Raw genomic sequence first — 55,831 nt, forward strand, 5'->3', positions numbered from 1 at the left:
CAGATGCAAGTTCAGCGAGCAGGTCGAGACCTGCCTCAAACGGCGTGTATTTGACGTGAACGCCACAAGTCGGTGATCCTCGCGCGTTGCTCCAGCGCACAGCGGATGTGCCGCCCATCCACCGAACCAGGAAACCCGCATGAGCCTAAACGCCACTGCGAACACCCCAGAACCGGCGCTGCCGGACTTCAAGACCACGTTGGGCCACCCGCGCCCGCTGTGGATGCTGTTCATGACCGAATTCTGGGAACGCTTTGCGTTCTACGGCATCCGCTGGGCCTTGGTGCTGTACATCGTCTCGCAGTTCTACAGCGGCAATGCCGCCGGTGAAGGCGATGCCAGCCGCATCTACGGCGCCTACCTGGCGCTGGTCTACGCCGCGGCCATCTTCGGTGGCTACGTGGCCGACCGGGTGCTGGGCTACCAGCGCTCGATCCTGACCGGCGCGGTCATCATGGCCGCCGGCCTGTTCATGATCTCGCTGCCGCAGGAGCACATCTTCAAGCTCGGCCTGGCCACGATCATCGTCGGCAACGGGCTGTTCAAGCCGAACATCTCCACCATGGTGGGCAAGCTGTACGGCCTGAAGGACGAACGCCGCGATTCCGGCTTCACCATCTTCTACATGGGCATCAACATCGGCGCGATGATCGCCCCGGTGCTGACCGAATGGCTGGCGCGCAAGGTGTTCGGCACCTCGGAAATGCCGTCGTACAAGGTCGTGTTCATCGCCTCGGGCGTGGGCATGCTGATCTCGCTGGTGTGGTTCTACATCGGTCGTGCCGGCCTGAAGGGCATTGGCGCACCGCCGGCCGGTGCCGAAGGCTTCGGTCGCATCGTGATGGTGCTGGCCGGTGCCGTGGTCGCCATTCCGTTGGCTTACTTCCTGCTGGCCACCGGCGCCACCGCGCTGGCCTGGATCCTGGGCGCCATGTTCACCGCCCTGGCCATCCTGCTGCTGGTGGAAGGCATCCGCGAGGGCAAGGTGCAGCGCGACCGTGTGATCGCCATGCTGATCATCTTCGCCTTCAACGTGATGTTCTGGATGTTCTTCGAACAGGCCGGCAGCTCGTTCACCTTCCTGGCCGAAAACATCGTCAACCGCCAGTTCGGTGACTGGACCTTCCCGACCGCGTGGTTCCAGTCGGTGAACTCGGTGGCCATCATCACCCTGGCCCCGATCATTGCCTGGATCTGGGTGGCCATGGGCCGCGCCAATCCGTCCATCCCGCGCAAGTTCGGCCTGGGCCTGCTGTTCAACGGCGCTGCCTTCGCCCTGCTGATGTTCGCCCTGTCGCAGATGGTCGTGGACGGCAAGATCCCGTTCTGGACCCTGTTCATGGTCTACGTCATCCAGTCGGTGGGTGAGCTGTGCCTGTCGCCGATCGGCCTGTCGATGGTGACCAAGCTGGCCCCGGTGCGCCTGGTCGGCTTCGGCATGGGTGGCTGGTTCCTGTCCACCGGCATCGGCAACAACCTGTCGGGCATCTTCGCCGGTGCGGTCAGCGGTGAAGGCGGCATGACGATCGAATCGGCCCTGAAGGGGTATACCTTCGGGTTCTGGGCGTTGATCGGTTCCGGCGTGGTCCTGTTCCTGATCGCGCCGTTGATCAACAAGCTGATGCACGGCGTCAAGTAATCGCGAGGGCAGCGGGCATGCGTACAACGTTCGGCAGGGCCGTGGTGGCCGTGATGTGTGCAGCGCTGATCAGCGCCTGTTCCCAGCCACCGCCGCCGGCACCGGCCGAACCCACCCAGCCCCTGGATACCCGCCCCACCGAGCCACCGGCCGCTGACCCCAGCGTGCCGGTGGCCTCGGGCAACACCCCGGCGGCGGCCGATATCGCCGCCATTGCCGGCCTCAGCGCCAGCTTCGACCCGGCCCGCGACCCGCAGGCCGATCTGGAAACGGCCAAGGTGGAAGCGCAGCGCGGCAACAAGCGCATCATCCTGGACGTGGGCGGCGAGTGGTGTTCGTGGTGCCACCTGATGGACCAGTTCATCGAAGGCGACGCCGAGGTGCGCCGCCTGCGCGATGCCAACTACGTCTGGATGAAGGTGCACTACAGCGAAGACAACGAGAACACCGCATTCCTGTCGCAGTACCCGCAGGTGAAGGGCTACCCGCACCTGTTCGTGCTGGATGCCGACGGCACCCTGCTGCAGTCGCAGCTCACCGGCGAACTGGAAAAGCCCAAGGCCGACGGCAAGGGCTACAGCCGCGCCCGCTTCATCGCCTTCCTCGAAAAGTGGGCGCCCCCCCGGTTGTAGAGTCGAGCCATGCTCGACTGAGCCGGTTGTAGAGTCGAGCCATGCTCGACTGCCAAGCGGCTACAGAAATCCCCCCCATGGCCGCTAACGGCAAGGACCTCAGTCGAGTCGACTGCGGCCCCCACCCGCAGGAGCGCCCATGCACAGCGACCACGCCAACCGATCGCCCGACCCCGCCAGCACAGCGGCCGACGGCGCGGCCCCCGAAGGCGTCGGCCTGCCCGCGCAGGAAGCCCTGCTGGACGATGCCGGTACCGGCGAAGACACGCTGGACCTGGCGCCGCCGCGTTACCGCCTGCCGCAGATCGCGCTGCCCGACAACGTGGTGCTGAAGGGCGCCGTGCAGAAGCTGGTGGAGCAGAAGGCCCGCCTTGACCGGCTTGCCGCCGAAGGCCAGCTGACCGGCCTGCTGCCGGCCGAATGGCAGGGCAGCGGAGTGCGCGCCATCGATCTGTCCAGCTTCATCCAGGGCGTGCTGCCGTTCCTGCAGACCGGTGAACGCGGCGAGACCGCACCTGCCCGCCTGCCGGTGCGACACGTGCTGGGCGATGACAGCCGTTGGGGCGTGCAGGACGTGGCCGAACCGAAATCGCTGGCGTGGTACCTGGCCAGCGATGCGCGCGCCAGCGCGGGCAGCAAGGACGTGGCCGAAGCGTGGCTGGTCGGCGCGCTGGGCCTGGCGTGGATGCAGGAAGGGCGCAGCCGCCCCGGTTTCCTGCGCGCCATGGACCAGGACAGTCTGGCCGCACGGGTGACCATGCTGGGCTATCCGCCGCCAGGGGAGCTGGCGCTGTACAGCGTGACCGCCCATGGCCAGGCGCAGATCTGGTGTGTGTACGGCCGGCGCAAACTGCGGCCGTTGCTGGCCCCGTGGCTGAGCGTGCCGTTGCTGACTGCCTATGGCGTGGTTGCGCCGGCGGCGTGGCCGGCCAGCTTCCCGCCGGTGGATGCGGTGGCCGAAGCCATTGCCGCGGCCCGCCCCGGCAAGCTGGTGCCGGAAGTGGACCTGGCCAAGGTGGTGGCGAAGATTGCCGAAGACACGGCCGGTGATGCCTGGCAGCCGGTCAGCCTGTTGCAGCTCAACACCTGGTCGCCGCGCTGGACCTTCTTCCTGGGCACCTTCGTCGGCCTGCCCTCGCTGCTGCTGGTGACCGCCGCGCTGGCCCTGCCGGGTGCGGTGGAAGCGGCTACTGTCGCCGCCTCGCTGGGGTTCGCCGGCGGCGCCATCGCCGCACTGGCGGTGCCGTGGATCCACGCCCGGCGCAAGCACCTGAGCTGACCCCGCTCGGGGTCGGATCCCTTTCCGCAGGAAAGGGCTCTGACCTCACCAGACCGCCATCCACGCATGGCGTGGATCTACCCACGGCCGCGACCGCGCGGTTACACCCCTTCGCCCATCCGCTCCAGACCGTCACCGGCCAGCCGCAGGATCAGCTTTTCCAGCACCTGCTCTTCTTCCTCGCTCAGCACCGACATCAGCTTGCGGGTGATCTCGATCACCAGCGGTGCAATCGTCTCGTACACCTCGAAGCCGGCCGCCGACAGCGCCAGTACCGAACGGCGGCGGTCGTCGCCATGGGTTTCGCGCTTGATGAAACCGCGCTCCAGCAGCCGCGCCACGGCCCGGCTGACGGCCACCTTGTCCATGGCCGTGCGGTCGGACACCTCGCTGGCCGACGAGCCCGGGTACAGGGCCAGGATGGTGATCACCCGCCACTCGGGAATGGCCAGGCCATAGCGGTCGCCGTACAGCTTGGCGATGTTGCCGCTGACCCGGTTGGACAGCACGCTCAGCCGATATGGCAGGAACTGTTCCAGGTCGAGCAGGACGTGCGAGGCACGCACGCGGGTGGAGGCGGGGTCGGCTGGGTTCATGCTGCGGTGCACCTTGCTGGTGGTTTCAGTTGTAACTATAAAGGTTGGGTCCGTACCCTGCATTCTCGCCGGGTCCAACCCCGCCCGCACCTGGTTTGTGCCGATGCGGCACCGATTCGGAGCCACGCCATGAATTCCGCCGTCCCGACCCCCTCGCACCCGAACCCCGGCATGCAGGTCACCACCTTCGAAAACCCGATGGGCATCGACGGTTTCGAGTTCGTCGAATTCGCCGCCCCGGCCGGCCGTGGCCAGGAACTGCACGACTACTTCCGCAGGATGGGCTTCAGCGCCGTGCTCAAGCACAAGCAGCGCCCGATTACCGTCTATCGCCAGGGCGACGTCAACTTCCTGGTCAATGAAGACCCCGATTCGTTCGCCGCCGACTTCGCCGAAAAGCACGGCCCCTGTGCCTGCGGCTTCGCCATCCGCTTCAAGAAGCCGGGCGCTGAGGTCTACCAGACCGCGCTGGGCAATGGCGCAGAAGCGGTGGCCTTCAAGCCGGACAGCAAGGCCGTCAACGCGCCGGTCATCAAGGGCATCGGTGATTGCATGCTGTACCTGGTGGACCGCTACGGCGCCGCCGGCAGCATCTTCGATGGCGACTACGAAGCCGTGCCCGGTGCCGACCTGCATCCGTTCGGCTTCGGCCTGACCTTCATCGACCACCTGACCCACAACCTGTACTTCGGCAACATGCAGCAGTGGTCGGATTACTACGAGCGCCTGTTCAACTTCCGCGAAATCCGCTACTTCGACATCAAGGGCCTGAAGACCGGCCTGGTATCCAAGGCGATGACCGCGCCGGACGGCATCGTGCGCATTCCGCTGAACGAATCGTCCGACCCGAAGAGCCAGATCAACGAATACCTGGACGCGTACAAGGGCGAGGGCATCCAGCACATCGCCTGCTTCACCGACAACATCTACGAAACCGTCGAAGCCATGCGCGCGCAGGGCGTGGATTTCCTGGATACGCCGGACACCTATTTCGATGTGATCGACCAGCGCGTGCCCAACCACGGTGAAGACGTGGCGCGCCTGGCCAAGAACAAGATCCTGATCGACGCCGACCCGGAAACCCACCAGCGCAAGCTGCTGCAGATCTTCACCCAGAACTGCATCGGCCCGATCTTCTTCGAGATCATCCAGCGCAAGGGCAACGAAGGTTTCGGCGAAGGCAACTTCACCGCGCTGTTCGAGAGCATCGAGCGCGACCAGATCCGCCGCGGCGTGCTGTAAGGTCACCCTACGCACCCCCTCGGTAGCGCCGGGCCATGCCCGGCGGCTCCCCGTTCCGGCATCGCTGTTTTCTGGAGCTCTCCATGTCCATCGTCCTCACCGCCCGCGGCTACCAGTCCGGCTTCGGCAACGAATTTGCCAGCGAGGCCGTGCCCGGTGCGCTGCCGGTCGGACAGAACTCGCCGCAGAAAGTGGCCCACGGCCTGTACGCCGAACAGCTGTCGGGTACGGCGTTCACCGCGCCGCGCGGCAGCAACCGCCGCAGCTGGCTGTACCGCATCCGCCCGGCAGTGACCCATGGCGAGTTCACGCCGTTCGCGCAGTCGCGGCTGCAGTGCGATTACAACGCGCAGCCGGCATCGCCAAACCAGCTGCGCTGGAGCCCGCTGCCGCTGCCGGAACTGCCGACTGACTTCGTCGAAGGCCTGTACACGATGGGCGGCAACGGCTCACCCGATGCGCACGCCGGCGTGGGCATTCACCTGTATGCCGCCAACCGGGACATGGTGGGCCGCTACTTCTACAGCGCCGATGGCGAACTGCTGATCGTGCCGCAGCTGGGCGCGCTGCGCCTGCTGACCGAACTGGGCGTGATCGAGATCGAGCCGCAGCAGATCGCGGTGATCCCGCGCGGCGTGCGCTTCCGCGTCGAGCTGCCCGACGGTCCCAGCCGCGGCTACATCTGCGAAAACCATGGCGCGCTGCTGAAGCTGCCGGACCTGGGCCCGATCGGTGCCAACGGCTTGGCCAACCCGCGCGACTTCGAAACCCCGCACGCCGCATTCGAGGATGTGGACGGTGATTTCGAACTGATCGCCAAGTTCGACGGCCGCCTGTGGCGCGCACCGATCGACCATTCGCCGCTGGACGTGGTGGCCTGGCACGGCAACTACGCGCCGTACCGCTACGACCTGCGCCGCTTCAATACCATCGGCTCGATCAGCTACGACCATCCGGACCCGTCCATCTTCCTGGTGCTGCATTCGCCCAGCGATACGCCGGGCACCAGCAACATGGATTTCGCCATCTTCCCGCCGCGCTGGCTGGTGGCGCAGAACACGTTCCGCCCGCCGTGGTTCCATCGCAACATCGCCAGCGAATTCATGGGCCTGGTGCACGGTGCCTACGATGCCAAGGCCGAAGGTTTCGTGCCGGGGGGAGCGTCGCTGCACAACTGCATGAGCGGCCACGGCCCCGATGCGCCGACCTTCGACAAGGCGTCCAACGCCGATCTGTCCAAGGCCGATGTGATCAAGGACACCATGGCCTTCATGTTCGAGACCCGCGCGGTGATTCGCCCCAGCGCACAGGCGCTGGCCGCCGCGCATCGCCAAGGCGATTACCAGCAGTGCTGGAACGGCTTGCGCAACAATTACCGGTGAGTGCGCCGATCCACGCGTGGCGTGGATTGGCCGGTCGATGATGCGTGGATGCTGTTCACCGCATCAGGCGCTGACTGCAAACCCCTCGCAATGCTCCAACGGCAGCGCCTCCAGCAGCCGCTGCCGCACGCGCTCGCAATAGCCCTCCGAGGTCATCCCAGGCAGCACGCCCAGCGCGGCGCGCAGCACCGCCAGCACCTGATGTTCCGCGCGTGCCTGCTGCAGGTCGCGGAACAAGGCCGCCGCCTGCGGATGGCGCTGCATTTCCAGAATACCCAGCAGGTAGATGCGTGCGGCCGCCAGCGAGCGGCGGCGCTCGACCCCGGCCGGGACCGGCGCAGTGGGCCGCGCGACCGGCACTACTGAAGGCGCAGCGGCTGTCGCTTCCGGCCCGGTCTGGAGATAGCCGCCCTGGATCAGCTGGATCACCATCGCCGGTACTTCCTGGCCGATCAGGGCGGTCAGGTCGGCAATGCTGCGCTGGCCGTCGCACAGGATCAGCAACCGGCGCTGGCGCATGTCCAGCGGCGCGCGGTGGGCCTGCAGCGCGGTTCGGGCGAGGTCGGTCTTGCGCGGTTGCATGGAAGGACAGCCAAGGCGGTGCATGCCGAGCCTGAACGGGCGGCATGAAACGGCGATGACAATGCAGCGCCTGCACGCGCGCTGCGCTAGCGTGCCTGCACACCGTGCCCAGGAAACCACCCATGAAACACCTACCCCTGGCGGGCCTGCTGCTGTTGTCGCTGGCCGCCTGCAACCGCACGCCGGAACCGGCCACGCCGGCCGAGCCTGCGGCCACCGCCCCAGCCAAGGACGCCTCGGTGCCCGCCGATGCCGACCTGGCCACGGCCTCGCCGGTGGACCCGCGCACTGACAGCCCGGCGCGGCTGGATGGCTACGGCGGCGTGGCGTTGGGCGCCGGCATTGCCGAGGTGCGCAGCGGCTACGGCAGCCCGCTGCAGGGGCTGGGCACCGATGCCGCCGGCAAGCCGCTGCCGGCCGATGACAGCAATGACGGCTGCTATTTCCTGCGCCCGCACGATGCCGAAGACCCGCGCCTGATGATCGAAGGCCGCAAGCTGGTGCGCTATGACGTACGCAGCAGCGCCATCGTGGCCCCCGGCGGTGGCCGGGTGGGCATGACCCTGGGCGAACTGCAGGCCCTGTACCCGGATCGCGGCGACGTGGTGCCGGACAAGTACGACGAAAAGGCCCAGCACCTGCGGGTGCGCCCGGCACAGGAGGGCGGGGCGGTGGTCGACTTCGCGCTCGGCGCCGACGGCAAAGTGGGTGGCTGGCGGGTGGGCAGGACGCCGCAGGTGGACTACGCCGAAGGCTGCGGCTGAACCCTGATCCTTGGCGCCCCGGTAGCGGGGCGTCGCGCGTAGAATCGCGCCACGACCGCTGGGGAGTGCTCGATGATCGTCATAGCCATTGCCTGGTTCCTGCTTGGCCTGCTGCTGCTGGCCCTGGGCGGAGACTGCATCGTCAAGGCCGTGTCCGGACTGGCCCAGCGTTTCGGCGCCACGGCCTTCAGCGCTGGCCTGCTGTTGCTGGGCGTCGCCACCTCGCTGCCGGAGCTGGCGGTCAATGCGCGCGCGCTGCTGGTCGGCCAGCCTGAGCTGGCGCTGGGCAACGCGGTGGGCAGCAGCATTGCCAACCTGGGCCTTACCCTGGCCGTGGCAGCCGTCGCCGCGCCATTGCTGTTGCGTGCGCGCTTGCAGGCGGTGCTGTGGTGGTCGCTGCTGGCCGCGGCGCTGCTGCTGATGGTGTTCGGCCTGGATGGCCGCCTGCAGCGGTGGGAGGCCGCTGTGCTGGTGGCCGCCTTCGTGGTGGCACAGGCGGTTCTGCTGCGCCGTGGGCGCCTGGAAAGGGCCGACGTGCAGGCCGTCATCGCCGAATCCGCGCTCAGTCGCACCAGCCTGCCGTTGAATGTGCTGCGGGTGCTGATCGCCGCGCTGGCGCTGTACTGGGGCGCGCGCCTGGTGGTCGGCGCGGCGGCGGACTTCGGTACCGCCCTGGGCTGGTCACCGTTGCTGGTGGGCCTGCTGCCAGTGGCGATCGGCACCGCGCTGCCGGAGGTGGCGGCCGCCATCGCCGCCGCGCGTCGTGGCCAGGGTGACATGGTGCTGGGCCACGTGCTGGGGTCCAGCGTGGTGAACCTGCTGCTGGTGATCGGCATCATGGGCCTGCTGCAGCCGCTGGCGCTGCCGGCCTCGTTCGTACGCCTGGAGCTGCCGGCGCTGCTGGCGTTTGCGCTGGTGCTGTACCCGATGCTGCGCGGCGACCTGAGGATCAGCCGCGTGGAAGGCGCGATCCTGCTGGGCGCGTTCGCGGCATGGGTGGGGCTGGAAACCGCCCTGACCAGCGCCTGATCCAGGACCGTGCCGACCAACGGTCGGCACCCACCGCACCCACCCTCAACGCGCGCTGGTTTCCTCTTCCCGCTCCGGTTCCGGCGGCGGCAACTGCTCTTCGGCGGCGCGCTCGTTGCCGGGCAGGCTGGGGCGGGTTTCCATCAGCAGCGACAGCGCGGCCTTGGCCATCAGGTGCGCGCTGATCGGTGCGGTGATGAACAGGAACACGGTAATCAGCAGCTCGCGCGGCTGCGGGTCCTGGCCCAGGAAGATGTGGTAGCACACCGAACACACCAGCACGCAGCCCACGCCCAGTGTGCTGGCCTTGGTCGGGGCATGCAGGCGCTTGAAGAACGTGGACAGCTTCACCAGCCCCAACGCGCCCACCAGGATGAAGAAGCAGCCGAACAGCAGCAGCACCGACAGCGCGATCTGGATGAAGGTGATCATTCGACGATGTCCCGCCGCAGCACGAATTTGCTCAGTACCACGGTGCTGCCAAAGCCCAGCATCGCAATCACCAGCGCTGCCTCGAAGTAGATGGCCGAGTTCAGGTACATGCCGAACAGCATCAGCTCGGCAATCGCCGTCACCGACAGGGTGTCCAGCGCCAGGATGCGGTCGGGCACGGTGGGCCCGCGCAGCAGGCGCCAGGTGGCCAGCAGCATGGCCAGGCCGACTACGTGCATGCATACCACAAGCGTGGTCTGGATGATCTGGAATCCAGTCATGGGAAGATCTCCATCAACGGGGCTTCGTAACGGCGCTTGATCGTGTCGATCAGCTCCTGCGGGTCGTCCAGGTGCAGCACGTGCACCAGCAGGAAGCGGCGGTCGTCGCTCAAGGCGGCCGACACCGTGCCGGGGGTCAAGGTGATCATGCTGGTCAGCGCGGCGATGCCGTGGATGTTGGCGATGTCCAGCGGCAACCAGATGAAACCGGGGTGGATGTTCTTCTCAGGCCCCAGCACCTGGATCGCCACCCGGATGTTGGACACCAGGATGTCCCACAGGGTGACGAACAGCAGCCTGGGCACCGGCCGCAGCGTGCCGATGCGGGCGAATTCGCGGTCCAGGCGCGCGGCGAACAGCGGTACCACCACGCCCAGCACCAGGCCCAGCACGATCTGGCCCAGGGTGAAGCTGTCGGACATCAGCACCCAGAACGCCACCACCATGATGCTCAGGGCGGGCGAGGGGATGATGCGGCGGAACAACGAGCGCTGTGCGTTCATGGCTGGCGGATCTCCGGCGTGGTCGCACGCAGTTGCTGCACGTACTCGCCCGGCTGCAGCAGCTGCGCGGCGATGGCATCGGTGTGGCGCATCAGCGGGGCAGCGCCCAGGGTCATGCCGATGCCATAGGCCAGCAGCAGGCAAGCGGCATACAGCTCGACGCGGCGCAGCGGCGCCTTGCGCGGCGGCGGCAGCGCCGGGTCCGGTGCCGGCACGCGCCAGAACAGGCGGATGCCACCGCGGGTCAGGCCCATGATGACCAGCAGGCTGCTGACCAGCACCGCCGTCCACACCACGCCGGTGTACTGCGCCGGTATGCCGGCCAGCAGTGCGGCCTTGGCCAGGAAGCCGGACAGCGGCGGCAGGCCGGCCACCGACACCGCGCCGATCAGGAACAGCACCGCCGGCGTTTCCTTGCCCGGCATCGGCGCCACCACTTCCTTGCGGTCGCTGGCACCGCCGCGGCGGCGCCGGATCAGGTCGGCCACCAGGAACAGCGCCGCGGCCACGAAGCTGCTGTGCGGCAGGTAGTACAGGCCGGCGGACAGCACCTTCGGCGTGCCCACCGCGAAGGCGATGAACAAGGTGGCCGCCGAGACGATCACCAGATAGGAAATCAGCACGCGCAGGCGGGTGGCGGCCAGTGCGCCCAGACCACCCAGCACCAGCGTGGCCACGCCGGCCCACAGCAGCCAGTCGCGGCCGTAGCCGGCCATCGCGCCGGCATCCTCACCGAACCACAGCATCTGGATGCGCAGCACCGCGTACAGGCCGACCTTGGTCATGATCGCAAACAGGGCCGCCACCGCGGCCGGCGCGCGCGAATAGGCCTCGGGCAGCCACAGGTACAGCGGCATCAGCGCGGCCTTGGCGCAGAACACCAGCAGCAACAGGCCCATGGTGGCCTTCACCAGGGTCAGCTGCGCCGGCGGCACCTGCGCGATGCGCTGCGACAGCTCGGCCATGTTCAGCGAGCCCAGCGAGGCGTACAGCAGGCCCAGGGCAATCAGGAACAGGGTGGAGGCGGTAACGTTGAACACGACGTAATGCAGGCCGATGCGCATGCGCAGGCCGCGGCCGCCACTGAGCAGCAGACCGTAGGAGGCGATCAGCATCACCTCGAAGAACACGAACAGGTTGAAGATATCGCCGGTCAGGAAGGCACCGTTCAGGCCCACCAGCTGGAACTGGAACAGCGCATGGAAGTGCGGTGCGCGCCGGTCCCAGCCCGAGCACGCATGCAGCAGGCAGGGAATGGCCAGCAGCAGGGTGGTCAGCAGCATCCACGCCGCCAGGCGGTCGGCCACCAGCGCAATGCCCAGCCGCGCCGGCCAGTCGCCCAGCAGATAGACCTGGATGTCACCGCCGGCGGTAGCGGCAATCAGCAGGCCCACCACCAGCGCGAGCGCGCCCAGTGCGGTCCAGGCCACCGCGCGCTGCACCTTCGGGCCATAGCGGCGGTGTTCGACGAACAGCGAAAGCGCCGCACCCAGCAGCGGTACCAGGATCGGCAGGATCACCAGATGGTTCATGCCTGGTCCTCGCCCCGGCGCGGCGGTGCGTCGTTGTCCGGTTCGTGGGCGTCCACGTGGTCACTGTGGTTGTCGCTGCGGCTGCGCATGGCCAGCACGATGCTGACGGCCGTCATCGCAAAGGCGATCACGATGGCAGTCAGCACCAGCGCCTGCGGCAGCGGGTCGGTGTAGTTGCCCAGGTGGCTGTCCATGCCTTCCTGCAGCACCGGCGCCTTGCCCTGCACCACGCGGCCACCGGCGAAGATCAGCAGGTTGGTGGCGTAGGACAGGAAGGTCATGCCCAGGATCACATCGAAGCTGCGCGCACGCAGCAGCAGGTAGATACCGATGGCGGTCAGTACGCCGATCGCGGTGGCCAGGGCCAGTTCCATCAGTGCATCTCCCCGGTCAGGGCCGAACGGCGTTGCAGATCGATCTCGCCCTTGCGCGCAGTGCGGGTGCGCGAGGGCTTGATCGTGCCCATCATCGACAGCATCAGCATGGCGCCGCCGAACACCACCAGGTACACACCGATATCAAAACCAATCGCGCTGGCCAGCGGCACCTCGCCGATCAGCGGCAGGTGCAGGTCGATATGGCCACTGGTCAGGAACGGCACGCCGAACAGCATCGAGGCGCTGCCGCTGAGCAGGGCGATCAGCAGGCCGGCACCGATGCAGCGGATGTAGTCGAAGCCGAAGCGCGATTCCACCGATGCCGAACCCTGGATCACGTACTGGATCAGCAGCGGCACCGCCAGCACCAGGCCAGCAATGAAGCCGCCGCCGGGCGCGTTGTGGCCGCGCAGGAACAGGAAGATCGACACCGTCAGGGTCAGCGGGAACATGATCTGGGCCAGGTCGGCCGGCACCGGCAGCTTGATCGGCGGGCCGGGCATGATCTGTTCCGGCGCCATGCGGGTACGCCGCAGCAGGGCGTGCACCACCAGCGCGGCGATGCCGAACACGGTGATCTCGCCGAAGGTATCGAAGCCGCGGAAGTCCACCAGGATCACGTTCACCACGTTCTGCCCATAGGCCTCGGGCAGCGAGCGCGCCAGCATTTCCCCGGCCATGGTGTTCGGCGGCAGGGTCATGGCGGTGTAGGCCAGCGCACCCAGGCCGGCGCCGGCGATGATGGCAATCACCGCATCGCGGCGCTTGCGCCAGCGCGGCCGCTCCGGGCCGGACTGCGCGGGCAGGTAGTTCATGCCCAGCAGCATCAGCACCAGGGTCACCATTTCCACCAGCAGCTGGGTCAGGGCCAGATCGGGGGCGGACAGGAACACGAAGGTCAGCGCGACCATCAGGCCCACGCCGCCCACCAGCAGCACCGCCAGCAGGCGCTGCTTGTAGATGCGCAGGGTGGCCACCGCACAGCCCATCATCACCAGCCACAGCGCCCAGCCCAGCAGCGGAATGGGTTGCGGTCGGGTCCAGTTGGGCGAGCCCGGGTTGGCCACGAACGGCGCCGCACCCACCACCACCGCCACCAGCACCAGGCCCAGCAGCATGCGCTGCAGGCTGCCGTTGGCAATGCCGTTGGTCAGGCGCATGGCCAGCGCGGAAATGGCATCGAGCTGCGCATGGAACACGTTGCGGCCGGTGCTGGTGTTCTGCACGCCGTGCAGGTTGATCAGCTTGCGCAGGCCGAAGTACAGCGCCACGCCGCCCACCACGCCCACCGCGCTCATCGCCAGTGGCAGGTTGAAGCCATGCCACACCGACAGGCTGTAGTCGGGCATGGCCGGGCCCAGGATGGCGGCCGCACCGGCATGCAGCACCGGGGCGATGGTCAGCGCCGGGGCAATGCCCACCGCCACGCAGATCACCACCAGAATCTCCACCGGCACCTTCATCCAGCGCGGCGGCTCATGCGGCACGTGGTCCAGGTCGTGCGGGCCATCGCCGAAGAAGGTGTCGTGCACGAAGCGCAGGCTGTAGGCCACGCCGAACACACCGGCCAGCAGCGCGGCGATAGACACCGCCATGCGCATGGTGCCCGGGCCACCGGCGGTAAGCGCCTCGGCAAACAGCATTTCCTTGGACAGGAAACCATTGAGCAGCGGAATACCGGCCATCGCCAGCGAGGCGATGATGGCCAGTGCGCTGGTGAACGGCATCAACCTGCGCAGGCCGCCCAGGCGGCGCATGTCGCGGGTGCCGGTCTCGTGGTCGATGATGCCGGCGGCCATGAACAACGACGCCTTGAACGTGGCGTGGTTGAGGATGTGGAACACGCCGGCCACCACCGCCATCGGCGTGGACAGGCCGAACAGCAGGGTGATCAGGCCCAGGTGGGAAATGGTCGAATAGGCCAGCAGGCCCTTCAGGTCGTGCTGGAAGATCGCGTTCCAGGCGCCGATCAGCAGGGTGAGCGCACCAATACCACTGACCGTGTAGAAGAACAGATCGCTGCCGGCCAGCGCCGGATGCAGGCGCGCCAGCAGGAACACGCCTGCCTTCACCATGGTGGCCGAATGCAGGTAGGCCGATACCGGGGTGGGCGCGGCCATCGCATGCGGCAGCCAGAAATGGAACGGGAACTGCGCGCTCTTGGTGAAGATGCCGGCCAGCACCAGGAACAGCGCGTAGGGATACAGCGCACTGGCGCGGATCTGCTCGCCGGCGGCCAGCACCACGTCCAGGTCGAAACTGCCGACGATGCGGCCGATCAGCAGCACGCCACCGAGCAGGGCCAGGCCACCGCCACCGGTGATCACCAGCGCCATGCGCGCGCCCTCGCGGGCATCCTGCCGGTGCGACCAGAAACCGATCAGCAGGAACGAGCTGATGCTGGTCATTTCCCAGAAGATCATCAGCAGCAGCAGGTTGCCGGAGATCACCATGCCCAGCATGGCGCCCATGAACAGCAGCAGGTAACAGTAGAAGCGGTGGGCGTTGTCCTGGCTGCTCAGGTAGTAGCGTGCGTACAGCACCACCAATGCGCCGATGCCCAGCACCATGCCGGCGAACATCCAGGCCAGCCCATCCAGGCGCAGGGCGAAATCCAGCCCGATCTGCGGCAGCCAGGGCACCACGCTGCGCACCACCTGGCCATCCATCACCGCTGGGGTCAGCCAGCCAAGAATGGCCAGCCCGCCCAACGGCGCCAGCGCCGCCAGCCTGGCAGCAGTGGTGCGCGAACTACGGGGGAAGGCGGCAACGGCCGCTGCCATCAGGAACGGCAGGGCCAGCAGCAGGGGCAGGCTGGGGAGCATGCAGGGAATCCATGATTCACGAGCAGGTCAGTGAGTCTAACAGTCAGTCAAATGTCGCCGAAACCCATGTAACGGCGACAAACAGCATGTAACGTGCGGTATTCATGTTTTTTGCAGCGCAATATGGGGCGTTTGCGGCCTTGCCGGGTACGTGTGGGGGCTTTGCCGAATCGGCCCCTACGCCCGCGCACGGAAGGGCGCAGGCCCTGCACCACAGGGGCTGCGGGTTCAGGTGGGTCGGCAACGGATGGGGTCAGCCACGGCCTGCGCTGCAGCGTGGCAGGCACGGCGTACAGCCGCAGTGAGCGCGCGGCCCCGTTCAGGAAAGCCGCGCGGCGCTCAGTAGCGCCAGTCCAGTTTGCGGTACAGCTTGGCCATCACCCAAGCCGGGCCGATCAGCAGGTAGGTCAGGTCGGTCAGGAAGCTGGGCTTGCGGCCCTCGAACTTGTGGCCGATGAACTGCGCCACCCAGGCCACCACGAACACGCCCACGGCCAGCCAGCGCAGGCTGTTCAGGCCGATCTCTGCCTCCAGCAGGCGGCACAGGCAGCCGAATACGAAGAACTGGATGAGCATGCCGATGCCCAGCGGGCGCGACAGCTTGTTGTAGAAGCACCAGGCGCTGAACATCGCAAACGCCGCCCAGATGCCGTACTGGAACCAGGTGATCAGCGGCGGCACGCACCACAGCAGGGCCACCACCGACCACAGGATCGCCGGCACCGCCACCACGTGGATGCGCTGGTTGATGATGTTGCGGTGGTCGTCTGAATAGCTGGCGAAGTAGCGATCGACGGGGCGTGCGAGCTGGGTGGTGGTCTGCATGCGGCCAGCATACTCCCGCCACGCCCACAGTAGCGCCACGCCGTGCCTGGCCTCAAGAAGGCCCCCAGCCGTTGTGGCCGGGGGCGCAGGGGCATCAATCGACGCTGATGCCGGCCAGGCGCTGCAGCGCCTCGGCGTACTTGGCGCGGGTGCGCTCGATGATCTCGGCCGGAATGGTCGGGCCCGGGGCGGTCTTGCCCCAGTCCAGCGTCTCCAGGTAATCGCGCACGAACTGCTTGTCGTAGCTCGGCGGGCTGGTGCCCACTTCGTACTCGTCCGCCGGCCAGTAACGCGAAGAATCCGGGGTCAGCATCTCGTCCATGATGTACAGACGGCCATCGGCATCGGTACCGAACTCGAACTTGGTATCGGCCAGGATGATGCCGCGTTCGCGGGCGTAATCGGCGGCGAACTTGTAGATGCGCAGGGTGGCGTCGCGCACGCGCTCGGCCAGGTCCGCACCCACCTGCTTGACCATCGCATCGAAATCGATGTTCTCGTCGTGGTCGCCCACGGCGGCCTTGGTGGACGGGGTGAAGATCGGCTCGGGCAGCTGCTCGGCCTGGCGCAGGCCGTCGGGCAGGTCGATGCCGCTCACCTTGCCGGTGCGCTGGTAGTCCTTCCAGCCGCTGCCGATCAGGTAGCCGCGGGCGATCGCTTCCACCGGCACCGGCTTCAGCTTGCGGGTCACCACCGCGCGCTTGGCATACAGGGCCGGGTCCACGCCCTCGGGCAGCACGCTGGCCACATTGATGCCGGTCAGGTGGTTGGGCATCAGGTGCGCGGTCTTGGCGAACCAGAAATTGGACACCTGGCAGAGCATCTCGCCCTTGCCCGGAATCGGGTCGGGCAGCACCACGTCGAACGCCGACAGGCGATCGGTGGCCACCATCAGCAGGTAGTCGCCCGGCGGGGTCCCTGCCGGCAGCCGCTCGCGCGGGATATCGAACACATCACGCACCTTGCCGCGATGGCGCAAGGGCAGGCCGGGGAGATCGGATTGCAACAGCGTGGTCGGCACGGGCACTCCTGGGGCTTTGTCGATACGGCTGCCCAACGGACCCGGCGGGCCCGCTGACCAGCGGGCGGCCTAGTGTAAAGCGGTCCGGGCCCGCTGTGACGTAAAATGATGGTCCATTTCGTCGGTCACCCCCGGAACGCCATGCGCTGGTACGGAAAACTGCTCGGATTCATCGCCGGGGCCCTGCTGTTCCGGCCCAATCCGCTGTTCGGGGCGGTGGTGGGCCTGCTGCTGGGCCACGCCTTCGACAGCGACTGGTTCCGGCTGAACAAGGAAAACCCGTACCGGGAGCTGGGGCTGACCTCCGAGGCCACCGACGCCGAGATCGAGCGCGCCTACCGCAAGCTGATTTCCCAGTACCACCCCGACAAGCTTGGCGGCGCGGCCCCCGAGCTGCAGCAGCAGGCCGAACAGAAGTCGCGGCGCATCAATGCTGCCTACGACCGCATCAAGACCCTGCGCAAGCGCTGAACCCTTTTCCCCTCGTGCCCAAGGCCCCGGCCATGTCCAACTGCCTCATCGCCCCGTCCATCCTGTCCGCCGATTTCGCCCGCCTGGGCGAGGAAGTGGACAACGTCCTGGCCGCCGGTGCGGACTGGGTCCATTTCGATGTGATGGACAACCACTACGTGCCGAACCTGACCATCGGCCCGATGGTCTGCCAGGCGCTGCGCAAGCACGGCGTGACCGCGCCGATCGACGTGCACCTGATGGTCGAGCCGGTGGACCGCATCATTCCGGACTTCGCCGAGGCCGGTGCCACCTACATCAGCTTCCACCCGGAGGCCAGCCGCCACCCGCACCGCACCATCCAGCTGATCCGCTCGCTGGGCTGCAAGCCGGGCATCGTGCTGAACCCGGCCACCCCGGTGGACATCCTGGACTGGGTGCTGGACGACCTGGACCTGGTGCTGCTGATGTCGGTCAACCCGGGTTTCGGTGGCCAGGCCTTCATTCCGTCTGCGCTGGACAAGCTGCGCGTGGTGCGCCAGAAGATCGATGCCAGCGGCAAGGACATCCGCCTGGAGATCGACGGTGGCGTGAAGGCCGACAACATCGGCGCGATCGCTGCCGCCGGTGCCGACACCTTCGTTGCCGGTTCGGCCATCTTCAGCGCCAAGACCAGCTACCAGGACGTGATCGCGCAGATGCGCGCGAACGTCGCTGCGGCGCGGGGCTGAGCCATGGGCACGGCGGCCGTGTTGACCATCCGCGCGGCCACCGTGGCCGACGCCGGCCTGATCCTGCGCTTCATCCGCGAACTGGCCATCTACGAGAAGGCCGAGCACGCGGTGCAGACCGATGAAATCGGCATTGCCGAGAGCCTGTTCGGCGCCGATGCCAGTACCCGCGCGCTGATCTGCGAGGCCGATGGTGAAGCCATCGGCTATGCGGTGTACTTCTACAACTATTCCACCTGGCTGGGCCGCAAGGGCATCTACCTGGAAGACCTGTACATCAGCCCGGAAAAGCGCGGCGGTGGTGCCGGCAAGGCACTGCTGAAGTACATCGCGCGCCAGGCCGTGGCCGAGGGCTGCGGTCGCTTCGAATGGTCGGTGCTGGACTGGAACACCGCGGCCATCGCGTTCTACACCGCCGCCGGCGCCAAGCCGCAGGACGAGTGGACCGTGTACCGGCTGCAGGGCCAGGCGCTGCACGATTTCGCCAACGGTTGAGGCCTCTGGTAGGTGCGAACCTTGGTTCGCACGAAATCCAACCCGGCGGGTGCGAACCTTGGTTCGCACTGCCCGCGCGCGAAAAAAAAGCCGCGCCAATCCCCGGCGCGGCTTCGCTGCATGCGTGGGAGGCTGATCCTGCCTCCATCCATCGTCCCTGCTATGGCCTTCCATTCTCCGGGCCGTCGATGACACCTGAATGACATTCACCGCGGGCAAACGCGGCGTTGCTAGCCTGTGCCACCCCCCTCCCGGAAGCACTGCATGACCACCCCGCGCTGGCGCCTGATCCTCAACGGCAAATCCGCAGGCGACGACGACCTGCGCAGTGCCGTCGGCCACTGGCGGCAGCAGGGCGTGCAGCTGGAAGTGCGGGTGACCTGGGAAGAGGGCGACGCCGAGCGTTACGTGGCCGAAGCCATCGACCATGGCGTGGACGTGATCGTGGCGGCGGGCGGTGATGGCACGCTCAGCGCCGTGGCCGAAACCCTGGCCCATCGCGATGAACCGGCCGACGCGCTGCCCTCGCTGGCGCTGGTGCCGATGGGCACGGCCAATGATTTCGCCACCTCCGCCGGCATTCCCACCGAACCCCAGCAGGCCTTTGCATTGATCGGGCAGGCCCCCGCGCGCGCTGTGGACCTGCTGCGCGTGGACGCCGATGGCAAGCACTGGTGGTGCGCCAACCTGGCCAGCGGTGGCTTCGGCACCCAGGTGACGGTGGAAACCGATGCAGGCCTGAAAAAGATGCTGGGCGGGCTGGCCTACGTCATCACCGGCATCGCCAAGCTGGGCCGCATCGAGCCGATCACCGCGCGCCTGACCGGCCCGGATTTCGAATGGGAAGGCGGCTTCATCGCCCTGGGCATCGGCAACGGCCGCCAGGCCGGTGGCGGCCAGCAGCTGTGCCCGCAGGCACTGATCGATGATGGACTGCTGGACGTGACCGTGGTGCCCGAACTGGAAGGCGAGGTGGCTGCCACGATCGGCCAGATGCTGACCGGTGGCAAGGAAGCCGCGCTGGAGCGCGTGGCAACGCGCGCGCAGTTGCCGTGGGTGCAGATCGAGGCCCCGCAGGCGCTGACCTTGAACCTGGACGGTGAGCCAGTGCAGGCCCGTCGCTTCCGCATCGACTGCGTGCCGGCCCGGGTGCGCATGCACCTGCCGGCGCATTGCGAGCTGTTTACCGGCAGTTGAGCCGCGGGCTACAGCAGGGGGATGTCTTCTTCCCTGCTCGGAAACTTGAAGGCCTCGCGTTTCCTGCGGATGTGTTCGGGCATCGGCGGGCGAGGGATGTTGCGGTCAGCCAGCCATTGCTGGCACTTCTTCTGCCAGGGCAGGTTGTCCGGAGTCGTGATTTCCCAATAGATGTCCTCGACCATCACCTGTCGGGGTGATTGGGTGGTTCCTTCGAGGGGGGGCAGAGAAATTGTGGGGTCGGCTCCATGTTCCAGCAACCAGTAGGCGTAATCGAACCCGCCTCTGCCTGTGTAGAGGCTGAGAACGGTGTCGTTGTTGCCTAGGTTTGGTTCGTTGACGCGGGCCCCGTTTTCAACCAGAAGCTGGACATTCTTCCACTGGTTGCCGCTGATGAATGCCTGACACATCAGCGTTTCATGGTTGGAGTTGCGTGTGTTCGGATCTCCTCCGTGCTTGAGCAAAGCATCGAGGAAGCGGGGGTCGTCCATCTTTGCCGCATACACCACGGCGTTGTTGAAATGGATCTCTTGCCCATTCATTTTTCTGACGTAGCGTGCGTTTGGATCTGCACCATTTTCCAGGAGCAGCTGAAGTCCCTGCAGATTCTTCGCCCGGAGCGGCCAGGCCACCAAGGGGATTCCGGCGTCGCGCGCGAAGGCCTTGTCGGGATCTACACCTTCGTCTTTCATCAAACGAGTCATCGCCTCGCCGTCCCCTTGTTCGCTTGCAATCGCCAATGCGAGTGCATTGCCCTCGAAGTACTGGTCGGCACCATATTTCGACTGGGGCGAACACGCAGACAGTAGAGCGAGCGCTGCGGCCAGGAGCAGGAATGAAGCGGTGAGGCGAAGCGGATGACACTCCATGTCAGATCTCCTTACAGCAGCGGTATGTCTTCTTCCTTGGTCGGGAAGCCAAAAGCCTCCCGCTTGTCCCGAATGCCTTTGGGCATGGGCGGGCGTGGTATGTTCCGAGCCATCAGCCATTGTTGGCATTTTTTCTGCCAACGAAGCAGGTCGGGCGTAGTGATGCCCCAGTAAATGTGTTCGGCAACAATCATCCGTTCAGGTTCGCCGATTGAGGACGTGAGCACTGCAGTTGGATCAGCGCCATGCTCCAGGAGCCAGTAGGCATGATCAAACGCACCGCGGGTTGTATACCAGCTGATGACGGTGTCGGCACTGCCTCGATTCTGCTCGTTGACGTCAGCGCCGTTCTCGACCAGAAGTTTGACGTTTTCCCACTGATTTCCCGCAACGAACGCCTGGAACAAGAGGGTCTCGCTGGCAGAGTTGCGCGTGTTGGGATCGCCTCCGTGCTTCAGTAGAAGCTCGAGAAACCGGGGGTCGTCCATCTTGGCTGCGTAGACCATGGCGTTGTTGTAGCCAAGCCTGTGCCCGTCAACCGTCTTGTAGGCGCGTGCGTTCGGGTCGGCACCATTGTCCAGCAGCGCCTGTAATCCGTCGAGATTTCGCGCGCGGAGCGGCCAAGCCAGCAGGGGGATTCCAGCATCGCGTGCGAAAACTTTATCCGGATCTACACCTTCGTCTTTCATCAGTCGACGGATCGCATCCGAATCACCAGTTTCACTTGCTACTGCCAGTTCGAGATCCTTGCCCTCAAAATACTGTTCTGCCCCGTGGCTTGATGACAGCGCGCACCCGCTCAACATCAGTAGCGCAGAGCATACTGAGAAAAGTAGGAATTTCCTCACATTTTCAACTGCATGAATGGGCATATCGGGTTCGCAGACTCAGCTTGATGCGTGACATTAGCAAACGGTTCTGATAATCGATAACTGTCGGGGTAGTCCCGCCCGCAATGTGAATGGAGTGTGTCATGACGGATCACGACATCGAGGCGCGCGCACGCGAAATCCAGGAGCAGCGCGAACTGGTGGGCCAACTGCGAGCAAGTGGCAACGACAAGCAGGCAGACCGTCTGCAGGAGACGTACCACGCACGGGAGATGTCTGGGCTTGCCTCCGACGTGTATCAATCAGCCCGGCACTCCGGTGAGCCACCGGCAGGATGGACCCGTGCAAGCACTGATCCAGCCGCATTGCGCGCAGCGGGGATCGATCTGACGGACGACGCCATCCGGAAGATGCTGCAGCCACCTGAGTCGGGGTTCCGTGCTGAAATCTACATTCCCGACAAGCGTGTCTTCGGCGAGGATGCCAAGCCCGTCGTGGTCTACAAAGGATCCATGGGCGAGATTCTTGACCCGTTGGCTCCCAACGGAAGGCGTGAGTCCGGCAGCGAGGATTTTCTCAACAATGGCCAGCAGGGCATCGGCATGCGCAGCGACTACTATGATCGCGCGATGTCGTTGGCGACACTCTTGAACGATCGCATCGGCAACAACTTCGAAATAGCCGGCCATTCTCTCGGCGGCGGCATGGCCTCCGCTGCTTCCGCCGTCACCGGCGCACGCGCCACCACCTTCAACGCCGCTGGCCTGCATCCGGCAACCCCGTCGCGGTACGCCAAGGACAACGGCCTGCCGACGTTCGATACGCAGCAGACGGTGCACACCTACCAGACCACCGGTGAAGTGCTGAACGATGTGCAGAACGGCATGCAGCGGCTCAGCGAGCAGCAGCGCCGCGGCTACGGCTTGCTGGCCAACGAGCTGGGCATGGTGCTGAAGGACCCGGCTATGCAGAAGGTCGTCGGCGAGAAGCTGCGCGAAATGCTGCCGCCGGGCGCGCAGACCTCTGCAGCACAGTTCATCGAACAGCTGGCGACCCAACCGGGTCAGCAGGCGCTGCGCGATATTCCGCTTGCGGCAGGGCGCCTCGAGCTGCTGCTCGAGGCCAAGACGCGCGATGCGCAGGGCGTGCTGGTTGACCGTGCGCATACTGCGGCACCCAGCCAGGTGGCGGAGCTCGCCGGCCCGATATCCACCGTGCTGCATTCCACCGCCGCCGGCATGCACATCGGCCGTCGGGCGGGTGAGCAGGTCGAGAAGGCAGGCGCCGCCGTAGCCCATGTACTGGACAGAACCGGCGATGGCGTCGAGCACGTGCTGAAAACCGAGGGCATGGCCATCGGTCAGGTGGTGAACATGGGCTCGGTCAATCTGCAGGTGAGCACACGCGCGGCCAGCACGGTGATCGCTTCCGGGCGCGAACTGACCGGCAGCATCGAAGCCACCGCACACCGGGTGCACTCGCAGGCCGGTGCCGGTGGCTTGTCCGCCCTGTCGTGGGTGGCTGGCCACATCGGCATGGACAAGGTGGCCGACAAGCTGACCAGGCAGGCCGAGGCCGTTCGCGACCAGGGTGAGCAACATGCCCAGCACGCGAAAACGCAGGCCCATGCCGACGCTGCGGGCGTGCGCGCGACGGGTGAACGCGTGGCCGCCGCCATCAACCACGATGGGCAATGGGTGGCGGGCAAGCTGCAGAACGGGTTTGCCACGGCGGGCGCGCATGTGGATCGCGGCTATGACTTCATGGCGTCCCACGTGAAAGGCATCACGGCCACGGCGCCGGTTACGCTGGCCACCGTGGGCGGTGCAACCGTAGGCCTCGGCACAGCGGCCGCCACGCACCTGCCCACCGGTAATCTGCCGCAGGACATCGTGAAGCTGCACAACCTGGACCAGTCCGCACGCGTGGTGCGCGGCATCGGGGCGGCTTTCAGCGAGGCGACGGCCCGCCATGGCATGGACCCGACCGTCATTCCCAGCCTGGACGCCGCGCTGATCAAGCAGGAAGCCGCCGCGCGCACGCTGATCGAGCAGCAGCCCAGCATCGTGCCTGCCGCTGACGGCCGGCAGGCTGGCCGCACCACGGAGCCCGGGACACAGTCGATCGGCATCGATCATCCTGCCCACGCCGGCAATCCACTGTTCCTCGGCGCCCAGGCCGGCGTCCACGCCCTGGACCGCGCCCACAACCGGGTGCCCGACCTGCAGAGCGACCAGCTGGCCGGCGCGCTGGCGGCCGAGGCCAAGCGTGAAGGGCTGGAGACCATCTCCCATGTGGTCCTCAGCGACGACCGCGCGCGCGCGTTTGCCGTCGACACCGCCGATCTCAACGCCCCGCAGCGCCGCCATGCCCATGTCGAGGTGGCGCAGGGGATGGCCCAGCCGCTGGCCGTGAGCACCGCCCAGGTCGACGCCCTCAACGCCGGCCGCGCCGCCGCCCTGGACACCGGGCTGGCCCAGCAGCAGGTGCAGGAGTCGCAGGAGCAGGCGCGACGCATGGGGTAGCGAGGGCGGGGTTTCCCTCCCGGCGAAGCTGCGTTACAGTCATTGGGTGTCCAGCCTGACGACCCCGCATACCCTTTCTTCCGCACGCCGTTGGTGGCGATGGTGGCCCGTTGCCGTCGTCCGCCCCCATAACGCTGTGTCCCGGAAGGAAAGTCGTCTTGAATTCGCTCGCTCAGTTTCAGCAGCAGGCCGCTGAAGGCCACACCCATATCCCCGTCGTCCGTGAAGTGCTGTCCGACCTGGACACGCCGCTTTCGGTCTATCTGAAGCTCGCCGACGGCCCCAATACCTACCTGTTTGAATCCGTCGAAGGCGGCGAGCGCTTTGGTCGTTTCTCGATCATCGGCCTGCCGGCACGTCGCGTGTACGCCTTCCACGGCCACACCCTGACCGTGCGTGAAGACGGCCAGGTGATGGAAACCCGCGAAGTGGCCGATCCCTTCGCCGAGGTCGAGGCGCTGCGCAGCGCCCACTCGGTGCCGAAGCTGGACGGCCTGCCAGGCTTCACCGGTGGCCTGGTCGGCTGGTTCGGCTTCGAGTGCATCGGCTACATCGAGCCGCGCCTGGCGCCGCCGGCCGGCCGCGACGAGCTGGGCACGCCGGACATCCTGCTGCTGGATTCCAACGAACTGGCGGTGTTCGACAACCTCAAGGGCCGCCTGTACCTGATCGTGCATGCCGACCCGCGGGTCGAGGGTGCGTTCGACCAGGCCCAGGCCCGCCTGGATGCGCTGACCGCCAAGCTGCGTGCGCCGGGTGCGGGCTATCCCGCGCCGCTGACCAGCGATGTGCTGGACGAATCCGATTTCATCTCCGGCTTCACCCGCGAAGGCTTCGTCGATGCGGTCCAGCGCAGCAAGGAATACATCCGCGCCGGCGACATCTTCCAGGTGGTGCTGAGCCAGCGCCTGAGCGTGCCGTTCAAGGCGCGCCCGGTGGATGTGTACCGCGCGCTGCGTGCACTGAACCCGTCGCCGTACATGTATTTCCTCGATGTCGGCGACCTGCAGGTGGTCGGCTCGTCGCCGGAAATCCTGGTGCGCTTGCAGGATGGTGAAGTGACAGTGCGCCCGATCGCCGGCACCCGCCCGCGTGGCGCCACGCCCGAGCTGGACCAGGCGCTGGAAGCCGAGCTGCTGGCCGATCCGAAGGAGCGCGCCGAGCACCTGATGCTGATCGACCTCGGCCGCAACGATGCCGGCCGCGTGTCCAAGGCCGGCACCGTGGAAGTAGGCGAGCAGTTCGTGATCGAGCGCTACAGCCACGTCATGCACATCGTCAGCGAAGTGACCGGGCAGCTGCAGCCAGGCCTGAGCTACGCCGACGTGCTGCGTGCCACGTTCCCGGCCGGCACGGTCAGCGGTGCGCCGAAGATCCGCGCGCTGGAAGTGATCCGCGAGCTGGAGCCGATCAAGCGCAATGTCTACGCCGGCAGCATCGGCTACATCGGCTGGCACGGCGATGCCGATACCGCCATCGCCATCCGCACCGCGGTCATCAAGGATGGCCGCCTGTACGTGCAGGCCGGCGCCGGCATCGTCTACGACTCGGACCCGGACAAAGAATGGGACGAGACGATGAACAAGGGCCGCGCGCTGTTCCGCGCCGTCGCCCAGGCCGCCAAGGGCCTGTAAGCCTTCCCGTGCCGTGGCCCGCGCCGCGGCACCTTCCGCTGTTCCCGCTCACGACAAGGAGTACCGCATGAAGCTGCTGAGCGCATTGTTGTGGTCGTCGCTGCTGGCCACGATGGCCCCGTCTGCATGGGCGCAGGCCAACACCATTCCCTCGCAGCCGCATCTGCTGGTGAAGGGGCAGGGCACCCGCACGGTGATGCCCGACCGCTTCGGCCTGCAGTTGAACATCGAAGAGACCGACATGGACGCCGATGCGGCGCGCCGTCGCGTGCAGGACAACGTGGCGCGCGCACTGGCGCTGTTCAAGCAGCACAAGGCGGTGGACGGCAGCGTGCGCGCGGACAACCTGCGCATCGGCCCGGCAACGCGCTATGAGCAGAGCCGCCAGGTCTTCATCGGCACCCGCGTGTCGCGCCAGCTGCGTGCCAGCTTCGCCAGCGTGAAGGCGATGCAGGACGTGCTGGGTGCGCTGAAGGCCAACGAGAACGTACAGGTCAGCAGCATGGCCCCGACCTACTCGGGTGAAGTGGCGCTGCGCCGCGAACTCAAGGGCGAGGCGGCAGCCCAGACCCGCGAGTCCGCGCAGGGCCTGGCCAAGGCCTATGGAACGCGCGTGCGCGGCCTGTACAGCATTTCCGATGTGGCGCCGAGCTTTGCCTACGGCGTGCAGGCGGGCAATTGGCCTCGCGCTGACGACATGGTCACGCCGCCTGCGCCGCCCGCGCCGCAGAACAGCATCGAGGCCACGGGCTCCCGCTTGGGCGAGTCGGTGCAAGCCGGCCCCATTACCTACACCGAAAACGTGTACGCCATTTTCCTGATAAGCGACGGAACCTGACCATGTTGTGGATGATCGACAACTACGACAGCTTCACCTACAACCTCGTGCAGTACCTGCAGACGCTGGGCGCCGAGGTGAAGGTGGTGCGCAACGATGCGATGAGCGTGGACGAGATCGCCGCGCAGAAGCCCGAGCGAATCGTCATCTCGCCCGGCCCGTGCACGCCCAACGAGGCGGGCGTGTCGCTGGAGCTGATCCAGCGCCTGGGCCCGACCACGCCCATCCTCGGCGTCTGCCTGGGCCACCAGAGCATCGGCCAGGTCTACGGCGGTACGGTCATCCGCGCCGGCAACATCATGCACGGCAAGACCTCGCCCATCCGCCATGAAGGCAAGGGTGTGTTCGCCGGCCTGCCGGACCGTTACCAGGCCACCCGGTACCACTCGCTGGTGGTGGACAAGCACAGCCTGCCCGACGCGCTGGAAGTGACCGCCTGGACCGAGAACGAGGACGGCTCGATCGAAGAGATCATGGGCCTGCGCCACCGCCAGTTCCCGGTGGAAGGCGTGCAGTTCCACCCCGAATCCATCCTCACCGAACACGGCCACGCCCTGCTGCGCAATTTCCTGCAGCGCCCGGCGGCCTGATCCAAGGAGCATTCCGATGAGCTTCTCCCCCCAGGAAGCCCTGCAACGCACCATTGAACACCGCGAAATCTTCTTCGACGAAATGGTCGACCTGATGCGGCAGATCATGCGCGGCGATGTGTCGCCGATGATGACCGCCGCCATCCTCACCGGCCTGCGGGTGAAAAAGGAAACCATCGACGAGATCGCCGCCGCCGCTACCGTCATGCGCGAATTCGCGCTGGCGGTGCCGGTGGCCGATACCACCCACCTGGTGGATATCGTCGGCACCGGTGGCGATGGCTCGCATACGTTCAACATCTCCACCTGCGCGATGTTCGTGGCTGCGGCCGCGGGGGCGCGCGTGGCCAAGCACGGCAACCGCAGCGTATCGTCCAAGTCCGGCAGCGCCGATGCGGTGGAAGCGCTGGGCGCGGCCATCGAACTGCAGCCGGCGCAGGTGGCCGCGGCGATCGAGCAGACCGGCATCGGCTTCATGTTCGCGCCGATCCACCATCCGTCGATGAAGGTCGTCGCGCCGGTCCGCCGCGAGATGGGCGTGCGCACCATCTTCAACATCCTCGGCCCGCTGACCAACCCGGCCAGCGCACCGTCGGTGCTGATGGGCGTGTTCCATCCTGATTTAGTGGGCATCCAGGCGCGCGTGCTGCGCGAACTGGGCACCGAGCGCGCGATGGTGGTCTGGGGCCGCGACAACATGGACGAGATCTCGCTGGGCGCCGGCACCCTGGTGGGCGAGCTGCGCGACGGCAAGGTGCGCGAGTACGAGATCCACCCGGAAGACTTCGGCATCGCCATGTCGGCCAGCCGCAATCTGCGCGTGGACAGCCCGGAGCAGTCGATCCAGATGCTGCGCGCGGTGCTCGACAACACGCCGGGCCCGGCGCTGAACATCGTGGCGCTCAATGCCGGTGCCGCGCTGTACGTGGCTGGCGTGGCCAGCGACATCGGCGACGGCCTGGCCCGTGCCCGTGCCGCGATTGCCGATGGCAGTGCCCGCCAGCGCCTGCAGCAGTACGTTGACACCACCCGCGCGCTGGTTGCCTGAGCGCGCGGTTCAGCCTGACCCACCCGATGGCCGATAATGGCCGTCCTCACCGCCCCAGTACCGAAGCGACGACGATGAGCGACATCCTGCAGACGATCCTGGCCCGCAAGGCCGATGAAGTGGCCCTGCGCCGCGCCCAGCGCCCGCTGGAGGCGCTGCAGGCTGCCGTGGCCAGTGCCCCACCGGTGCGTGGCTTCGTGCGCGCGCTGCAGGCGGCGGTGGCCAACGGCGACCCGGCGGTCATCGCCGAGGTGAAGAAGGCCAGCCCGTCCAAGGGCGTGATCCGGCCGGATTTCCGCCCGGCCGACATCGCCGTCAGCTATGAGTTCGGCGGCGCCAGCTGCCTGTCGGTGCTGACCGATGTCGATTTCTTCCAGGGCGCCGACGCCTACCTGCAGCAGGCCCGCGAGGCCTGCACGCTGCCGGTGCTGCGCAAGGACTTCGTGATCGACGCCTACCAGGTGTACGAGGCCCGCGTGCTGGGCGCCGACTGCATCCTGCTGATCGTCGCCGCACTGGACGACACCCAGCTGGCCACGCTGTCCGAACTGGCGCTGTCGCTGGGCATGGACGTGCTGGTGGAAGTGCACGACATCGACGAACTGGAGCGCGCGCTGCAGGTGCCGGCGCCGATGATCGGCATCAACAACCGCAACCTGCGCACCTTCGAGGTCTCGCTGCAGACCACCCTGGACATGCAGAAAGCCGTGCCGCGCGACCGCCTGCTGGTGACCGAGAGCGGCATCCTTGGCCCGCAGGACGTGGCCCTGATGCGCGACGCCGGCATCCACGCGTTCCTGGTGGGCGAGGCCTTCATGCGCGTGGAAGAGCCGGGCGAGGGCCTGCGTCAGCTATTCTTCGCGGCATGACAACGCACTATCCAACGCCGCGCGAGGATGCGCCGCTGGTCGTTTTCGACTTCGACCACACTCTCTACGACGGGGATTCGGGCACCCACCTGTTCGCCTCGCTGATCAAGCGCAATCCGCTGCGCATGCTGGCCGCGCTGCTGGTCACGCCGATCGCCGGGCCGCTGGTGGCGATGCTGCCGACCCGCCGTACCGGCATTTCGGTCTATGTTTGGATCGGCAGTTTCGGCCTGCACCGGGCGCGCGAGTTCAACCGGGTCATCGATGCCTACGTGATCCGCAACGAGCAGCAGATGCGGGCCAAGCTGCTGCCGCAGGCGCTGGAGGTGTTTGCCGCGCACCGTGCCAAGGGCGACCGGGTGGTCGTGGCCACCGGCGCACCGCCGGAGCTGGCCCGCGCCATCCTGGCGTTCGTGGCCCACCAGGACGTGCCGGTGATCGGCACCGAGGTGGGCCCGCGGCTGGGCGGGGTCGGCCCGACCCGGCACTGCCACAACGAAGAAAAGATGCGCATGCTGCGCGAGCGCGGCTATGGCGACATCGACATCGCCTATTCGGACAGCACCGCGGATCTGCCGCTGCTGCTGGCGGCCAAGGCGCCCGTGGTGGTGAACCCGAAGCGTTCCAAAGTCGATTTCTTCCGCAGCGTGCTGCCGGCGGGGACCCGCATCCTCAACTGGGGCTGCGACGACCGCGGCGGCGACAAGGCCTGACCGGGGTCGGATCCCCGAAGGGGCTCTGACCCCATCGCACGGTGAATGAGCCGCCGGGCATGGCCCGGCGCTACCGGAACAGGCGCGGGTAGCGCCGGGCCATGCCCGGCGGGCGGTCAGCGGTACAGGTGCCCATACACCGCATGGCCGATCTGGAACAGGCTGATACCCAGCACCAGCACGCCCACCGCCACCAGCACCCAGCGTTCCTTCACCTGCTTGACCAGGATCGCCGCCACCGGCGCGGCCATCATGCCGCCGATCAGCAGGCCGGCCACGATCTGCAGGTGTTGCAGGCCCATCGACAGCAGGAACGTGGCCGAGATGGTCACCGTCACCACGAATTCGGCGGCATTGACCGTACCGATGGTGGTGCGCGCCTGGCCGCCACGGGCCAGCAGGGTAGAGGTAGCCACCGGGCCCCAGCCGCCGCCGCCGCTGGCGTCCAGCAGGCCGGCGAAGAAGCCCAGCACCGGAACCCGGCGGATCTCGCCCTTGGGCACCCAGCGCCCGACCGCGCGGGCCAGGATGAGGATCGCCAGCACCAGCAGGTACAGGTAGATGAGCGGGCGTATGGCGTCGCCCGGTAATTGGGTCAGGACGTAGGCACCGACCGCGCCGCCCACGGCGCCAGGCAGGGCCAGACGGAAGAACAGGCGTTTGTCGACATTCCCGGCGACCAGATGCGACACGCCGGACGCGCCAGTCGTGAACACCTCGGCGGTATGGATGGCCGCGCTGGCCTGCGCTGGCGGGATGCCCATGGCCAGCAGCACCGACGAGGACACCAGGCCAAACGCCATGCCCAATGCACCATCGACCAGCTGTGCGCCGAGGCCGATGAGGATGAACCACCAGAATTCGCTGCTCAGTTCCATGCCCCGAGCCTAGCGGATGCGCGTGTGCGGGGCGTGCGATGGTCTGTCGCACGTACGACGGTCCGCAGGGCATGGCCCGGCGCTACCGTGGTGCAGGTCTTGGGTAGCGCCGGGCCATGCCCGGCGGACATCTGTCGATCAACGGGTGCCGTACAGCACCACGGTCTTGCCGCGGGCATGCAGCAGGCCGTCGGTCTGCAGCTTCTTCAGCACGCGGCCGGCCATTTCACGTGAACAGCCGACCAGGCGGGCAAGTTCCTGGCGCGAAACGCGCAGCTGGCTGCCCTGCGGGTGGCTCATCGCTTCCGGTTCCTGGGCCAGATCGTGCAGGGTGCGCACGATACGGTCGGTCACGTCCAGGAACGCCAGGCGGCTGGCCTTGCGGCTGGTGTCGAGCAGGCGCTTGGAAATCTGCTGGCCCAGCGCGTACAGCAGGCGCGGGGCGTCCGCCGACAGCGGGCCCAGGAACAATTGGTGCAGGCGTTCGTAGCTGATCTCGGCCAGCTCACAGGCGGTGCGGGTGCGCAGGATCACCTCGCGGCGGTCCGATTCCACGAACAGGCCCATTTCGCCCACGAACTCGCCGGCACCGAAGTAGCCCAGCACCAGCTCGCGGTCGTCGTCCTCCTCGGCCATGATGGAGACCGAGCCGCTGATGACGTAATAGAGGGTGCCGGCCGGGTCTCCAGGGCGGAAAACGTCAGTACGGGTGGGGTAACGCCGCCGATGGCTGTGCGCCAAAAAACGATCGATGGTGGCGATATCCAAGGCCAATGGGCTGCTAGCTAGGCGCACGGTTGACACGATAGGGGCGCTCCCTCTGCGCATGAACGGATTCACAGGTTCGATGGCGGAGCTTAACCAGCGCACCTGTTAAGGGCAAATAGTGTGCCAGAAGCGTGAGCCCTTCACGTTCCCCCAGCGGGCAGTTTGCCCCATAATTCCCCCTTTCCCATCTCACACAGGAATCGACCGCCGTGGTCAAGCCGTTGCCTCGCCTGAGGTTGCAGGGTTTCAACAACCTCACCAAGGCGCTGAGCTTCAACATCTATGACGTGTGTTACGCGCGCACCGAAGAGGAGCGTCAGCGTTACATTGAATACATCGATGAAGAGTACAACGCCGACAGGCTGACTCAAATCTTGACCGATGTCGCCGAGATCATCGGCGCGAACATCCTGAACGTGGCCCGCCAGGACTACGATCCGCAGGGTGCCTCGGTGACCATCCTGATCTCCGAAGAACCGGTGATCGACAAGAAGCAGGCCGGCAAGGAGCTGATCTCCGATGCGGTGGTCGCGCACATGGACAAGTCGCACATCACCGTGCACACCTATCCGGAAACGCACCCGCAGGAAGGCATCGCCACCTTCCGCGCCGACATCGACGTGGCCACCTGTGGCGTCATTTCGCCGCTGAAAGCGTTGAACTACCTGATCGAAAGCCTGGAATCGGACATCGTGATCATGGACTACCGCGTCCGTGGCTTCACCCGCGATGTGAAGGGCAAGAAGCACTACATCGATCACAAGATCAACTCGATCCAGAACTTCCTCGCCAAGAACATCAAGTCGCGCTACGAGATGTTCGACGTCAACGTCTACCAGGAAAACATCTTCCACACGAAGATGCACCTGAAGGACTTCGACCTGGACCAGTACCTGTTCGAGGAAAAGGCCAAGAACCTGTCGTTCAAGGAACGCATGAAGATCGAAGCGCTGCTCAAGCGCGAGATCGAGGAGCTGTTCCACGGGCGCAATCTGTCCGAGTGACACCCGTGTGCGGTGCCCGATGGCATCGCGCACCCAGGCGGGACGACCCGCCCCGTGGAACCGCGCTCTGCGCAGTTCAGTGGTTCCACGGCGATGTACCGACCTACGGCCCGGTGTGAAAACACCGGGCCGTTTCGTTTTTGTTCAACAAGGTAAGGACCCCACCCATGCCCTGGATCTATCTGCTGCTGGCCGGCCTGTTCGAAATCGGCTTCGCGATCGGAATGAAGTACTCCGAAGGCTTCAGCAAGCCCCTGCCCACTGCCGCCACCGTCGTCTCGGCGCTGATCAGCCTGTATCTGATGAGCCAGGCGATGAAGAGCATCCCGGTCGGCACGGCCTACGCCATCTGGACCGGGATCGGCGCGCTGGGCGTGGCGGTGCTGGGCATTTTCCTGTTCAACGACAGTGCCTCGCCGGCGCGGCTGGGCTGCGTGGCCCTGATCGTGGCGGGTGTGATCGGGCTGAAACTGGTGTCGTCCAATTGATTGACGGGGTCGGATCCCTTTTCCACGGGAAAAGGGCTCTGACCCCATCGGACCGTAAGGGGTCAGAGCCCTTTCCCGATGGGAAAGGGATCCGACCCCGGCGGGTTCCCTACAGCCGGTAGGCGATGGTCTTCATCACCTTCGAAGCCAGCGCCATCGCGCCCGGAATCGGGAACGGCAGGCGGCGTGCGCCGGCGTGTTCGGCGTGCTCGGCGTGCCGCGCCTCGTCCTCTTTCATCACCTCGATGACCGCACGGCTGCGCAGGTCGCCCGCCGGCAGGTCCACCAGGTGCTCGTCCAGGTGGGCCTCCACCTGGCGCTCGGTTTCAACCACGAAGCCCAGGTTCCAGCCGTCGCCGCGCAACCCGGCCAGGGTGCCGATGGTGTAGCTGCCGGCGTACCAGAGCGGGTTGAACAGGCTCGGCCGGCTGTCCAGCTCACCCAGGCGGGTGGCGCACCAGGCCAGGTGGTCGGTTTCTTCCTGCGCCGCTTCCAGCAGGTGTTCGCGGGTGGCCGGGTCGCGGGCCACGGCGGCCTGGCCGAAGTACAGGCCCTGCGCGCAGACCTCGCCCACGTGGTTGATGCGCATCAGGCCCGCCGCATGGCGCCGCTGCGCGCGGTCCATGCCCGGTTCGTCGGTGTCCGCCGCCGGGTAGGGGCGGGCGGCCGGCGGATTGCCGAATACCGTGTCCAGGGCGCGCTGCGCCTCGGTCAGCAGGTGGTCCAGCGGGGTGGTCTGGCGGAGCGCGGTCATGGCAGCACGGGTGGGGCGGGGGACCTGCGATTCTCGCCCGGCGCCCGGGCCCTGCCAACCCAGGACCGGGGCGCTTGCGTCGGGCAGGCCGGGTGCGTACAATCCCGCCTCTTACGCTTCACCTTTTCACAACGCGTGGCAGAGTTCCGGCGAGCCTTTCGTCGCAATGAGCCCGACCTAACCTAGAGTTCTTCATGAGCACTTTCACTGCCAAGAACGAGACCGTCCAGCGCGACTGGTACCTCGTCGACGCCGAGGGCAAGACCCTGGGCCGTCTCGCCACCGAGCTGGCCCGCCGTCTGCGCGGCAAGCACAAGCCGGTCTACACCCCCCACGTTGATACCGGCGACTACCTGGTCGTCATCAATGCAGAAAAGATTGCCGTCACCGGCAAGAAGCTGCAGGACAAGATGTATCACCGTTTCACCGGCTACATCGGCAACCTGAAGACCGAATCCCTGGCACAGGCGCTGGAGCGCCACCCGGAGCGCGTGATCGAGATCGCCGTGAAGGGCATGCTGCCGAAGGGCCCGCTGGGTCGCCAGATGTACCGCAAGCTCAAGGTCTACGCCGGCACTGAGCATCCGCACGCCGCACAGCAGCCGCAGGTTCTGGATATCTAATCATGGCTATCACTCAAAACTACGGCACTGGCCGCCGCAAGTCCTCCACCGCTCGCGTGTTCCTGCGCAAGGGTTCGGGCAACATCACCGTCAATGGCCGTCCGCTGGACGAGTTCTTCGGTCGTGAGACCGCGCGCATGATCGTGCGCCAGCCGCTCGAGCTGACCAAGAACACCGAAAGCTTCGACATCCTGGTCACCGCCGCTGGCGGCGGCACCACCGGCCAGGCCGGTGCGATCCGTCTGGGCATCGCCCGTGCACTGGTCGAGTACGACGAAACCCTGAAGTCCGAGCTGCGCAAGGCTGGCTTCATGACCCGTGACGCCCGTGAAGTCGAGCGTAAGAAGGTCGGTCTGCACAAGGCCCGTCGCGCCACCCAGTTCTCCAAGCGCTGATCCATTGCGCCTGGTTGGGCTCCCTCGGGGGCCCGCTGGTTGGAAACGCAAAAGCCCGGCTTCGGCCGGGCTTTTGTCGTTCTGGGGGTTGGGGGTCGGATCCTTTTCCGCAGGAAAAGGCTCTGCCCCCCCAGTGATGCGCACGCAAAACAAAAGGCCTGATCTTTCGATCAGGCCTTTTGTTTTCTAATTTGGCTGCCCCGGATGGATTCGAACCACCGAATGCCTGAGTCAGAGTCAGGTGCCTTACCGCTTGGCGACGGGGCAATGTCGCGAACAACTATTCTCACATTTTTCACATTGAAAAACAACTTCAATGTGGTGGCTATGGGTGGACTCGAACCACCGACCCCAGCATTATGAGTGCTGTGCTCTAACCGGCTGAGCTACATAGCCTTGGTGAGCCCGCTATTCTGCGCATGTGTACTGGGCCTGTCAACACCTTTGTAACGTGCTTGTGGCCTGACAGGCGTCATGGGATAGTCCCAGCCAGTAGATTTTCTTAGGAGTCCGCATCGTGATCGATCCGGACGGCTATCGACCGAACGTCGGCATTGTGCTGATGCGGCAGGACGGGCAGGTATTCTGGGCACGACGTGTGCGCCGGGATGGCTGGCAGTTCCCGCAGGGCGGAATGAACACCGACGAGACCCCCGTCGAAGCCATGTATCGTGAACTGCAGGAAGAAACCGGACTGCTGCCCGAGCACGTGGAAGTGCTGGGCGCGACACCGGGCTGGCTGCGCTACAAACTGCCGGCGCGGGCCATCCGCCGCAATGAACGGCAGGTCTGCATCGGTCAGAAGCAGGTCTGGTTCCTGCTACGCCTGACCGGCGATGAGTCGCACGTGCGGCTGGACCATACCGACTCGCCGGAGTTCGACCACTGGCGCTGGGTCGATTTCTGGTACCCGGTGGAACACGTGGTCATGTTCAAGCGTGGCGTCTACGCCCGTGCCCTGCGCCATCTGGCGCCGCTGGCACGCGGGGTGGCCGGGCAGGGGGTCACCTCCATGCCCAAGAGCGCGGCCGAGGCCTGGATGCCCGGCCAGGCGGCCGGCCATGACCGCCCACGCAAGCGCCCGCGCAGCCGCGGGTACTGGCCGAAGAAGGCCCAGGGTGACGGTCCGGCCACCTAGTGGCCTGAACGGTAGCGAGAATGGTTCAGGTCATTGATTGACAACCATTCTCGTTTGCATTGGAATAGCGACCAGGCCGCTTCCGGCCTGTCAGCCTGGTTCCTGCCCGTGTACGTCTGCATCTGCAATGGTGTTACCGACCACCAGATCCGCGAAGCCGCCTCGCAGGGCGTCACGTCGGTGGGCGAGCTGACCATGCGTACCGGTTGCGGCGCCACCTGCGGTTCCTGCCTGGACATGGCCGGCGACCTGCTGGCCAAGGCGCTGGCCACGCACGACCTGCCGCTGCCCGTGCTGGGCCTGCAGGCGGCCTGATCCGCCTGTCGCGCGGCACTGACGCCACGCTCACTCCTGCTTCACCGCTGGCTGCACTGGCCAATGCGCACGATTCGCGTTCCTTCACGCCCGCGCGCAAGGCGTTACAGTGCCCGCGTTTTCAGCGTGCAGGAGCATCCCCATGAAGGGCGACACCAAGGTCATCGAATTCCTCAACAAGGTCCTCTACAACGAGCTGACCGCGATCAACCAGTACTTCCTGCACGCCAAGATGCTAAAGAACTGGGGCATCAAGGAACTGGCCGAGCATGAGTACAAGGAATCGATCGACGAGATGAAGCATGCCGACATGCTCGCCGACCGCATTCTGTTCCTTGAAGGCCTGCCCAACTTCCAGGCGCTGGGCAAGCTGCGCATCGGCGAAAACCCGACCGAGATCCTGCAGTGCGACCTGTCGCTGGAACGCGACGGCGTGGTGACCCTGCGCGACGCGGTGGCCTATGCCGATTCGGTCGGTGACTACGTCAGCCGCCAGCTGTTCGTGAAGATCCTGGATTCGGAAGAAGAGCACATCGACTGGCTGGAAACCCAGCTGGACCTGATCGAGCGCATCGGCGAGCCGAAGTACCTGCTGAGCAAGCTCGAAGAGTGATGGAACCCGCAGCGTAGAGTCGAGCTTGCTCGACTGTTTTTGCCTGAAGTAGTCGAGCAAGCTCGACTCTACCGGTTACCGGTGCTGGCCCAGGTAGCCGGTCAGCGCCACGCGCGCACGGGCAAACTCGGCCACCAGCAGCGCCACCGCCACGGCGGGGCGCTGCAGCGTGCCGCCCCGGGCTTCACGCTCGATGCGCGTGGCCACCGCCGACAGTGACAGCGCACCGACGTTGGCGCTGGAGGATTTGAGGCTGTGCGACAGCGCCTGCAGGCGCTCGATGTCCTCACCCTGTGCGGCCTGCTGCAGCTGCTGCACCAGCAGCGGCGCATCTTCCAGGAATACGGCCACGATCTGCAGCGCGGCCGGACCGATCACACTCTGCAGTTCCTCCAGCACGCTGCGGTCGAGCACCGGCTGTGGCTGACTGTCTTTGTCGGGCGCTGGTAGCGTCGAGCTTGCTCGACTATCGCCATGCCTATCGCAGTCGAGCAAGCTCGACTCTACGATTGCGGGTGCGCCGCCCCAGCGCTGCAGCAGGGCGTGCAGGACTTCGCGGTCAATCGGCTTGGACAGATAGTCGTCCATGCCTGCCTGTAGGCAGCGCTCGCGATCGCCGGCCATGGCGTTGGCGGTCATGGCGATGATCGGCAGGCGCTCCTGGCCGGTCTGCGCTTCTTCATGCCGCCAGTGGCGCGTGGCGCTGTAGCCGTCCAGTACTGGCATCTGGCAGTCCATCAACACCACGTCGATGCCGCCGGCACGCAGTGCCACCAGCGCCTGTTCGCCGTCGGCGGCATTGCGCACCTGGCACTGGAACACCTTCAACAGCTGTTCGGCCACCATGCGGTTCACCGCATTGTCTTCCACCAGCAGCACCCGCAGCCCCAGCGCGGGCAGCGCAACGAGCGGCGCACCACCGTCTGCGGACAGCAGGGGGGCGGGGCGTGCAGAGGCTGCCGGAGCGCCCAGCAGGGCGTGCAGCGCGGCATCGGTGAAGGTGGCCGGCAACTGCTGCTGGCGGGGGCGTGCCGGTGCGATGTCGTCCTGCAACCACAGCACCTGCAGCGCGTCGTCGTCGCCACGGTCGGCCAACGCGCGCTGCAGCGTGGCCTCGCCCTGGCGGCGCTGGCGTGCATCCACCAGCAGCCACGCCGGGGCGGGCTGGCCGGGCCGAGGCGCGCTGCGCAGGCGCTGCACCAGCGCCTCCAGATCGGACAGCGCCTGCGCCTGCAGGCCGTGGTGCACGGCAATGCGTTCCACCCGTGCCTGCAGCAGCGGGTCGGCGCTGTACAGCAGCAGCGCGGCCGGGCCGCGGGCCGATGCCGGCAGGTCGCCGGGCACCTTCAACAGCGGGATCTCGAACCAGAACGTGGCGCCCTGGCCGGGCGTGGACTGCACGCCGATCTGGCCGTGCATCAGGTCGATGATGCGCTTGCAGATGGCCAGGCCCAGACCGGTGCCGCCATACAGGCGGGTGGTCGATGCATCGGCCTGGCTGAAGGACTGGAACAAGCGCGCCTGCAGCGCCTGGTCGATGCCGATGCCGGTGTCGACCACTTCAAACCGCAGCTGGTGCTGGGCCGGTCCTTCGCCCAGCCGCTGCACGCGCAGCTGTACGTGGCCGCGTGCGGTGAATTTGATGGCATTGGCCAGCAGGTTGCTGAGGACCTGGCGCAGCCGCACCGGGTCGCCACGCACCGACAGGCGTACCGCCGGGTCCAGCTGCAGGCTTACGGAAAGCCCCTTCGACTCGGCGGCGCGCTGCATCAGCTGTACCACGCCATCCAGCAGTTCGCGCAGGTTGAACGTGGTGATTTCCAGTTCCAGCGCCTGCGCTTCCAGCCGCGAATAGTCCAGGATGTCATCGACGATGCGCAGCAGCTGCTGCGAGCTGGCCGATGCGGTGGCCAACATCTGTCGCTGGTCCTGTCCCAACGGACCACGGGCGATCAGTTCCAGCATGGGCAGGATGCCGTTGAGCGGGGTGCGGATCTCGTGGCTCATGGTGGCCAGGAACTCACCCTTGGCCAGCACGGCGGCTTCGGCGGCCTGCTTGGCCTGCAGCAGCTGGTGTTCCAGCTGCCCTTGGCGCTCGGTGGTGCGCCGCAGCTGGTCGCGTTCGCTGGCCAGCACCGTGCGTTCGCGCTGGCTGGCGACCAGTTGCTGGCCGCGCGCCCGCAGCCGCAGGGCCAGTGTCGCAAGCCCCGCCGCGGCCAGGCCCAGCGCCGCCAGCAGCGCGACGGTCAGCGGCACTCAGAGCACCGCGTTCTGGAAATCGAAGTTCAGGTCGCTGCCCGCCGACTGCACCATGTTGCCCTGGATGTAGTCGACGCCGCCCACCCACATGGCCGCCGCGGCCTGTGGGTCTTCGATCTGCTGGCCGATGATCTGCAGGCCGGCGGCATGCGCCTGTTCGATCGCCCGTCGCAGTTCCTCGCGCGTGCCAGGGTTGGCGTGGCTGCTGGAAAAGCGTGCGGCCATGCGAACGAAGGCCAGCGGCAACTGGGTCAGCAGGGCATCGGCTTCGCTGCCCGGCTCGAACTGACTGAGGCAGAAGCGCACGCCGGCGCTGGCCATGCGCTGGCAGAACTGCTGCAGCTGCACGGTGTGGATCAGCGCATCCGGCAGGCGCACATCGATCACCAGCGCGCTGCCGGGCAGCTCTCGCTGCTGCAGCGATTCCAGCAGCCAATCGGCGAACGCATCGCGCTGCAGGGTGCGCAGCGACTGCGAGACGAACAGGTTCAACGGGTGGGTGGCGTGGCGGTACAGATCGAGCAGGCCCATGGCGTGCTCCAGTACCTGCTGGTCCAGATCGGCAATACGCCCGGCGGCTTCGGCGGCGGGAATCACCTGGCCGGCTGTCAGCACCGTGCCGTCTTCCTGGCGCAGGCGCAGCAGCAACTGGTACTGCGCGCTGCCACCACCGGCCACCGACACGATCGGCTGGTACGCCAGTTCCAGTTGGCCTTCCAGCAGGGCGAGGTGCTCGTCGTCACTCACCGCCTGGCGGTGCACATGACCTGCGACGCCGGAGCTGAGCAGTCGCGCCTGCAGCGTAGTGCGTTCGACCGCCTCCAGCGCGCTGGCGGCATCGTCGAAGCCCGGTGACAGCGGTGCATAACCGACCACGCCGCGCAGGTGTACCGATTCGTCGTCCCGGATCACGAAGGCCCGTGCGGACAGCTGTTCGCGCAGGCTAGCGGCCAGCGTTTCCAGGTGGTCCTCATGGGCGTCGCGGGCCAGCAGCAGGAAGCTGTTGTCGTTCAGGCGTGCCAGCAGATGCGGATGGCCCGCTTCGGCCAGGCGTTGGCCAGCCTGCACCATCAGCCGCTCGAACGCGGCATAGCCGTAGCGTTCGCGCAGGCCCAGCGCGCTGGAAATCTCGATGAAGAACACGCCACCGTGGCTGTGATGGACCAGTGCGGCGTTCAGTTGCTGCAGCACGTGGTGGCGGGTGGGCAGGCCGGTTTCCGGGTTGCTGGTGGCCGGTGCGCCGTGCGCGCCGGGCAGCGTGGCGGCCTGCGCGCGGGCGCGGCGGATGCGGTTGGCCACGGCGGCAATCAAGTGGCGCGGCCGGATCGGCTTGCTGAGGTAATCGTCGGCGCCGCAGTCCAGCACTTCGAACTGGCGCTCCGGGTCCGGGTCGCCGCTGAGGAACACGATAGGCAGCAACTGCATGCCCGGCTGCTGGCGGATCATTGCAGTCAGGCGCATGCCGTCCACGCCGGGCAGGTGCAGGTCCATCAGGATCAGATCGGGGCGCTGCTCGCGGATGGCCTGCGGTACGGCATCCGGGTCGCCCAGCACCATCGCCTGCATGCCTGCGCCGTGCAGCACGCTCTGTGCGAACAGCGCCTGCGCGCGGTCGTCTTCGACGATCAGTACGCGGTACGGCGAATCGGCCGGGGGCGGCGCGGCATCGCTGTTGCCTGCCTCGCCCTGCGGCAGCGCGAACGGTAGCGGTGGCGGTGCCGGCAGTTCGCTGCCCGCGGTGGGTTCAGGGCCCGTGGTTGCCCCGCTCAGGGGCGCAGGTGTGGCCGCCGCCACGGCGGGCGGCGCGTCGGGCGTGGCCCAGCGCTGCCAGTGGTCGGCAGGAGGGGTTTCAGCGCGTCCCTGGCGGGCGCCCGCGGGAAATTCATTTGCGGCCATGGGGGCTCCTGATGTTCACGGCCATTATGCGGCAAGGCCAGCCGTCATCCCGCGCGGGCGGGCCCGCTGCCGGCGCTGCCGCCAGCACGGGCAAGCCAGCGCACCCCTTTCCACAGCGTGCGCCATACCAGCCAGACCAGCAGGGCGCCGGCCAGGCTGCACGCCAGCACCACGATCAACGCGATCCACGGGTGGGCCAGGGCAAGCGCGAGGCCGCCGACCACCACGGTGTCTTCGGCCGCCGAGGCGATCCAGTTGCTGGCCGGTTCCGGCGAGGTGTTCAACAGTGCACGGGTGCCGGCCTTCAGGCCATGACTGGCCAGAGCCACGCCCGCGCCGGCGACCAGGGCGCCGGTGCCCAGATCGCCGTCCGGCGACAGCGTGGCCGCCGCCAGAAAGGCGCCCGCGGGAACGCGGGCCAGGGTCTGCAGCAGGTCCCAGATCGAATCGACGCCAGGAATCTTGTCGGCGAAGAACTCGGCCACCGCCAGCGCCGCCGAGGTGCCCAGCACCCACCACGATTCGGTGGCCTGCAGGGCAGGGGGCAGGTCCACCCAGCCCAGCAGCCCGGCCAGGCCGACGCCAAAGACAGTGAGGTAGACGCGGATGCCGGCCAGCCAGGCCAGCAGGATGCCGATCACGAACAGGTGGGCTTCGGTCATGGCGGACTCCGGCGGCGGAACTGTGCGGGGTGCCACACTATCGGCGATGGCGTGCCTGAACACCACAGGCCGCCAGCGGCCGCCGTCGGGGAAACCCGCCGTTCCTGACTTACACTAGCCCGTCGTTTGCCACAGGGGCCGTGACGGTGTTGCCAATGCGATGCCACGGAGACTACCCATGAACAACCGCCCACCCATGCGTGTGCAGGTGCGCCTGCCGGGCGCGCCACAACCGCCGATCGATCGCCGTCGCCTGCTGATATTGGCTGGTATCTGGCTGCTGAGCCTGGTGCTGGCCGTACTGGGTGGCTGCTGGCTGGGTGCGCCGCGCGATGCCCAGGGCCAGCGCCTGCAGGCGGCCGAGAAGCGCGCCGATACCCTGCAGACCCAGTTGACCGAGTTGCGCCAGAAGCAGGCCACGCTGGAAGCCTCGGACCGGATCAGCCGCGCCGCCAACACCGAGGTGCAGTCGTCGCTGGCCGAGCGCGATGAAGAAATCGCCGGGCTGCGTGCCGATGTGGCGTTCTATGAGCGTCTGGTGGGCTCCACCAGCCAGCGCAAGGGCCTGAACACCCATTCCATCGAATTCACCCCGGAATCGGCCGGCACCTGGCACTACACCGCCGTGTTGACCCAGAACCTCAACCGCGGTGCGATCAGCCAGGGGCAGATGCGCTTCACGGTGGAAGGTGTGAAGAACGGCAAGCTGGCCACGATCAGCTGGGACGAGCTGCACCAGCGCAACAAGGTACCGGGGCAGGACTACTCGTTCCGGTACTTCCAGCAGCTCAGCGGCAGCGTCATGCTGCCGACAGACTTCACCCCGCAACGCGTGCGGGTGACATTGGGTGGGGGTGCGGGGGGCACGACCCAGGTATTTGACTGGAAACAGGCCGGTGCACCGGCCAGCAATGGGGAGTAGGCAGATGTTCGGAAACAGCAAGTCGAGCCGTGATGGCCAGCTGGTGGTGGATGCCCTGATCGGCAACCAGGTGGTGATCCGTGGCGATGTGGAATTCAGTGGGGGCCTTTACGTGGAAGGCCGCATCCATGGCAAGGTGATCGCCCAGGAAGGCGCCAGCGGTGCCACCCTGACGGTGGCCGAGCATGGCGTGATCGAAGGGGAGATCCGCGCCCAGGTGGTGGTCATCAGTGGCCGCATGGACGGCGACGTGCATGCCACCGAGAAGGTGGAACTGACTCCCAGCGCACGGGTGAACGGCAACGTGCATTACCAGGTGGTGGAAATGAATGCCGGCGCGCAGCTGAACGGCCGTCTGATCCACGCCAGCAGCCCGGTTGCCGCGCTGCCCGCACCGGAGGGTGAGGACACCACTGGCAAGGGCAAGGGCGGTGATGCAGCCCGCCGCAAGCTGGCCGAGGCCATGGCTTGAAACCCGCGCCCGGCGCCCCCATGCTGGGGCCATGAGCACGCTAGTTTCCCTGCCCGGCGCCACGCCGGCCGCCGCTCCCGACTACCAGTCGCTGGAGCGGCCGCTGAACTTCACCGAATCCGCTGCGGCCAAGGTGAAGGAACTGATCCAGGACGAGGGCAACCCCGACCTGGCCCTGCGCGTGTACATCGAAGGCGGTGGCTGTTCCGGCTTCCAGTACGGCTTCGAGTTCGACGAGAACCGCGCCGAGGATGACCTGGCGGTGCAGACCAGTGGGGTCACCCTGCTGGTCGACCCGCTCAGCCTGCAGTACCTGATGGGCGCCGAGGTGGATTACACCGAGAGCCTGACCGGTGCGCAGTTCGTGATCCGCAACCCGAACGCGAAGACCACCTGCGGCTGCGGCAGCAGCTTCAGCATGTAACAACGGCGCGCGGATCGGCAAACGCCGACCTTGCCACCTGCGGCGAATGGCGGCAGGCTTGTGGAATGCTTACGACTCCTTCGCCGCTTTCCGGTTTCGCCTTCGTGGACGAACCGCTGGAGCGCGCCGATGCCCTGCGCGCCGATGCCGATGCTCTGGCGCGCCTGTGGCCGGATGCGCGCATTCTCGTGCTGGACAAGGACGGCACGGCCTTCACCGATGAGGATGACCAGCCGCTGGCGTTGACCGGTGCCGCACTGGGTGGTGGCCCGGGCACTGCGATCTTCCTGGGGTTACGCGATGGCCAGGCATGGTTCGGCGTGGATGCCGCGCAGGTCAGCGTGACCGCGCCGCGGCGGCTGGACCTGCGGCAGGCGGCATTGCTGTGGACGGTAGCCGATGCCACGGCCTTCAGCTACGCGCGCGGCATGTCGTACTGGCAATCGCGCACGCGCTTCTGCGGCGTCTGTGGCAGTGCCGTGGCCTTCGCCCGCGGTGGCTTTGTCGGCCGCTGCCCGCAGTGCGCCACCGAACACTACCCGCGGGTGGACCCGGCGGTGATCGTGGCGGTGGAGAACCAGGGGCGGTTGCTGCTGGGGCGGCAGGCCAACTGGGCGCCGCGCCGCTATTCGGTGCTGGCCGGCTTTGTCGAGCCGGGCGAAACATTTGAACAGACCGTGGCCCGTGAGGTGCACGAGGAAAGCAAGGTGCGCGTGATCGCCGCGCAGTACCTGGGCTCGCAGCCGTGGCCGTTCCCCGGCGCGCTGATGGTCGGCTTCCGCGCGCAGGCGCACGATGATGTGCCCACCGTAGATGGCGAGCTGGAAGACGCCCGCTGGTTCACCGTTGATGAAGTGGGCGCCGCCCTGGCGCGCGACGTGGAAGACGATGGGCAGGGCATTCGTCTGTCGCCGCCGATCTCGATCTCGCGCGGTCTGATCGAACACTGGTACCGGCAGCAGCGCGGCTGAGCATTGCCGCCACCTGAACACGCGGCAAGGTACAGTGGAATCCGTCGCTGAAGGCGCGGCTGCGGCAGGTAAGGTAGCGGCGCCGAACGCTTGTTCATCGGGAGACCCGCCATGTTCACCACTCTGGTTGCCGTGCTGGTGGCGCTGGCCCTGGGCCATGTAGCCCCGGCCGCTGCCGCCTCGCTGCGCCGCTTCGAGGGGTTCCGGTACTGGCTGGGTTGGCTGGATGCGCATGGCGGTCGGGTCTGGCAGGGGCCGGCGGGCGTCGTGGTGGCGTTGCTGCCGCCGCTGCTGCTGATGGGGCTGCTGGTGTGGCTGCTGAGCGGCGTGCTGTTCGGGTTGCCCGCGCTGTTGCTGGGGGTGGCGGTGCTGGCCTGGTGCTGGGGACCGCGTGACCTGGACCGTGACGTCGAGGCGATCATCGATGCCGATGAGGCCGGTGCCCGGCAGGCGGCGGTGCGGCAGTTGCAGGCCGCCGGCGGTAGTCTGCGTGAGGATGTTCCGTCGCTGGTGGAAGCCACCGTGTTGAATGCGCTGCGGCGGTGGTTCGCGGTGCTGTTCTGGTTCCTGTTGCTGGGCCCGGTCGGGGCGCTGGCCTATCGCCTGTTGGCGCTGATGGCAGAGAGCCCGATGCGTGCGCGGGTGCCGGTGGAGCCGCTGGCACTGGCGCAGCGCGTGCTGTCGTGGATTGAATGGCCGGTGGCCCAGTTGATGGCCTTTTCGATGGCGCTGGTGGGCAACTTCGATACCGCGTGGAAGGCGTGGCGGCAGGCCCACGGCGAGCGGTTGGCTGGCGGCATCGGTTTTCTGGGCGCGGTGGCGCGTGCCAGCGTGAACGCCGAACTGCGCGAGGATGCGCACGATTACACCGAAGCGGGGCTGTTGCCGGTGTGGCAGCGGCTGCCGGACCTGCGCGACGCGATGAGCCTGGTGTGGCGCATGCTGCTGCTGTGGTTGGCAGTGCTGGCCCTGCTGGTGATTGCCGGCTGGGTGACGTAGGTATTCGGGCAGGGCTTGCAGCCCTGCACCCGCTTCAAGCCAAAGCAACGGCAAGGTCAAAAGCTGGGTCTCCGTGGGATGGCGTGGCGCTGTGGGTATCGGCGACTGTTCGAACGCCTGGCTGTTGGTAGGTGTCGACCTTGGTCGACACAGTAGATCCACGCCATGCGTGGATGCCGAGCGCAGCGACCCGCTGTGGCTTTTGATCTTCTCTTCTTTTCCGTGGTGGACGCGCACGGAAACTGTCCGTGGCCGGCCGCGATGGGTTTGCGGGGGTATCCGCGCCATGGATGGCGCGGCTAAGCCTCCACGGACGGATTCACGGCGTCCCCCGCAAACCCATCGCGACCGGCCAACAAACCCATGATCGACAAACGCCCACCACGAGGGGCTGCGCCGTTGGCTGGAACCCTAGACCGGGGCCAAGGCGGTGAACGGGGCCCAAGGCAGGTTGCGCAGCAGCGCGTAGCCGGGCAGCAGCCACAGCCAGAACATCGGGTTGGCCAGCACCCGCATCAACGGGTCGAGCACGCGCGCACGGATGCCGGCGCTGTTGAGCAGCATCAGGAACAAAAACGGCAGGCTGATGACCAGCAGCGGATTCATCGCCATCGCGCCGGGCAGGTCGAAGTGCACCAGCGAGTACAGGCAGCGCGTGCTGCCGCAGCCGGGGCAGTACAGCCCGGTCAGTGCGTACAGCGGGCAGCCGGGCAGCGGATTGCCCGAGACATAGGGGTTGACGTGGCGCAGCACCACGGCGGCACCGGCGGCCAGGCCGGAAGCGGCCAGCAGCGGGGCCCAGCGGGCCAGTCGGGAGCGGACAGGGAACACGGACATGCGACGACGGGACCCGGCGTGCTGCCGGATCCCGCCGGGTGCATCAGTAGCTGCTGCCGCCGCCCATCACGCCGACCACGGCGATCAGGATGCCGTACAGGATGCCGACGACGACGGCCGCGATGACCGACCAGATGGCCCACTTCTTGGCCTTCTCGGACGATTCACGGGCACCGGCGATGTCGCCAGCGGCCAGCTTGCCGTTGACCTGGGCGGCGTAGACGATCGACACGATGCCGGCCGGCAGGCAGCAGAACAGGGTCGACAGGATGGCCCAGACCAGATTGTTGGGGACCTGCGGCGTGGTGGTGTTCATGGTTCAAGCTCCTCGATGGGTGGTGGTGTGAATCAAAGGTCGGAAAGAGCGCCCAGCGCAGCCAAGCCGCCGAACAGCCCGAACCACAACAGCAACAGGACCGGCAGGGCGACGGCCGAAGCCACCGCCCACCAGCCCGCTTTGCGTGACGCACTGAAGGCCCCCGGCAGGTCACCGGCCGCACGGCGGCCGTCCACCTGCGACGCATAGACAATCGACACCACGCCCAACGGCAGGCAGCAGAACAGCGTCGTCACGATCGCCCAGACCAGATGGTTCGGGATGTAGATCGGGCGTTCGATGGGTGGCGGTTGATTCAAAGCAAGACTCCATTCCTTGGCGGTCGGTCTGTCGTGGACAGGCCGAACCTCCCCCCTGTGGCTGCGTAATCTACCTCAACCGGCGCCTCATGTATGCGTTTACATGCCCGCAGAGGGGGGCTGTGTGCGCTTCAGGAGGTCGCCGGGAGGGGCGGCTGCCCAACGGCAGACGCATCAGGCGTTGTCGCCGCGCAGGGCGCGCACCTGTGCTTCCAGTGCGGCCGCCGTGGCCTGTCGACCGTCCACGGCCGGTGCCGCCACCACTTCCACGGTGGCGCGGAAGCGGCGCGGTACGCGCATGCGGCCCAGGCGGGTATCGCGCCGGCTCCACATGCTCGACCACATGCCGCGCAGTGCCATCGGCACCACCGGCACCGGCCTGCGCTCCAGGATCTTCTCCACGCCTGACTTGAACGGCCCCATCGCGCCATCACGGGTCAATGCGCCCTCGGGGAAAATGCAGACCAGCTCGCCCTCGGCCAGCGCCGCATCCACTTCGTCGAACGCGCGCTGCATCAGGGCGGGGTCTTCGCGCGCGCCGGCAATGGGAATCGCCTTGGCGGTGCGGAAGATCCAGCGCATCACCGGAATGTTGAAGATCCGGTAGTACATGACGAAGCGTACCGGGCGCGGGATCGTTGCCGACAGGATCAGGGCGTCCATGTAGCTGACATGATTGCAGACCAGCAGCGCGGCGCCTTCGTCGGGCACGTTGGCTTCAATGCCGTGCGGGCGCAGCCGGTACAGCGTGCGCACCATCACCCAGCTGAGGAAGCGCATCAGGAATTCGGGGACGATGGTGAAGATGTAGATCGCCACCACGGCGTTGGCGATGGCCAGGGCCAGGAACAGCTGCGGGATGGTCCAGTGCAGCCATTCGCGTGCAGCCAGCGAGATCAGTGCGGCACCGACGATGAAGCCGGAGTTCTGGATGTTCAGTGCGGCGAACACGCGCGACATCTGCGCCTTCGAGGTGCGGCTCTGGATCAGCGCGAACAACGGCACCACGAATACGCCGGTGAACAGGCCGATGCCGACAAGGTCGATGACGATGCGTACGCTGCCTGCGTGCTGCAGGAAGGCCAGGATGCCCATGCCGTGCACCGTCGCCTCACCCGGGCGGGCGAAGTACAGATCCAGCAGGAAGGCGGTCATGCCGAACGCACCCAGCGGCACCAGGCCGATTTCCACGGTACGCGCGGACAGCTTTTCGCACAGCAGCGAGCCGACGCCGGTGCCGACCGAGAACAGGGCCAGCGCGAACAGGTACAGCTTCGGTTCGCCGCCCAGGTTGGCCAGCGCGTAGTTGGGCAGCTGCGAAGTCAACACGGTGCCGACGAACCAGAACCAGGACACGCCCAGGATGGCGTTGCGCACCGCCTTCTGCTGGCGCGCCATGCGCAGCACGACCAGCGATTCCGGCAACGGGTTCCAGTTGATCTTCAGGTCCGGGTCGCCGGCATCGACCCTGGGGATCATGCGCGCGGCGATGTTGCCGCAGATTGCCAGCGCGATGACCGCCGTGGCGGCCACGATCGGGCCATGGCTGCCGGCCAGCAGGAACACCGCCCCGCCCAGGATCATGCCCGACAGGATCGAGATGGAGGTGCCCATCTCGACCAGGCCGTTGCCGCCGGTCAGTTCTTCCGGCTTCAGCACGGCCGGCAGCACCGAATACTTCACCGGCCCGAACAGGGTGGACTGCATGCCGGTGCAGAACAGCGCCACCAGCAGGAACGGCAGGCTTTCGGTCAGGAAGCCGACCGCCGCCATCGACATGATCACGATCTCCATGGTGGTGGTGATGACGATCAGGCGCGATTTTTCCAGTTTGTCGGCGATCTGGCCGGCAAGGGCTGAAAACAGGAAGTAGGGCAGGATGAAGATGGCCGGTGCCAGCGTGGTGTACAGCGAACGCTGCTCTTCCGATACGCCCAGGTAGAACAGCAGGCCGATGATCGCCTGCCGGTAGACGTTGTCGTTGAAGGCACCGAGCGCCTGCACGATGAAGAACGGCAGGAAGCGGCGCTGGCGCAGCAGGGCGAACTGATTGTGGCCGGACATGGAACCTCCTTGGACCGCCGCAGCCTAGCATTCCTGCCTGCACGGCGGGTGCGGGGTGGGGGGATACGCATCGGTGGCGTTCGATCCGAACGATGCCGGGCACCGGGCCGCACGGTGCCGCGATGGCGGACCGAATGATGCCTCGATGGTGCGCGATGCTCGGACCGAACGATGTCTCGATGCTGCGCCATGCCGGGACGAATGATGCCGCGATGCTGCGCTTCGTAGAGTCGAGCTTGCTCGACTGCTGTTGGCGGAGCAGTCGAGCAAGCTCGACTCTACCGTCACCCGTCACCCGTCACCCGCCACCGCCGCACGACCTCCGCCCCTGCAGGGGAAATCAGGTCAGGCCGCGCACCGCTTCATTGGCCGCCGCGCGCATCTTCGGCAGCATGCGCAGCACCAGCGCCATCTGCGTGCGGATCAGCTGCAGCTTGGGCGCCATGCTGTCGTCGGTCTGTTCCAGTTCGGCGGCCACGGCACGATCGGCATCATTGTCGTCCTCGCTGACCGGTTGCCGCGCGGCGAGCGCGCCGCCCAGCTGTTCCAGCGCCTTGCGCACGCGTTCGCCGGCGGCCAGCGCCAGGGGGTCGGCGGCGAAGCTGTCCACCTGGTCGCGGTGCGCGCCCAGCGCGGAAAGGTGGCCCAGCAGGGTGTTGGACAGGGCCAGGAAGCGGAAGCCGGCATCCAGGTTGCGGCGCACGTGGCCGGGCTCGCGCAGCATGTTCGACAGCGCCGTGGACAGGGCCGCGTCGGCATTGTGCATGTCGCGGCGGGCGATGCGGTAGGCCAGGTCATCACGCATGCCGCTGCGGTACTGGCCCAGCACGGATTCCAGGTAGCGTGCGGCGGTGTCCAGCACCCGCGCCAGGACCTTGTGCAGCTGCCGGCCCTGCCAGTCGGGCAGGATCAGGAAGGCCGCTGCGGCGGCGATCGCGCAGCCCAGCAGGGTGTCGACCATGCGCGGCACGATCAGCACGAAGCCATCGCCGATCAGGTTGAAGCAGGTCAGTGCCATCACCGTGATTGCCGCCGAGGCGACCAGGTAGCGATCGGTGCGGGTGAAGAAGAACAGCAGGGCCGACAACAGCGCGATCAGCAGCTGCACGTGCAGCTGCGGGAACAGCTGCAGCAGCGCCCAGGTCAGCACCAGGCCGGCCAGGGTGCCGACGATGCGCTGGGCCAGGCGCTGGCGGGTGGCACCGAAGTTCGGCCGGCAGACGAAGACGATGGTCAGCAGCACCCACGAGCCGTTCTGTGCATTGAACAGGCGTATGGCCAGGAAGCCTGCGATGAGTGCCAGGGCCATGCGCAGGCCGTGGCGGAACAGCACCGAGCCGGGGGTGAGCTGCTGGCGGATGCGCACGCCCATCTCGCGCAGCGTATGCGGGTTGCTGTCACGCAGGCGGGTATCGACGTTGTCCAGGCTGGCCTCCGAACGTTCGGCATCCAGCAGGCGGCGTTCGATGCTGCGCAGGTTGTGCACCAGCAGGTCCAGCGAGCCCAGCAGGCGCTGCCACTGCGGGCGCTGCTGGTCGCGCAGGTAGGCCAGCGCATCAGCCAGATCACGCCCGGCCTGCTGGTTGCTTTCGCCGTACACGAACGGGCGGCGCAGGCGGATCGCCTCGCCCAGCCGTGCGCACGCCTGGCCCTGCAGGTCCAGCAGGCGCTGGCAGCGGTACAGCACGTCACTGTGGAAGAACGCATCCACCAGCGCGCCGTAGGGGTAGTGCGACGAGCTGGCACGCTCATGGAAATCCTGCGCCATGTAGTACAGGCGCAGGTACAGACCGGAGTTTACGCCGGGGCGGCCGGAGCGGCCGAAGCGCGCCATGATGGCGGCCTTGGCTTCGTTGAGCGCGCCCACCACCCTGCGGTTCTGCTCGGCCAGATCCAGCTGGCGACGGTGCAGGTCCGCTTCGCGCACCGGCTCGAACAATGCGGCCTTCAACTGCAGGTAGCGGCCCAGTTCCTGGTAGAGACGGGCCACGCGTTCGCGTACCGGACGGTTGGCGAACAGCGCAGTCCAGACGATGGACAGCAGGCCATACCAGACGGCGCCGGCCAGCAGGTGGCTGACTGCATGCAGCGCACGTGGCAGGTCGCCGGCGCCGCCATGCTGTTCCAGCCCGATCATGGTGTAGATGGCCAGGGTGACCGTGGCCTGGGCGATGGAGGCGTAGCGTTCGCCCAGCGCGCCCAGCAGGGTCAGGCCGAAGGTGGACAGCGCCAGCGCGCCGATGAACAGCCACGGCCACGGGAACAGCCAGATGACCGACGCGGCGGCGATGCAGAAGCACAGCAGCGACAGCAGCACCGCCTTGGTACGGCCCCACCAGTTGTCGTCGGTTTCGGCGATCGCGCTGGCGATGATGCCCAGGAACACACCGGGCAGCGCCGGCAGGGCCTGCAGGTGCCAGCACACGCCCAGCGCGGTGGTCAGGGCGATGAACACACGCAGGCCGTAGCTGGCCTTTTCATGGGCCCACAGGCGGCTGAGGCGGGAATGGGGCGCGGACATGCAGGCTCGGGGGGGCGAAGTGCCCCCATTATGGCGGTGCGCGCGTGTGTAGGGTGTTCGAGGTGCGGACCAACGGTCCGCACCCACCGTACCCGGTAGCGCCGCGCCATGCGCGGCGAGCGCACAGCGCGGCATGCGGTACAACCGTCGGGCATGGCCTGGCGCTACCGAAGGATCACATCTCCCAGCGCACGCTCACTGCGAAGGTGCGCGGCAGGCCGACGCCCGCGTTCGACCAGTACTTGCGATTGGCCAGGTTTTCCACGCTGGCGCGCAGGGTGACCGGGTGCCCCGACGCCATCAGGCGGTAGCCCACACCGGCATTGACCAGGGTGTAGTCGGGCAGCTTCAGGGTGTTGTCGGCGTCGTACCAGACATCGCCGTAGTAGCGCACGGCGGCATAGGTTTCCAGGCCATCGACCCACGGCAGCTGGTAGCTGGCATGCAGCACACCGCTCCAGCGTGCGGCGCCGACGGTGCGGTTGCCTTCCTGCGCGGCACTGTCGGGCGACAGCTTGTCGTAGGTCGGGTCCAGCCAGGTCACGCCGCCACCCACGGTCAGTGCATCGGTCAGGTGCAGATCGGCGCTGGCTTCCACGCCTTCGTACAGGGTGATGCCATCCTGCACCAGGCGCATGCCGGCGTCGGTCGGCTGGTCGATGTTGGCACCGCGTTCCAGGCGGAACGCGGCCACGTTCGCATTCCAGCGCGAGGCTTCCACCTTGGCGCCGACCTCGTACTGCTTGCTGATGGTCGGGTCCAGCACATCACCGGCGTTGATGTAGGTGTTGCCCACGCGGCTGCCGGCTTCCAGCGATTCAATGTAGCTGGCGTACAGGGTCACCGCCTCGCTGGGCTTGAACATGACCGCATAGGTCGGGGTGACCGGGTAGGTGTGGTAACGGCCCTTGGTCTCGAAGTCGTTGTAGCGCCAGCCGGCCAGCACCGACCAGCCACCACCGAAGTCCACCGTATCGCTGGCGAACACCGCCTGCTGCACGGTTTCATCGCCGCGGGTCATCACCCGCGAACCCACCGCGTCGTGGCGGATGGACGAGCGCTGGTACAGGTTGGCGCGACCGATGGTGTTCCACTCGTAGGGGCGGTCCCAGCCCAGCCCGGTCTGGTGGCTGATGCCGGCCACCAGCTGGTGCCGCAGCGGACCGGTGCGGAAGCTGCCCTGCACCAGCGCCTGTGCCAGCTTCCATTCGCTCTTGCCGCCCAGCTCGTACACGTTCACGTTGTAGTCGCCGTTCGGATCGTCGATGTAGGCGAAGATCTTGTTGACGTCGTTCCACGAGGTGGTGACGCCGTAGCTCAGGCTGGCCTTCCAGTCGCTGTTGATCTGCCAGTTCAACGCCGTGGACAGCAGGCTGGAACGGGTGTCGTAGTAGGTGCCCGGCACGCTGTTGTCGACGTCGCCGGCAATCGGCCGCGGCAGCGAGGTCATGCCGATGAAGTAGTACTGCGGCGACTCTTCGCTCAGGTCGCGTGACTGGAACACGCCGTCGAAGGTCCAGGTGAGCGCATCGCTCAGGCGCGCGTCCAGCGACAGTGCGCCGACCTTGCGGTCGACATGGCCGCCGTTGAAAGTTTCGCCCTTTTCCTGGTAGGCGTTGAAGCGGTAGCCGAACATCTCTTCGTTGCCGAAGCGGCCGCCGGCATCGACGCCGCCGCTGACGATGCCCTGTTCGCGCCAGCCCAGCTGCGCGGAGAACGTCGGGGTGTCAGTCGGCTTCTTGGTGATGTAGTTGACGATGCCGCCGGGTGCGCCGAAGCCGTACAGGAAGCCACCGGGACCCTTCAGCAGGTCCACCTGTTCCATCACTTCCAGCGGCCACTCGGTGCCCCACGAGGACACCTGCAGGCCGTTCACGCGGTAGCTGTCGTAGTTCAGATCGATGCCGCGATTGCGGATCGGCGAGCTCCAGCCGCTGGCGTAGGCGCTGACCTGGGTGGTGACCGACGGATCGAACAGGAAGGCTTCGCCCAGCGATACGACCTGGCGCTGCTCCAACTGCTCGCGGCCGACCGCGGTAATGGCGAACGGGGTGTCACGCAGGGCACGGTCACCCAGCGCACCGGCTTCGGTGTGGGTGCGTTCGCCGACCACCTTGATGGCATCCAGGTCGGTAGCGCTGCGGGCATCAGCCGGGGCTTCTGCGTGGGCCGCGCAGGCGGCGGACAGGGCGGCGGCCAGCAGGGCTACGCGCGGGGTGCGGAACGAAGGCATCGATCAGGTTCCTCGGCGGACGGCCACAGGCCATCCACCCATGGTGGGGGGAAGGGGCAGTGGCTGGGATCACGCAGGCTGACCGGGAACCGGGAGCGGGGCGCCGCAGGGGCGCAGGACCATGGCTGGTTGCGAATTGTTCTCTTTTCGTTACAGGGCGTCAAACCGTGACCGTCGCACGGGGTCAGAGCCCTCGCAGAGCGAGGGGTCTGACCCCTGGACTATGCGCGGGCCGCGCGCTTGAGCAGTTTCGCCTCGCGCTTGCGTGCGCGGCGTGCCCGCCAGCGTTCGGCCAGGCACGAGAAGATCACATACAGCGCCGGCGTGCTCAGCAGGGTCAGGCTCTGCGAGAACAGCAGGCCGCCGATCATCGCAATACCCAGCGGGCGGCGCAGCTCGGAGCCTTCACCCAGGCCGATCGCCAGCGGCACCGCGGCCAGGATCGCCACCATCGTGGTCATCATGATCGGACGGAAGCGCACGATGCTGGCCTCACGCGCGGCATCGCGCGGGGCCAGGCCATGTTCGCGCTGCGCCACCAGGGCGAAGTCGATCATCATGATCGCGTTCTTCTTCACGATGCCGATCAGCAGCACCAGCGCGATCATCGAAATGACCGACAGCTCGGTGTTGGTGCCGAACAGCGCCAGCAGCGCGCCCACGCCCGCCGCCGGCAGGGTGGACAGGATGGTGACCGGGTGGATCAGGCTCTCGTACAGCATGCCCAGCACCAGATACACGGTCAGGATCGCCGCGAACACCAGGATCAGCATGTCGCTGGGGTCGGCATTGAAGCCGAAGCCCGCATCGTCGGCCAGGCGGATGTCGCCGGGCATGCGCATGCCGTTCACGGTGGCATCGATGATCGCCTTCGCCTCGCCCATGCTGACGCCGGGGGCCAGGTTGTAGCTGAGGTCCATCGTGGTGTACTGGTTTTCGTGGGTGATCTGCGAAGGCGCCAGGCCGGGCACCTGGCTGGCCACCGCGGTGATCGGCACCATCTGCCCGTTGCTGGCCTTCACGTACACCTCGTCCAGTGCCGCCGGCGTGGCGGTCTGCGAGGGCAGGGCGTTGACCACCACGCTGTACTGGTTGATGTCCGAATAGATGGTGGAAATCTGCCGCTGGCCGAACGCACCGTACAGGGCACCGTCGATGGCGCCGACCGACACGCCCAGGCGTGCGGCCTTGGCGCGGTCGATCTCGATGTTCTGGCGCAGGCCGGCGTTGTCCACGTCGGTGCCCACGTCGCGCAGCTTCGGGTTCTTCTTCAGCTCGGCCTGCAGCTTGGGCAGCCATTCCTGCAGTGCCGCCAGGTCGTTGCCCTGCAGCGAGATGCGGTACTGCGCGCCCTGGCTGCTGCCACCACCATCGTTGCTGGGCAGATCCTGGATCGCGCGCAGGCGCAGCTGCAGGTCGGGGTAGCGGTCGGCCTTGGCACTCAGGCGCGCCAGCGCGTGGGCGGTGGTTTCGCGGCGCCCTTCCTTGCGCGACTTCAGTTCCACGTTGAACTGCGCACTGGAGCCCTGGCGGCCACTGCCCAGGCGCACGCCCACGGTCTTCACCGCCGGGTCGGCCATCAGCATGTCGGTGATGCGGCGCTGGCGGCTGACCATGTCTTCGAAGGAGACGGTGGCGCTGGAATTGGCGCGGCCCCAGATCAGGCCGGTGTCCTGCGGCGGGAACGCGCCCTTCTTCACTGCACCGAACAGGAAGATGGTGACGCCGATCAGGATCAGCGGGGTGAGCGAAAGCAGCAGCGCATGGCGCAGCGAGAAATCCAGGAACACGGTGTAGATGCGCAGCATGCGCTCGTGCCCGGCATCGAGCCAGCGGCCGAAGCGCGACGGCGCAGCGGTGTGGTCGTGTGCGCTCAGGAAACGGCTGCACAGCGCCGGGGTCAACGTCAGCGAGACGATCATCGACACCACGATGGCCGCCACCAGGGTGACGGTGAACTCGCGGAAGAAGGCGCCCATCATGCCGCTGGCGAACAGCAGCGGAATGAACACCGCCACCAGCGAGGCGGTGATCGAAACAATGGTGAAGCCGATCTCGCGTGCACCGGTGAAGGCCGCCTGCAGGCGCGGCATGCCCTCGTCCAGGTGGCGCATGATGTTCTCGATCACCACGATCGCATCGTCCACCACGAAGCCGATCGCAATCACCAGCGCCAGCAGGCTGAGGTTGTTCAAGGTGAAGCCCAGCGCGTACATCACCAGCGCCGCA

At 66.8% G+C, this 55,831-nt stretch carries 55 protein-coding genes and 2 tRNA genes (1 of these 57 cut by a window edge); 30 read left to right on the top strand and 27 right to left on the bottom strand.

Annotated features, from left to right (window positions below):
• Positions 1 to 139: 139 nt before the first annotated feature.
• The 3 genes from RTY46_RS04780 to RTY46_RS04790 all read left to right on the top strand — a co-directional run bounded on the left by RTY46_RS04780 (position 140) and on the right by RTY46_RS04790 (position 3,550).
• Positions 140 to 1,639, top strand: a complete 1,500-nt coding sequence (locus RTY46_RS04780; protein ID WP_312706919.1) for an oligopeptide:H+ symporter — start codon at positions 140 to 142, stop codon at positions 1,637 to 1,639.
• 17 nt (positions 1,640 to 1,656) lie between these two features.
• Positions 1,657 to 2,271, top strand: coding sequence for a thioredoxin family protein (locus RTY46_RS04785; protein ID WP_312706920.1), 615 nt, complete (start codon positions 1,657 to 1,659; stop codon positions 2,269 to 2,271).
• 139 nt (positions 2,272 to 2,410) lie between these two features.
• Positions 2,411 to 3,550, top strand: coding sequence for a hypothetical protein (locus RTY46_RS04790; protein ID WP_312706921.1), 1,140 nt, complete (start codon positions 2,411 to 2,413; stop codon positions 3,548 to 3,550).
• 101 nt (positions 3,551 to 3,651) lie between these two features.
• On the opposite strand, the gene RTY46_RS04795 is transcribed toward RTY46_RS04790, so the two are convergent.
• Positions 3,652 to 4,146, bottom strand: coding sequence for a MarR family winged helix-turn-helix transcriptional regulator (locus tag RTY46_RS04795; protein WP_108751109.1), 495 nt, complete (start codon positions 4,144 to 4,146; stop codon positions 3,652 to 3,654).
• A gap of 129 nt (positions 4,147 to 4,275) precedes the next feature.
• On the opposite strand from RTY46_RS04795, the gene hppD reads away from it, so the two are divergent.
• Entirely contained in the window at positions 4,276 to 5,388 is a 1,113-nt protein-coding gene (gene hppD, locus RTY46_RS04800; protein ID WP_312706923.1) for a 4-hydroxyphenylpyruvate dioxygenase, read from the top strand.
• 83 nt (positions 5,389 to 5,471) lie between these two features.
• Positions 5,472 to 6,770 carry a homogentisate 1,2-dioxygenase gene (gene hmgA, locus RTY46_RS04805; protein WP_312706925.1) on the top strand — a complete coding sequence of 433 codons (1,299 nt, stop codon included), beginning with the start codon at positions 5,472 to 5,474 and terminating at the stop codon, positions 6,768 to 6,770.
• Positions 6,771 to 6,833: 63 nt separating this feature from the next.
• On the opposite strand, the gene RTY46_RS04810 is transcribed toward hmgA, so the two are convergent.
• Positions 6,834 to 7,352, bottom strand: coding sequence for a hypothetical protein (locus RTY46_RS04810; protein WP_312706927.1), 519 nt, complete (start codon positions 7,350 to 7,352; stop codon positions 6,834 to 6,836).
• A 122-nt stretch (positions 7,353 to 7,474) separates the two neighbouring features.
• Here RTY46_RS04810 and RTY46_RS04815 point away from each other — a divergent pair, with 122 nt between their 5' ends.
• Both RTY46_RS04815 and RTY46_RS04820 read left to right on the top strand, forming a co-directional pair.
• A complete protein-coding gene (locus RTY46_RS04815) occupies positions 7,475 to 8,116 on the top strand; it encodes a hypothetical protein (protein ID WP_312706928.1) in 642 nt (213 codons plus the stop codon).
• A gap of 72 nt (positions 8,117 to 8,188) precedes the next feature.
• Positions 8,189 to 9,145 carry a sodium:calcium antiporter gene (locus tag RTY46_RS04820; protein ID WP_312706929.1) on the top strand — a complete coding sequence of 319 codons (957 nt, stop codon included), beginning with the start codon at positions 8,189 to 8,191 and terminating at the stop codon, positions 9,143 to 9,145.
• Between the two features lie 45 nt (positions 9,146 to 9,190).
• Here RTY46_RS04820 and RTY46_RS04825 read toward each other — a convergent pair whose 3' ends face one another.
• The 8 genes from RTY46_RS04825 to RTY46_RS04860 form a co-directional block, all read right to left on the bottom strand.
• Positions 9,191 to 9,577, bottom strand: a complete 387-nt coding sequence (locus tag RTY46_RS04825; RefSeq protein WP_108754402.1) for a Na+/H+ antiporter subunit G — start codon at positions 9,575 to 9,577, stop codon at positions 9,191 to 9,193.
• On the bottom strand, positions 9,574 to 9,858 hold the full coding sequence (locus RTY46_RS04830) for a K+/H+ antiporter subunit F (protein ID WP_006399171.1): 285 nt from the start codon (positions 9,856 to 9,858) through the stop codon (positions 9,574 to 9,576). Before RTY46_RS04830 ends, RTY46_RS04825 begins: the two co-directional genes overlap by 4 nt.
• Positions 9,855 to 10,361, bottom strand: a complete 507-nt coding sequence (locus tag RTY46_RS04835) for a Na+/H+ antiporter subunit E (RefSeq protein WP_312706931.1) — start codon at positions 10,359 to 10,361, stop codon at positions 9,855 to 9,857. The genes RTY46_RS04830 and RTY46_RS04835 overlap by 4 nt, the downstream gene beginning before the upstream one ends.
• A complete protein-coding gene (locus RTY46_RS04840; protein WP_312706932.1) occupies positions 10,358 to 11,893 on the bottom strand; it encodes a monovalent cation/H+ antiporter subunit D in 1,536 nt (511 codons plus the stop codon). The genes RTY46_RS04835 and RTY46_RS04840 overlap by 4 nt, the downstream gene beginning before the upstream one ends.
• Positions 11,890 to 12,267 (bottom strand): Na+/H+ antiporter subunit C, encoded by a 378-nt coding sequence (locus RTY46_RS04845; RefSeq protein ID WP_312706933.1) that lies wholly within the window; start codon positions 12,265 to 12,267, stop codon positions 11,890 to 11,892. The genes RTY46_RS04840 and RTY46_RS04845 overlap by 4 nt, the downstream gene beginning before the upstream one ends.
• Positions 12,267 to 15,095 (bottom strand): monovalent cation/H+ antiporter subunit A, encoded by a 2,829-nt coding sequence (locus tag RTY46_RS04850; RefSeq protein WP_312706934.1) that lies wholly within the window; start codon positions 15,093 to 15,095, stop codon positions 12,267 to 12,269. Before RTY46_RS04850 ends, RTY46_RS04845 begins: the two co-directional genes overlap by 1 nt.
• Before the next feature lie 339 nt (positions 15,096 to 15,434).
• Positions 15,435 to 15,920, bottom strand: coding sequence for an Mpo1-like protein (locus RTY46_RS04855; RefSeq protein ID WP_312706935.1), 486 nt, complete (start codon positions 15,918 to 15,920; stop codon positions 15,435 to 15,437).
• A gap of 94 nt (positions 15,921 to 16,014) precedes the next feature.
• Positions 16,015 to 16,941, bottom strand: a complete 927-nt coding sequence (locus tag RTY46_RS04860; RefSeq protein WP_312706936.1) for a phosphoribosylaminoimidazolesuccinocarboxamide synthase — start codon at positions 16,939 to 16,941, stop codon at positions 16,015 to 16,017.
• A 141-nt stretch (positions 16,942 to 17,082) separates the two neighbouring features.
• Here RTY46_RS04860 and RTY46_RS04865 point away from each other — a divergent pair, with 141 nt between their 5' ends.
• The 4 genes from RTY46_RS04865 to yegS all read left to right on the top strand — a co-directional run bounded on the left by RTY46_RS04865 (position 17,083) and on the right by yegS (position 19,814).
• A complete protein-coding gene (locus RTY46_RS04865) occupies positions 17,083 to 17,412 on the top strand; it encodes a DnaJ domain-containing protein (RefSeq protein ID WP_107232903.1) in 330 nt (109 codons plus the stop codon).
• Positions 17,413 to 17,444: 32 nt separating this feature from the next.
• Entirely contained in the window at positions 17,445 to 18,122 is a 678-nt protein-coding gene (gene rpe, locus RTY46_RS04870) for a ribulose-phosphate 3-epimerase (RefSeq protein WP_312706937.1), read from the top strand.
• A gap of 3 nt (positions 18,123 to 18,125) precedes the next feature.
• A complete protein-coding gene (locus tag RTY46_RS04875; protein WP_312706938.1) occupies positions 18,126 to 18,617 on the top strand; it encodes a GNAT family N-acetyltransferase in 492 nt (163 codons plus the stop codon).
• A 264-nt stretch (positions 18,618 to 18,881) separates the two neighbouring features.
• Complete coding sequence (yegS, locus tag RTY46_RS04880) at positions 18,882 to 19,814, top strand: lipid kinase YegS (protein ID WP_312706939.1); 933 nt, start codon at positions 18,882 to 18,884, stop codon at positions 19,812 to 19,814.
• 8 nt (positions 19,815 to 19,822) lie between these two features.
• On the opposite strand, the gene RTY46_RS04885 is transcribed toward yegS, so the two are convergent.
• Positions 19,823 to 20,683, bottom strand: coding sequence for an ankyrin repeat domain-containing protein (locus RTY46_RS04885; RefSeq protein ID WP_312706941.1), 861 nt, complete (start codon positions 20,681 to 20,683; stop codon positions 19,823 to 19,825).
• Positions 20,684 to 20,694: 11 nt separating this feature from the next.
• Positions 20,695 to 21,555 (bottom strand): ankyrin repeat domain-containing protein, encoded by an 861-nt coding sequence (locus tag RTY46_RS04890; RefSeq protein WP_312706942.1) that lies wholly within the window; start codon positions 21,553 to 21,555, stop codon positions 20,695 to 20,697.
• Between the two features lie 101 nt (positions 21,556 to 21,656).
• Here RTY46_RS04890 and RTY46_RS04895 point away from each other — a divergent pair, with 101 nt between their 5' ends.
• The 7 genes from RTY46_RS04895 to RTY46_RS04925 all read left to right on the top strand — a co-directional run bounded on the left by RTY46_RS04895 (position 21,657) and on the right by RTY46_RS04925 (position 29,730).
• Entirely contained in the window at positions 21,657 to 24,038 is a 2,382-nt protein-coding gene (locus RTY46_RS04895; protein WP_312706943.1) for an XVIPCD domain-containing protein, read from the top strand.
• Between the two features lie 158 nt (positions 24,039 to 24,196).
• On the top strand, positions 24,197 to 25,672 hold the full coding sequence (trpE, locus tag RTY46_RS04900; protein WP_312706944.1) for an anthranilate synthase component I: 1,476 nt from the start codon (positions 24,197 to 24,199) through the stop codon (positions 25,670 to 25,672).
• Positions 25,673 to 25,739: 67 nt separating this feature from the next.
• A complete protein-coding gene (locus tag RTY46_RS04905; RefSeq protein WP_312706945.1) occupies positions 25,740 to 26,510 on the top strand; it encodes an SIMPL domain-containing protein in 771 nt (256 codons plus the stop codon).
• Positions 26,511 to 26,512: 2 nt separating this feature from the next.
• Positions 26,513 to 27,100: an aminodeoxychorismate/anthranilate synthase component II gene (locus RTY46_RS04910; RefSeq protein WP_312706946.1), complete on the top strand. Its 588-nt coding sequence runs from the start codon at positions 26,513 to 26,515 to the stop codon at positions 27,098 to 27,100.
• A gap of 16 nt (positions 27,101 to 27,116) precedes the next feature.
• Entirely contained in the window at positions 27,117 to 28,148 is a 1,032-nt protein-coding gene (gene trpD / locus RTY46_RS04915; protein ID WP_312706948.1) for an anthranilate phosphoribosyltransferase, read from the top strand.
• A 74-nt stretch (positions 28,149 to 28,222) separates the two neighbouring features.
• Complete coding sequence (gene trpC / locus RTY46_RS04920) at positions 28,223 to 29,017, top strand: indole-3-glycerol phosphate synthase TrpC (RefSeq protein WP_312706949.1); 795 nt, start codon at positions 28,223 to 28,225, stop codon at positions 29,015 to 29,017.
• Positions 29,014 to 29,730, top strand: a complete 717-nt coding sequence (locus RTY46_RS04925) for a haloacid dehalogenase-like hydrolase (RefSeq protein ID WP_312706950.1) — start codon at positions 29,014 to 29,016, stop codon at positions 29,728 to 29,730. The genes trpC and RTY46_RS04925 overlap by 4 nt, the downstream gene beginning before the upstream one ends.
• Positions 29,731 to 29,846: 116 nt before the next feature.
• Here the strand turns inward: RTY46_RS04925 and RTY46_RS04930 are convergent, their stop codons facing one another.
• Entirely contained in the window at positions 29,847 to 30,608 is a 762-nt protein-coding gene (locus RTY46_RS04930; RefSeq protein WP_312706951.1) for a sulfite exporter TauE/SafE family protein, read from the bottom strand.
• A gap of 138 nt (positions 30,609 to 30,746) precedes the next feature.
• Positions 30,747 to 31,436, bottom strand: coding sequence for a cAMP-activated global transcriptional regulator CRP (gene crp, locus RTY46_RS04935; protein ID WP_010482649.1), 690 nt, complete (start codon positions 31,434 to 31,436; stop codon positions 30,747 to 30,749).
• A gap of 149 nt (positions 31,437 to 31,585) precedes the next feature.
• Between crp and speD the strand changes: the two genes are divergently transcribed.
• Positions 31,586 to 32,380 (top strand): adenosylmethionine decarboxylase, encoded by a 795-nt coding sequence (speD, locus tag RTY46_RS04940; protein WP_006473908.1) that lies wholly within the window; start codon positions 31,586 to 31,588, stop codon positions 32,378 to 32,380.
• Between the two features lie 167 nt (positions 32,381 to 32,547).
• On the top strand, positions 32,548 to 32,868 hold the full coding sequence (gene sugE / locus RTY46_RS04945) for a quaternary ammonium compound efflux SMR transporter SugE (RefSeq protein WP_312706952.1): 321 nt from the start codon (positions 32,548 to 32,550) through the stop codon (positions 32,866 to 32,868).
• Positions 32,869 to 32,977: 109 nt separating this feature from the next.
• Here sugE and coq7 read toward each other — a convergent pair whose 3' ends face one another.
• Positions 32,978 to 33,622: a 2-polyprenyl-3-methyl-6-methoxy-1,4-benzoquinone monooxygenase gene (gene coq7, locus RTY46_RS04950; RefSeq protein WP_312706953.1), complete on the bottom strand. Its 645-nt coding sequence runs from the start codon at positions 33,620 to 33,622 to the stop codon at positions 32,978 to 32,980.
• 194 nt (positions 33,623 to 33,816) lie between these two features.
• On the opposite strand from coq7, the gene rplM reads away from it, so the two are divergent.
• Positions 33,817 to 34,245: a 50S ribosomal protein L13 gene (gene rplM, locus RTY46_RS04955; protein WP_005414692.1), complete on the top strand. Its 429-nt coding sequence runs from the start codon at positions 33,817 to 33,819 to the stop codon at positions 34,243 to 34,245.
• Between the two features lie 2 nt (positions 34,246 to 34,247).
• On the top strand, positions 34,248 to 34,640 hold the full coding sequence (gene rpsI, locus RTY46_RS04960; RefSeq protein ID WP_005411311.1) for a 30S ribosomal protein S9: 393 nt from the start codon (positions 34,248 to 34,250) through the stop codon (positions 34,638 to 34,640).
• Positions 34,641 to 34,832: 192 nt separating this feature from the next.
• Here rpsI and RTY46_RS04965 read toward each other — a convergent pair.
• A tRNA-Gln gene (locus RTY46_RS04965) sits at positions 34,833 to 34,907 on the bottom strand.
• Between the two features lie 52 nt (positions 34,908 to 34,959).
• Positions 34,960 to 35,036, bottom strand: a tRNA-Met gene (locus RTY46_RS04970).
• A 121-nt stretch (positions 35,037 to 35,157) separates the two neighbouring features.
• Here RTY46_RS04970 and RTY46_RS04975 point away from each other — a divergent pair.
• From RTY46_RS04975 to bfr, 3 genes are all read left to right on the top strand, one after another.
• Positions 35,158 to 35,778: an RNA pyrophosphohydrolase gene (locus RTY46_RS04975; protein WP_108751086.1), complete on the top strand. Its 621-nt coding sequence runs from the start codon at positions 35,158 to 35,160 to the stop codon at positions 35,776 to 35,778.
• 108 nt (positions 35,779 to 35,886) lie between these two features.
• Positions 35,887 to 36,093, top strand: coding sequence for a (2Fe-2S)-binding protein (locus RTY46_RS04980; protein WP_057497541.1), 207 nt, complete (start codon positions 35,887 to 35,889; stop codon positions 36,091 to 36,093).
• 142 nt (positions 36,094 to 36,235) lie between these two features.
• The gene (bfr, locus tag RTY46_RS04985; RefSeq protein WP_108754386.1) at positions 36,236 to 36,706 is read left to right on the top strand and encodes a bacterioferritin; all 471 of its coding nucleotides are present in this window, start codon (positions 36,236 to 36,238) and stop codon (positions 36,704 to 36,706) included.
• A 75-nt stretch (positions 36,707 to 36,781) separates the two neighbouring features.
• On the opposite strand, the gene RTY46_RS04990 is transcribed toward bfr, so the two are convergent.
• From RTY46_RS04990 to RTY46_RS05000, 3 genes are read right to left on the bottom strand one after another with little or no spacing between them, the layout of a single operon-like run.
• On the bottom strand, positions 36,782 to 38,962 hold the full coding sequence (locus tag RTY46_RS04990) for an ATP-binding protein (protein WP_312706954.1): 2,181 nt from the start codon (positions 38,960 to 38,962) through the stop codon (positions 36,782 to 36,784).
• The gene (locus tag RTY46_RS04995; protein ID WP_312706956.1) at positions 38,963 to 40,861 is read right to left on the bottom strand and encodes an EAL domain-containing protein; all 1,899 of its coding nucleotides are present in this window, start codon (positions 40,859 to 40,861) and stop codon (positions 38,963 to 38,965) included.
• A gap of 44 nt (positions 40,862 to 40,905) precedes the next feature.
• Positions 40,906 to 41,523: a DUF4126 domain-containing protein gene (locus RTY46_RS05000; RefSeq protein WP_312706957.1), complete on the bottom strand. Its 618-nt coding sequence runs from the start codon at positions 41,521 to 41,523 to the stop codon at positions 40,906 to 40,908.
• Positions 41,524 to 41,701: 178 nt separating this feature from the next.
• Here RTY46_RS05000 and RTY46_RS05005 point away from each other — a divergent pair, with 178 nt between their 5' ends.
• The 5 genes from RTY46_RS05005 to ampE all read left to right on the top strand — a co-directional run bounded on the left by RTY46_RS05005 (position 41,702) and on the right by ampE (position 45,311).
• Complete coding sequence (locus tag RTY46_RS05005; protein WP_312706958.1) at positions 41,702 to 42,445, top strand: DUF6776 family protein; 744 nt, start codon at positions 41,702 to 41,704, stop codon at positions 42,443 to 42,445.
• Positions 42,446 to 42,449: 4 nt separating this feature from the next.
• Positions 42,450 to 42,917, top strand: a complete 468-nt coding sequence (locus RTY46_RS05010; RefSeq protein ID WP_312706959.1) for a polymer-forming cytoskeletal protein — start codon at positions 42,450 to 42,452, stop codon at positions 42,915 to 42,917.
• A gap of 31 nt (positions 42,918 to 42,948) precedes the next feature.
• Positions 42,949 to 43,341 (top strand): iron-sulfur cluster insertion protein ErpA, encoded by a 393-nt coding sequence (erpA, locus tag RTY46_RS05015; RefSeq protein WP_108747525.1) that lies wholly within the window; start codon positions 42,949 to 42,951, stop codon positions 43,339 to 43,341.
• A gap of 65 nt (positions 43,342 to 43,406) precedes the next feature.
• A complete protein-coding gene (nudC, locus tag RTY46_RS05020) occupies positions 43,407 to 44,312 on the top strand; it encodes an NAD(+) diphosphatase (RefSeq protein ID WP_312706961.1) in 906 nt (301 codons plus the stop codon).
• Positions 44,313 to 44,423: 111 nt separating this feature from the next.
• Positions 44,424 to 45,311 carry a regulatory signaling modulator protein AmpE gene (gene ampE, locus RTY46_RS05025; RefSeq protein ID WP_312706964.1) on the top strand — a complete coding sequence of 296 codons (888 nt, stop codon included), beginning with the start codon at positions 44,424 to 44,426 and terminating at the stop codon, positions 45,309 to 45,311.
• A 411-nt stretch (positions 45,312 to 45,722) separates the two neighbouring features.
• On the opposite strand, the gene RTY46_RS05030 is transcribed toward ampE, so the two are convergent.
• The 7 genes from RTY46_RS05030 to RTY46_RS05060 all read right to left on the bottom strand — a co-directional run.
• A complete protein-coding gene (locus tag RTY46_RS05030) occupies positions 45,723 to 46,148 on the bottom strand; it encodes a DUF2752 domain-containing protein (RefSeq protein WP_312706965.1) in 426 nt (141 codons plus the stop codon).
• A 43-nt stretch (positions 46,149 to 46,191) separates the two neighbouring features.
• Entirely contained in the window at positions 46,192 to 46,464 is a 273-nt protein-coding gene (locus RTY46_RS05035) for a CD225/dispanin family protein (protein ID WP_312706966.1), read from the bottom strand.
• 32 nt (positions 46,465 to 46,496) lie between these two features.
• Complete coding sequence (locus RTY46_RS05040) at positions 46,497 to 46,784, bottom strand: CD225/dispanin family protein (protein WP_312706967.1); 288 nt, start codon at positions 46,782 to 46,784, stop codon at positions 46,497 to 46,499.
• 174 nt (positions 46,785 to 46,958) lie between these two features.
• Positions 46,959 to 48,848 (bottom strand): MFS transporter, encoded by a 1,890-nt coding sequence (locus RTY46_RS05045; protein ID WP_312706968.1) that lies wholly within the window; start codon positions 48,846 to 48,848, stop codon positions 46,959 to 46,961.
• A 340-nt stretch (positions 48,849 to 49,188) separates the two neighbouring features.
• A complete protein-coding gene (yccS, locus tag RTY46_RS05050) occupies positions 49,189 to 51,369 on the bottom strand; it encodes a YccS family putative transporter (protein ID WP_312706969.1) in 2,181 nt (726 codons plus the stop codon).
• Between the two features lie 175 nt (positions 51,370 to 51,544).
• Positions 51,545 to 53,602, bottom strand: a complete 2,058-nt coding sequence (locus RTY46_RS05055; protein WP_312706970.1) for a TonB-dependent receptor — start codon at positions 53,600 to 53,602, stop codon at positions 51,545 to 51,547.
• Positions 53,603 to 53,823: 221 nt separating this feature from the next.
• Positions 53,824 to 55,831 carry the 3' portion of an efflux RND transporter permease subunit gene (locus RTY46_RS05060; protein WP_312706972.1) on the bottom strand. Its footprint extends 1,115 nt past the window's final position, so the window shows 2,008 of its 3,123 coding nt (coding positions 1,116-3,123); its start codon lies off the right edge, out of view; its stop codon occupies positions 53,824 to 53,826.

The organism is Stenotrophomonas sp. (assembly GCF_032056425.1).
In the GTDB taxonomy this organism is placed as follows: domain Bacteria; phylum Pseudomonadota; class Gammaproteobacteria; order Xanthomonadales; family Xanthomonadaceae; genus Stenotrophomonas.

Bases quoted from the DNA above. Each gene is read 5' to 3' on its own strand.
- RTY46_RS04780 (WP_312706919.1), top strand. From the start codon at position 140: ATGAGCCTAAACGCCACTGCGAACACCCCAGAACCGGCGCTGCCGGAC.
- RTY46_RS04785 (WP_312706920.1), top strand. From the start codon at position 1,657: ATGCGTACAACGTTCGGCAGGGCCGTGGTGGCCGTGATGTGTGCAGCG.
- RTY46_RS04790 (WP_312706921.1), top strand. From the start codon at position 2,411: ATGCACAGCGACCACGCCAACCGATCGCCCGACCCCGCCAGCACAGCG.
- RTY46_RS04795 (WP_108751109.1), bottom strand. From the start codon at position 4,146: ATGAACCCAGCCGACCCCGCCTCCACCCGCGTGCGTGCCTCGCACGTC.
- hppD (WP_312706923.1), top strand. From the start codon at position 4,276: ATGAATTCCGCCGTCCCGACCCCCTCGCACCCGAACCCCGGCATGCAG.
- hmgA (WP_312706925.1), top strand. From the start codon at position 5,472: ATGTCCATCGTCCTCACCGCCCGCGGCTACCAGTCCGGCTTCGGCAAC.
- RTY46_RS04810 (WP_312706927.1), bottom strand. From the start codon at position 7,352: ATGCAACCGCGCAAGACCGACCTCGCCCGAACCGCGCTGCAGGCCCAC.
- RTY46_RS04815 (WP_312706928.1), top strand. From the start codon at position 7,475: ATGAAACACCTACCCCTGGCGGGCCTGCTGCTGTTGTCGCTGGCCGCC.
- RTY46_RS04820 (WP_312706929.1), top strand. From the start codon at position 8,189: ATGATCGTCATAGCCATTGCCTGGTTCCTGCTTGGCCTGCTGCTGCTG.
- RTY46_RS04825 (WP_108754402.1), bottom strand. From the start codon at position 9,577: ATGATCACCTTCATCCAGATCGCGCTGTCGGTGCTGCTGCTGTTCGGC.
- RTY46_RS04830 (WP_006399171.1), bottom strand. From the start codon at position 9,858: ATGACTGGATTCCAGATCATCCAGACCACGCTTGTGGTATGCATGCAC.
- RTY46_RS04835 (WP_312706931.1), bottom strand. From the start codon at position 10,361: ATGAACGCACAGCGCTCGTTGTTCCGCCGCATCATCCCCTCGCCCGCC.
- RTY46_RS04840 (WP_312706932.1), bottom strand. From the start codon at position 11,893: ATGAACCATCTGGTGATCCTGCCGATCCTGGTACCGCTGCTGGGTGCG.
- RTY46_RS04845 (WP_312706933.1), bottom strand. From the start codon at position 12,267: ATGGAACTGGCCCTGGCCACCGCGATCGGCGTACTGACCGCCATCGGT.
- RTY46_RS04850 (WP_312706934.1), bottom strand. From the start codon at position 15,095: ATGCTCCCCAGCCTGCCCCTGCTGCTGGCCCTGCCGTTCCTGATGGCA.
- RTY46_RS04855 (WP_312706935.1), bottom strand. From the start codon at position 15,920: ATGCAGACCACCACCCAGCTCGCACGCCCCGTCGATCGCTACTTCGCC.
- RTY46_RS04865 (WP_107232903.1), top strand. From the start codon at position 17,083: ATGCGCTGGTACGGAAAACTGCTCGGATTCATCGCCGGGGCCCTGCTG.
- rpe (WP_312706937.1), top strand. From the start codon at position 17,445: ATGTCCAACTGCCTCATCGCCCCGTCCATCCTGTCCGCCGATTTCGCC.
- RTY46_RS04875 (WP_312706938.1), top strand. From the start codon at position 18,126: ATGGGCACGGCGGCCGTGTTGACCATCCGCGCGGCCACCGTGGCCGAC.
- yegS (WP_312706939.1), top strand. From the start codon at position 18,882: ATGACCACCCCGCGCTGGCGCCTGATCCTCAACGGCAAATCCGCAGGC.
- RTY46_RS04885 (WP_312706941.1), bottom strand. From the start codon at position 20,683: ATGGAGTGTCATCCGCTTCGCCTCACCGCTTCATTCCTGCTCCTGGCC.
- RTY46_RS04890 (WP_312706942.1), bottom strand. From the start codon at position 21,555: ATGCCCATTCATGCAGTTGAAAATGTGAGGAAATTCCTACTTTTCTCA.
- RTY46_RS04895 (WP_312706943.1), top strand. From the start codon at position 21,657: ATGACGGATCACGACATCGAGGCGCGCGCACGCGAAATCCAGGAGCAG.
- RTY46_RS04905 (WP_312706945.1), top strand. From the start codon at position 25,740: ATGAAGCTGCTGAGCGCATTGTTGTGGTCGTCGCTGCTGGCCACGATG.
- RTY46_RS04910 (WP_312706946.1), top strand. From the start codon at position 26,513: ATGTTGTGGATGATCGACAACTACGACAGCTTCACCTACAACCTCGTG.
- trpD (WP_312706948.1), top strand. From the start codon at position 27,117: ATGAGCTTCTCCCCCCAGGAAGCCCTGCAACGCACCATTGAACACCGC.
- trpC (WP_312706949.1), top strand. From the start codon at position 28,223: ATGAGCGACATCCTGCAGACGATCCTGGCCCGCAAGGCCGATGAAGTG.
- RTY46_RS04925 (WP_312706950.1), top strand. From the start codon at position 29,014: ATGACAACGCACTATCCAACGCCGCGCGAGGATGCGCCGCTGGTCGTT.
- RTY46_RS04930 (WP_312706951.1), bottom strand. From the start codon at position 30,608: ATGGAACTGAGCAGCGAATTCTGGTGGTTCATCCTCATCGGCCTCGGC.
- crp (WP_010482649.1), bottom strand. From the start codon at position 31,436: ATGCGCAGAGGGAGCGCCCCTATCGTGTCAACCGTGCGCCTAGCTAGC.
- sugE (WP_312706952.1), top strand. From the start codon at position 32,548: ATGCCCTGGATCTATCTGCTGCTGGCCGGCCTGTTCGAAATCGGCTTC.
- coq7 (WP_312706953.1), bottom strand. From the start codon at position 33,622: ATGACCGCGCTCCGCCAGACCACCCCGCTGGACCACCTGCTGACCGAG.
- rplM (WP_005414692.1), top strand. From the start codon at position 33,817: ATGAGCACTTTCACTGCCAAGAACGAGACCGTCCAGCGCGACTGGTAC.
- rpsI (WP_005411311.1), top strand. From the start codon at position 34,248: ATGGCTATCACTCAAAACTACGGCACTGGCCGCCGCAAGTCCTCCACC.
- bfr (WP_108754386.1), top strand. From the start codon at position 36,236: ATGAAGGGCGACACCAAGGTCATCGAATTCCTCAACAAGGTCCTCTAC.
- RTY46_RS04995 (WP_312706956.1), bottom strand. From the start codon at position 40,861: ATGGCCGCAAATGAATTTCCCGCGGGCGCCCGCCAGGGACGCGCTGAA.
- RTY46_RS05000 (WP_312706957.1), bottom strand. From the start codon at position 41,523: ATGACCGAAGCCCACCTGTTCGTGATCGGCATCCTGCTGGCCTGGCTG.
- RTY46_RS05005 (WP_312706958.1), top strand. From the start codon at position 41,702: ATGAACAACCGCCCACCCATGCGTGTGCAGGTGCGCCTGCCGGGCGCG.
- RTY46_RS05010 (WP_312706959.1), top strand. From the start codon at position 42,450: ATGTTCGGAAACAGCAAGTCGAGCCGTGATGGCCAGCTGGTGGTGGAT.
- erpA (WP_108747525.1), top strand. From the start codon at position 42,949: ATGAGCACGCTAGTTTCCCTGCCCGGCGCCACGCCGGCCGCCGCTCCC.
- nudC (WP_312706961.1), top strand. From the start codon at position 43,407: ATGCTTACGACTCCTTCGCCGCTTTCCGGTTTCGCCTTCGTGGACGAA.
- ampE (WP_312706964.1), top strand. From the start codon at position 44,424: ATGTTCACCACTCTGGTTGCCGTGCTGGTGGCGCTGGCCCTGGGCCAT.
- RTY46_RS05030 (WP_312706965.1), bottom strand. From the start codon at position 46,148: ATGTCCGTGTTCCCTGTCCGCTCCCGACTGGCCCGCTGGGCCCCGCTG.
- RTY46_RS05035 (WP_312706966.1), bottom strand. From the start codon at position 46,464: ATGAACACCACCACGCCGCAGGTCCCCAACAATCTGGTCTGGGCCATC.
- RTY46_RS05045 (WP_312706968.1), bottom strand. From the start codon at position 48,848: ATGTCCGGCCACAATCAGTTCGCCCTGCTGCGCCAGCGCCGCTTCCTG.
- yccS (WP_312706969.1), bottom strand. From the start codon at position 51,369: ATGTCCGCGCCCCATTCCCGCCTCAGCCGCCTGTGGGCCCATGAAAAG.
- RTY46_RS05055 (WP_312706970.1), bottom strand. From the start codon at position 53,602: ATGCCTTCGTTCCGCACCCCGCGCGTAGCCCTGCTGGCCGCCGCCCTG.